The 50,662-nt window shown below is 59.0% G+C and carries 43 protein-coding genes and 2 tRNA genes; 26 read left to right on the top strand and 19 right to left on the bottom strand.

Annotated elements, in window-relative coordinates:
- The first annotated feature begins 101 nt into the window (after positions 1-101).
- From ACIQVE_RS18795 to ACIQVE_RS18745, 11 genes are all read left to right on the top strand, one after another.
- A complete protein-coding gene (locus tag ACIQVE_RS18795) occupies positions 102-3,056 on the top strand; it encodes a sensor histidine kinase (RefSeq protein WP_402810866.1) in 2,955 nt (984 codons plus the stop codon).
- Positions 3,057-3,078: 22 nt separating this feature from the next.
- Complete coding sequence (locus ACIQVE_RS18790) at positions 3,079-4,512, top strand: sigma-54-dependent transcriptional regulator (RefSeq protein ID WP_402810864.1); 1,434 nt, start codon at positions 3,079-3,081, stop codon at positions 4,510-4,512.
- 734 nt (positions 4,513-5,246) lie between these two features.
- Positions 5,247-6,647, top strand: coding sequence for a polynucleotide adenylyltransferase PcnB (locus ACIQVE_RS18785; protein ID WP_402810862.1), 1,401 nt, complete (start codon positions 5,247-5,249; stop codon positions 6,645-6,647).
- Between the two features lie 3 nt (positions 6,648-6,650).
- On the top strand, positions 6,651-7,136 hold the full coding sequence (folK, locus tag ACIQVE_RS18780; protein ID WP_402810861.1) for a 2-amino-4-hydroxy-6-hydroxymethyldihydropteridine diphosphokinase: 486 nt from the start codon (positions 6,651-6,653) through the stop codon (positions 7,134-7,136).
- Positions 7,137-7,587: 451 nt separating this feature from the next.
- Entirely contained in the window at positions 7,588-8,388 is an 801-nt protein-coding gene (gene panB, locus ACIQVE_RS18775; protein ID WP_402810859.1) for a 3-methyl-2-oxobutanoate hydroxymethyltransferase, read from the top strand.
- On the top strand, positions 8,385-9,245 hold the full coding sequence (panC, locus tag ACIQVE_RS18770) for a pantoate--beta-alanine ligase (RefSeq protein WP_402810857.1): 861 nt from the start codon (positions 8,385-8,387) through the stop codon (positions 9,243-9,245). The genes panB and panC overlap by 4 nt, the downstream gene beginning before the upstream one ends.
- A 344-nt stretch (positions 9,246-9,589) precedes the next feature.
- Positions 9,590-11,254, top strand: coding sequence for a glucose-6-phosphate isomerase (pgi, locus tag ACIQVE_RS18765; RefSeq protein WP_402810855.1), 1,665 nt, complete (start codon positions 9,590-9,592; stop codon positions 11,252-11,254).
- Positions 11,255-11,483: 229 nt separating this feature from the next.
- Entirely contained in the window at positions 11,484-13,421 is a 1,938-nt protein-coding gene (gene acs, locus ACIQVE_RS18760; RefSeq protein WP_402810854.1) for an acetate--CoA ligase, read from the top strand.
- A 212-nt stretch (positions 13,422-13,633) separates the two neighbouring features.
- Positions 13,634-14,650, top strand: coding sequence for a class I SAM-dependent rRNA methyltransferase (locus ACIQVE_RS18755; RefSeq protein WP_402810853.1), 1,017 nt, complete (start codon positions 13,634-13,636; stop codon positions 14,648-14,650).
- A 219-nt stretch (positions 14,651-14,869) separates the two neighbouring features.
- A complete protein-coding gene (locus tag ACIQVE_RS18750; protein WP_402810851.1) occupies positions 14,870-17,821 on the top strand; it encodes a DUF748 domain-containing protein in 2,952 nt (983 codons plus the stop codon).
- On the top strand, positions 17,821-18,117 hold the full coding sequence (locus ACIQVE_RS18745) for a DUF2845 domain-containing protein (RefSeq protein WP_402810890.1): 297 nt from the start codon (positions 17,821-17,823) through the stop codon (positions 18,115-18,117). Before ACIQVE_RS18750 ends, ACIQVE_RS18745 begins: the two co-directional genes overlap by 1 nt.
- A gap of 275 nt (positions 18,118-18,392) precedes the next feature.
- On the opposite strand, the gene ACIQVE_RS18740 is transcribed toward ACIQVE_RS18745, so the two are convergent.
- Both ACIQVE_RS18740 and ACIQVE_RS18735 read right to left on the bottom strand, forming a co-directional pair.
- Positions 18,393-18,749, bottom strand: coding sequence for a BON domain-containing protein (locus tag ACIQVE_RS18740; RefSeq protein WP_402810849.1), 357 nt, complete (start codon positions 18,747-18,749; stop codon positions 18,393-18,395).
- Between the two features lie 300 nt (positions 18,750-19,049).
- Positions 19,050-19,481, bottom strand: coding sequence for a pilin (locus ACIQVE_RS18735; RefSeq protein WP_402810847.1), 432 nt, complete (start codon positions 19,479-19,481; stop codon positions 19,050-19,052).
- A 226-nt stretch (positions 19,482-19,707) separates the two neighbouring features.
- Here ACIQVE_RS18735 and pilB point away from each other — a divergent pair, with 226 nt between their 5' ends.
- Genes pilB through yacG form a run of 5 tightly spaced genes read left to right on the top strand, consistent with a single transcriptional unit; the run spans position 19,708 to position 24,319 of the window.
- Complete coding sequence (pilB, locus tag ACIQVE_RS18730) at positions 19,708-21,408, top strand: type IV-A pilus assembly ATPase PilB (RefSeq protein ID WP_402810846.1); 1,701 nt, start codon at positions 19,708-19,710, stop codon at positions 21,406-21,408.
- Positions 21,409-21,410: 2 nt separating this feature from the next.
- Positions 21,411-22,628: a type II secretion system F family protein gene (locus ACIQVE_RS18725; protein WP_402810844.1), complete on the top strand. Its 1,218-nt coding sequence runs from the start codon at positions 21,411-21,413 to the stop codon at positions 22,626-22,628.
- Position 22,629: 1 nt separating this feature from the next.
- A complete protein-coding gene (locus ACIQVE_RS18720; protein WP_402810843.1) occupies positions 22,630-23,502 on the top strand; it encodes a prepilin peptidase in 873 nt (290 codons plus the stop codon).
- Entirely contained in the window at positions 23,499-24,122 is a 624-nt protein-coding gene (coaE, locus tag ACIQVE_RS18715) for a dephospho-CoA kinase (RefSeq protein WP_402810841.1), read from the top strand. The genes ACIQVE_RS18720 and coaE overlap by 4 nt, the downstream gene beginning before the upstream one ends.
- Complete coding sequence (gene yacG, locus ACIQVE_RS18710; RefSeq protein WP_042561115.1) at positions 24,119-24,319, top strand: DNA gyrase inhibitor YacG; 201 nt, start codon at positions 24,119-24,121, stop codon at positions 24,317-24,319. Before coaE ends, yacG begins: the two co-directional genes overlap by 4 nt.
- Before the next feature lie 23 nt (positions 24,320-24,342).
- Here the strand turns inward: yacG and ACIQVE_RS18705 are convergent, their stop codons facing one another.
- On the bottom strand, positions 24,343-25,032 hold the full coding sequence (locus ACIQVE_RS18705; RefSeq protein WP_402810839.1) for an energy-coupling factor ABC transporter permease: 690 nt from the start codon (positions 25,030-25,032) through the stop codon (positions 24,343-24,345).
- Between the two features lie 227 nt (positions 25,033-25,259).
- Between ACIQVE_RS18705 and ACIQVE_RS18700 the strand changes: the two genes are divergently transcribed.
- The 5 genes from ACIQVE_RS18700 to ACIQVE_RS18680 all read left to right on the top strand — a co-directional run bounded on the left by ACIQVE_RS18700 (position 25,260) and on the right by ACIQVE_RS18680 (position 28,699).
- A complete protein-coding gene (locus tag ACIQVE_RS18700; protein WP_007909887.1) occupies positions 25,260-25,886 on the top strand; it encodes a DUF1780 domain-containing protein in 627 nt (208 codons plus the stop codon).
- The gene (locus ACIQVE_RS18695; protein WP_402810837.1) at positions 25,883-26,410 is read left to right on the top strand and encodes an MOSC domain-containing protein; all 528 of its coding nucleotides are present in this window, start codon (positions 25,883-25,885) and stop codon (positions 26,408-26,410) included. Before ACIQVE_RS18700 ends, ACIQVE_RS18695 begins: the two co-directional genes overlap by 4 nt.
- Before the next feature lie 51 nt (positions 26,411-26,461).
- Positions 26,462-26,635 (top strand): DUF3094 domain-containing protein, encoded by a 174-nt coding sequence (locus ACIQVE_RS18690; protein WP_007909875.1) that lies wholly within the window; start codon positions 26,462-26,464, stop codon positions 26,633-26,635.
- 63 nt (positions 26,636-26,698) lie between these two features.
- Positions 26,699-27,997, top strand: coding sequence for an NAD(P)/FAD-dependent oxidoreductase (locus ACIQVE_RS18685; RefSeq protein WP_402810836.1), 1,299 nt, complete (start codon positions 26,699-26,701; stop codon positions 27,995-27,997).
- A 294-nt stretch (positions 27,998-28,291) separates the two neighbouring features.
- The gene (locus ACIQVE_RS18680; protein WP_402810834.1) at positions 28,292-28,699 is read left to right on the top strand and encodes an EF-hand domain-containing protein; all 408 of its coding nucleotides are present in this window, start codon (positions 28,292-28,294) and stop codon (positions 28,697-28,699) included.
- A gap of 135 nt (positions 28,700-28,834) precedes the next feature.
- Here ACIQVE_RS18680 and ACIQVE_RS18675 read toward each other — a convergent pair.
- The 5 genes from ACIQVE_RS18675 to rluD form a co-directional block, all read right to left on the bottom strand.
- Positions 28,835-28,911 (bottom strand) — tRNA-Pro (locus ACIQVE_RS18675).
- A gap of 9 nt (positions 28,912-28,920) precedes the next feature.
- Positions 28,921-28,996 (bottom strand) — tRNA-Asn (locus ACIQVE_RS18670).
- 295 nt (positions 28,997-29,291) lie between these two features.
- Positions 29,292-31,856 carry an ATP-dependent chaperone ClpB gene (gene clpB, locus ACIQVE_RS18665; RefSeq protein WP_402810832.1) on the bottom strand — a complete coding sequence of 855 codons (2,565 nt, stop codon included), beginning with the start codon at positions 31,854-31,856 and terminating at the stop codon, positions 29,292-29,294.
- Between the two features lie 263 nt (positions 31,857-32,119).
- A complete protein-coding gene (gene pgeF / locus ACIQVE_RS18660; protein WP_402810830.1) occupies positions 32,120-32,869 on the bottom strand; it encodes a peptidoglycan editing factor PgeF in 750 nt (249 codons plus the stop codon).
- Positions 32,866-33,828: a 23S rRNA pseudouridine(1911/1915/1917) synthase RluD gene (rluD, locus tag ACIQVE_RS18655; protein ID WP_402810829.1), complete on the bottom strand. Its 963-nt coding sequence runs from the start codon at positions 33,826-33,828 to the stop codon at positions 32,866-32,868. The genes pgeF and rluD overlap by 4 nt, the downstream gene beginning before the upstream one ends.
- Before the next feature lie 151 nt (positions 33,829-33,979).
- Between rluD and ACIQVE_RS18650 the strand changes: the two genes are divergently transcribed.
- From ACIQVE_RS18650 to ACIQVE_RS18635, 4 genes are all read left to right on the top strand, one after another.
- Positions 33,980-34,996 (top strand): outer membrane protein assembly factor BamD, encoded by a 1,017-nt coding sequence (locus ACIQVE_RS18650; protein WP_402810888.1) that lies wholly within the window; start codon positions 33,980-33,982, stop codon positions 34,994-34,996.
- A 127-nt stretch (positions 34,997-35,123) separates the two neighbouring features.
- Positions 35,124-35,357, top strand: a complete 234-nt coding sequence (locus tag ACIQVE_RS18645; RefSeq protein ID WP_042561130.1) for a PP0621 family protein — start codon at positions 35,124-35,126, stop codon at positions 35,355-35,357.
- Positions 35,347-36,936, top strand: coding sequence for a sensor histidine kinase (locus ACIQVE_RS18640; RefSeq protein WP_402810827.1), 1,590 nt, complete (start codon positions 35,347-35,349; stop codon positions 36,934-36,936). Before ACIQVE_RS18645 ends, ACIQVE_RS18640 begins: the two co-directional genes overlap by 11 nt.
- Positions 36,933-38,279: a sigma-54-dependent transcriptional regulator gene (locus tag ACIQVE_RS18635; protein ID WP_402810826.1), complete on the top strand. Its 1,347-nt coding sequence runs from the start codon at positions 36,933-36,935 to the stop codon at positions 38,277-38,279. The genes ACIQVE_RS18640 and ACIQVE_RS18635 overlap by 4 nt, the downstream gene beginning before the upstream one ends.
- A gap of 129 nt (positions 38,280-38,408) precedes the next feature.
- On the opposite strand, the gene thiO is transcribed toward ACIQVE_RS18635, so the two are convergent.
- The 7 genes from thiO to ACIQVE_RS18600 are packed head-to-tail and all read right to left on the bottom strand — an operon-like array spanning position 38,409 to position 45,189.
- Complete coding sequence (gene thiO / locus ACIQVE_RS18630; protein ID WP_402810824.1) at positions 38,409-39,509, bottom strand: glycine oxidase ThiO; 1,101 nt, start codon at positions 39,507-39,509, stop codon at positions 38,409-38,411.
- 57 nt (positions 39,510-39,566) lie between these two features.
- A complete protein-coding gene (locus ACIQVE_RS18625; protein ID WP_047303296.1) occupies positions 39,567-39,968 on the bottom strand; it encodes a type IV pilin protein in 402 nt (133 codons plus the stop codon).
- A gap of 15 nt (positions 39,969-39,983) precedes the next feature.
- Positions 39,984-43,073, bottom strand: coding sequence for a pilus assembly protein (locus tag ACIQVE_RS18620; RefSeq protein ID WP_402810823.1), 3,090 nt, complete (start codon positions 43,071-43,073; stop codon positions 39,984-39,986).
- Complete coding sequence (locus ACIQVE_RS18615; protein ID WP_402810822.1) at positions 43,060-43,539, bottom strand: PilX N-terminal domain-containing pilus assembly protein; 480 nt, start codon at positions 43,537-43,539, stop codon at positions 43,060-43,062. Before ACIQVE_RS18615 ends, ACIQVE_RS18620 begins: the two co-directional genes overlap by 14 nt.
- Positions 43,540-43,550: 11 nt before the next feature.
- Complete coding sequence (locus ACIQVE_RS18610) at positions 43,551-44,264, bottom strand: PilW family protein (RefSeq protein ID WP_402810821.1); 714 nt, start codon at positions 44,262-44,264, stop codon at positions 43,551-43,553.
- The gene (pilV, locus tag ACIQVE_RS18605; RefSeq protein WP_402810819.1) at positions 44,261-44,719 is read right to left on the bottom strand and encodes a type IV pilus modification protein PilV; all 459 of its coding nucleotides are present in this window, start codon (positions 44,717-44,719) and stop codon (positions 44,261-44,263) included. The genes ACIQVE_RS18610 and pilV overlap by 4 nt, the downstream gene beginning before the upstream one ends.
- Positions 44,716-45,189 carry a GspH/FimT family pseudopilin gene (locus ACIQVE_RS18600; RefSeq protein WP_402810818.1) on the bottom strand — a complete coding sequence of 158 codons (474 nt, stop codon included), beginning with the start codon at positions 45,187-45,189 and terminating at the stop codon, positions 44,716-44,718. Before ACIQVE_RS18600 ends, pilV begins: the two co-directional genes overlap by 4 nt.
- Before the next feature lie 130 nt (positions 45,190-45,319).
- Here ACIQVE_RS18600 and ACIQVE_RS18595 point away from each other — a divergent pair, with 130 nt between their 5' ends.
- Positions 45,320-45,889 (top strand): GspH/FimT family pseudopilin, encoded by a 570-nt coding sequence (locus tag ACIQVE_RS18595; RefSeq protein WP_402810817.1) that lies wholly within the window; start codon positions 45,320-45,322, stop codon positions 45,887-45,889.
- Here the strand turns inward: ACIQVE_RS18595 and ispH are convergent.
- From ispH to ileS, 4 genes are all read right to left on the bottom strand, one after another.
- Positions 45,846-46,790 (bottom strand): 4-hydroxy-3-methylbut-2-enyl diphosphate reductase, encoded by a 945-nt coding sequence (gene ispH / locus ACIQVE_RS18590; RefSeq protein ID WP_042561141.1) that lies wholly within the window; start codon positions 46,788-46,790, stop codon positions 45,846-45,848. The two genes, ACIQVE_RS18595 and ispH, sit on opposite strands and share 44 nt — an antisense overlap.
- A 243-nt stretch (positions 46,791-47,033) precedes the next feature.
- The gene (fkpB, locus tag ACIQVE_RS18585; RefSeq protein ID WP_402810886.1) at positions 47,034-47,471 is read right to left on the bottom strand and encodes an FKBP-type peptidyl-prolyl cis-trans isomerase; all 438 of its coding nucleotides are present in this window, start codon (positions 47,469-47,471) and stop codon (positions 47,034-47,036) included.
- A gap of 7 nt (positions 47,472-47,478) precedes the next feature.
- Complete coding sequence (gene lspA, locus ACIQVE_RS18580) at positions 47,479-47,991, bottom strand: signal peptidase II (RefSeq protein WP_402810815.1); 513 nt, start codon at positions 47,989-47,991, stop codon at positions 47,479-47,481.
- The coding region (gene ileS, locus ACIQVE_RS18575) for an isoleucine--tRNA ligase (RefSeq protein ID WP_402810814.1) at positions 47,984-50,662 on the bottom strand (2,679 nt) is incomplete at its 5' end. The genes lspA and ileS, both read right to left, overlap by 8 nt.

The following is a 50,662-nucleotide window of genomic DNA, read 5'->3' as shown; positions in this document are numbered from 1 at the left end:
AATCATACATAGAACAAACAAATCTACACGCTCAATCAAACTCAAAAAAAACAATACGCTCATCCTAAATAAACATACCTTCATCCTGCAGAGCCAAAAAGATGCCGATGAGCTTTAGCCTGACCCAGATGCTGCTGATCAGCGCCGCCTACCTGGCCGCACTGTTCGGCGTGGCCTGGATCAGTGAGCGTGGAATGATTCCACGGGCGATCATTCGCCATCCGCTGACTTACACGTTGTCGCTGGGGGTTTACGCCAGTGCCTGGGCGTTCTACGGCACGGTGGGCCTGGCCTATCAGTACGGCTACGGCTTTCTGTCGAGCTACCTCGGGGTATCCGGCGCATTTCTGCTGGCGCCGGTGCTGCTTTATCCGATCCTGAAAATCACCCGCACCTATCAACTGTCGTCGCTGGCGGATCTGTTTGCCTTCCGCTTTCGCAGCACCTGGGCCGGGGCACTGACCACGATCTTCATGCTGATCGGCGTGCTGCCGCTGCTAGCGTTGCAGATTCAAGCGGTGGCCGATTCCATCGGCATCCTCACCGGCGAGCCGATCCAGAGCCGCGTGGCGCTGGCGTTTTGTGCGCTGATCATTCTCTTCACGATTTTCTTCGGCTCCCGACATATCGCAACACGCGAAAAGCACGAAGGCCTGGTATTCGCGATTGCCTTCGAGTCGGTGATCAAACTGATCGCCCTCGGCGGCGTTGGCCTCTACGCGCTATACGGCGTATTCGACGGCCCGCAACAACTTGAGCTGTGGCTGCTGCAAAACCAGACCGCCCTCGCCGCGCTGCACACGCCGTTGCAGGAAGGCCCGTGGCGCACGCTGCTGCTGGTGTTCTTCGCCTCGGCGATCGTGATGCCGCACATGTATCACATGACCTTTACCGAAAACCTCAACCCGCGCTCATTGGTCAGTGCAAGCTGGGGCTTGCCGCTGTTCCTGCTGTTGATGAGCCTCGCGGTGCCGTTGATTTTGTGGGCCGGCCTCAAGCTCGGCGCCACCACCGACCCGGAATATTTCACCCTCGGCATCGGCATCGCCGCCAACAGCAAGCCGCTGGCCTTGCTCGCCTACGTCGGTGGTTTATCGGCGGCCAGTGGCCTGATCATCGTCACTACTCTGGCACTGTCGGGCATGGCGCTGAACCACTTGGTGCTGCCGCTCTATCAGCCACCCGCCGAAGGCAACATCTACCGCTGGCTGAAGTGGACCCGTCGGGCGCTGATCGTCGCGATCATCATGGCCGGTTTCGGTTTCTATCTGATGCTCGGCGTGGGGCAGGATCTGGCTAACCTCGGCATCGTTGCTTTTGTTGCCACGCTGCAATTCCTCCCGGGCGTGTTGTCGGTGCTGTACTGGCCGACTGCCAACCGCCGCGGTTTTATCGCCGGTCTGCTGGCGGGGATTCTGGTGTGGGTGGTCACCATGCTGCTGCCGCTGGTCGGCAATCTGCAAGGTTTCTACATCCCGCTGCTGAACATGATTTACGTGCTGGACGACACCAGTTGGCACATGGCGGCGATCGCCTCGCTGGCCGCCAACGTGCTGATGTTCACCTTGATCTCGCTGTTCACCAATGCGAGTCCCGAAGAAGCATCCGCTGCCGAAGCCTGCGCGGTGGATAACGTGCGTCGCCCGCAACGTCGGGAATTGCACGCCGCCTCGCCACAGGAATTCGCCACGCAACTGGCCAAACCGCTGGGCGCCAAGGCTGCGCAGAAAGAAGTCGAACAGGCGCTGCGTGATCTCTATCTACCGTTCGATGAACGCCGCCCGTACGCCTTGCGCCGGTTACGCGATCGTATCGAAGCCAACCTCTCTGGCCTGATGGGCCCGAGCGTCGCCCAGGACATGGTCGAAACCTTCCTGCCTTACAAAGCTGGGGGCGAAAACTACGTCACCGAAGACATTCACTTCATCGAAAGCCGCCTCGAGGATTATCACTCGCGCCTCACAGGTTTAGCCGCCGAACTCGATGCCCTGCGCCGCTACCATCGCCAGACCTTGCAGGAACTACCGATGGGCGTCTGTTCGCTGGCCAAGGATCAAGAGATCCTGATGTGGAACAAGGCCATGGAAGAACTGACCGGGATTGCCGCGCAACGTGTTGTCGGCTCGCGCCTGAGCACCCTCGGCGATCCGTGGAAAGAATTGCTCCAAGGTTTCATCAATCTGCCCGATGAACACTTGCACAAACAGCACCTGGCCCTCGACGGCCAGACTCGCTGGCTCAATCTGCACAAAGCAGCGATTGACGAGCCGCTGGCCCCCGGCAACAGCGGCCTGGTGCTGCTGGTCGAAGACCTCACCGAAACCCAGATGCTCGAAGACAAACTGGTGCACTCCGAGCGTCTGGCCAGCATCGGTCGTCTTGCCGCGGGTGTGGCCCACGAAATCGGCAACCCGATCACCGGTATCGCCTGTCTGGCGCAGAACCTGCGCGAAGAGCGCGAAGACGATAGCGAACTGACCGAAATCAGCGGGCAGATTCTCGAACAGACCAAACGCGTGTCACGCATCGTCCAGTCGCTGATGAGCTTCGCTCACGCGGGCAGCCATCAGCACAGCGACGAGCCCGTTTGTCTGGCCGAAGTCGCGCAGGATGCCATCGGGCTGTTGGCGTTGAACCGGCGCAATTTCGAGGTGCAGTTCTACAATCTTTGCGATCCCGATCACTGGGTCGAGGGCGATCCGCAGCGGCTCGCCCAAGTGCTGATCAATCTGCTCTCCAACGCCCGTGACGCCTCGCCGCCGCACAGTGCGGTACGGGTCAAGAGTGAAGCCGGCGAACACACGGTCGATCTGATCGTCGAAGACGAAGGCAGCGGTATTCCGAAGAACATCATGGACCGATTGTTCGAACCCTTCTTCACCACCAAGGACCCTGGCGAAGGCACCGGTCTGGGCCTTGCACTGGTCTATTCCATCGTTGAAGAGCATTATGGACAAATCACCATCGACAGCCCGGCTGATGTACAAAGCCAACGCGGCACCCGTATCCGGGTGACCTTACCGCGTCATGTCGAAGCGACGTCCGCTGTGAACTGAGACCGTCGAGAGTATCGAATCAATGCCGCACATTTTGATCGTCGAAGACGAAACAATTATCCGCTCCGCCTTGCGCCGCCTGCTGGAACGTAACCAGTATCAGGTCAGCGAAGCCGGTTCAGTGCAGGAAGCACAAGAACGCTTCACCATTCCTACGTTCGATCTGATCGTCAGCGATCTGCGCTTGCCGGGCGCTCCGGGCACCGAGCTGATCAAGCTTGGTCAGGGCACGCCGGTGCTGATCATGACCAGTTACGCCAGCCTGCGCTCGGCGGTGGATTCGATGAAGATGGGCGCGGTGGACTACATCGCCAAGCCTTTCGACCACGATGAAATGCTCCAGGCTGTTGCGCGAATCTTGCGTGATCGTCAATCGGCGCCTGCTGCCGGTGAGACTGTTACCGCCAAAACCGCCAATGGCAGCGGCAAATCCGCCGTCGACAACAGCAATGGCGAAATCGGCATCATTGGTTCGTGCCCGCCGATGCAGGATCTGTACAGCAAGATCCGCAAAGTCGCCCCGACCGATTCCAACGTCTTGATCCAGGGCGAGTCCGGCACCGGTAAAGAATTGGTGGCGCGTGCGCTGCACAACCTGTCGAAACGCGCCAAGGCGCCGATGATTTCGGTGAACTGCGCAGCCATCCCGGAAAGCCTGATCGAGTCCGAACTGTTCGGCCACGAAAAAGGCGCGTTCACTGGCGCCAGCGCCGGGCGTGCTGGCCTTGTGGAAGCGGCAGACGGCGGCACGATGTTCCTCGACGAGATTGGCGAACTGCCACTCGAAGCCCAGGCTCGCTTGCTGCGTGTGTTGCAGGAAGGCGAAATTCGCCGGGTCGGCTCTGTGCAGTCACAAAAGGTCGATGTCCGCCTGATCGCCGCGACTCACCGGGACCTGAAAAGCCTGGCGAAAATCGGTCAGTTTCGCGAAGACCTTTATTACCGCCTGCACGTGATCGCGTTGAAACTGCCGGCTCTGCGCGAGCGCGGTGCTGACGTCAACGAAATCGCCAGCGCCTTCCTCGCCCGCCAGAGTGCGCGCATCAACCGTACCGACCTGAAGTTTGCCGCAGATGCCGAACAGGCCATCCGTCACTATTCCTGGCCGGGTAACGTGCGCGAGCTGGAAAACGCTGTCGAGCGCGCGGTGATTCTCAGCGAGAGCCCGGAAATTTCCGCTGATCTGCTGGGTATCGACATCGAGCTGAGCGATCTGGAAGACGACGAGTTCATCGGCCTGCCACCGCAAACCGGCGGTAACGCCAATAGCAGCCACGAGCCGACCGAAGACCTGTCGCTGGAGGACTACTTCCAGCACTTCGTTCTCGAGCATCAAGACCACATGACCGAGACCGAACTGGCGCGCAAACTGGGCGTCAGCCGTAAATGCCTGTGGGAACGCCGTCAGCGTCTGGGCATTCCACGGCGCAAGACCGGGGTCGCCAGCGAGAGCTGAACGTTACCTGTCGAGTGTGCGGGTAACGCTTGAAGATGTGAAAAAACTGTTACCTCAGTCCTTTCACGTAACAGAAGCCGGGGTTATCGGTAACGAAACCCCGGCTTTTTTTCGCCCCTGCAAAAGGGTTATATCGACCTAACCCCTTGTTTTATTGGACCTCGCAAAAGTTGGCACGCCCCCTGCTATATGTTTGGTACAAGAACAATAACAAGCATTGCACAAGACAATAAAAATAAGACGAATCGACTCACGCACAATAAAAACAAGACGGCGAGAGGCGCAGCTAACTGATTCTTTTGGAGAGGCGTTGTATTTGGGGCTTGCCCCACGACCAGGCCGAGAACAACAAAAACTGTCCTAAGACAGAGCCTGTACTGGTTGGATCGATAGATCACTGCAATTCAGCGACCAAAGCAATCCGTTTGCTCTTGGCTCCCGATTGGGAGGGTCATGAAGGAAAAGCTTCATGGCGAGGGCACTCAACAAAAACAAGAAGCCCGAATCAATAATAAAAAAGAGCACGCAACTACTTTCTTGGGGAGCTTCGGCTCCCCTTGTAGTTTCTCCCTCCCGTAAAATCCCCATTTTCATCGCGTCAGAAGCCTGTAGCTCGCGGCTTGCACGGCAAATCGGCTGTGTCCTACACCATCCCCTGACTAAATGCTAGAATCTGCGCCCATCATGCGGTCATTCTTTGGTATGGCCGAACATTCCTTCAAACAGTGCATCCCATGCTGAAGAAGTTGTTCCAGTCATTCCGAACTCCCGTGCGTCGTACGCAACACATCCGTAGCACCCCTGAAGTGCTCAACAGCGGTCAACACTCGCTGCAGAAAACGCAATTCAGCCGCTACGCGGTCAATATCGTCGAACGCTTGCAGGGCGCCGGTTACCAGGCCTATCTGGTCGGCGGTTGCGTGCGTGACATGCTTTTGGGTATCACGCCCAAGGATTTCGACGTCGCCACCAGCGCCACGCCCGAGCAAGTCCGCGCCGAATTCCGCAATGCGCGGATCATCGGTCGTCGCTTCAAACTGGTGCATATCCATTTTGGTCGCGAAATCATTGAAGTCGCGACCTTCCGCGCCAATCACCCCGTAAACGAAGACGACGAAGACAGTAATCAGTCTTCGCGTAACGAAAGCGGGCGGATTCTGCGCGACAACGTCTATGGCACCCTGGAAGAAGACGCGCAACGCCGCGACTTCACCATCAACGCCCTGTATTACGATCCGGTAAGCGAACGCATTCTCGATTACGCCAACGGCGTACACGACATTCGCAATCACCTGATCCGCCTGATCGGCGACCCGAAGCAGCGTTACCAGGAAGACCCGGTACGCATGCTGCGGGCCGTGCGTTTCGCTGCCAAGCTCAATTTCGGCATCGAAAAACACACCGTTCAACCGATCCGCGAACTGGCGCCGATGCTGCGCGAGATTCCATCGGCACGCCTGTTCGAAGAAGTGCTCAAGCTGTTCCTTTCCGGACACGGCGCGATCACCTTCGAGATGCTGGTCGATCTTCAACTGTTCGCCCCGTTGTTTCCGGCGAGTGCCGACGCACTGGAACACAACCCGGATTACACCCACACGCTGATCAGCGAAGCGCTGACCAACACCGACTTGCGCATCAAGCAGAACAAACCGGTAACCCCGGCGTTCCTGTTTGCCGCGATGCTGTGGCCTGCCCTGCCGGCCCGCGTGTTGCGTTTGCAAGAGCGTGGCATGCCGCCGATTCCGGCGATGCAGGAAGCCGCGCACGAGTTGATCGCCGAACAGTGCCAGCGCATTGCAATTCCGAAGCGCTTCACCATGCCGATCCGCGAGATCTGGGACATGCAGGAGCGCCTGCCACGGCGCAGCGGCAAGCGTGCCGACTTGTTGCTCGACAACCCGCGCTTCCGCGCCGGTTACGATTTCCTGCTGTTGCGTGAAAGCGCCGGTGAGCAGACCGACGGCCTGGGCGAATGGTGGACTGACTATCAGGATGCCAACGACAGCGAACGTCGCGACATGATCCGCGACCTCAGCGGCAAGGGTGAAGACGCCAGCGGCGCGCCGCGCAAACGTCGTCGCAGCAGCGGTTCCAAACGCAAACGCGCCGGTGCGCCGAGCGCCACGGGCGAGTAAGGCATGGAACGTATCTACATCGGCATGGGCAGCAATCTCGCTGACCCTGCCGAACAATTGCGTAGCGCGGTCGACGCGCTGGCGCAATTGCCGCAGACCGCACTCGTCAGCGTTTCCGCCTTCTATCAAAGCGACTCGCTGTTGCCGGGCCAGCCGCGTTACACCAACGCGGTCGCCGCGCTCGACAGCGCACTGGCCCCGCTGGATCTGCTCGACGCACTGCAAGCCATCGAAAACGATCAGGGCCGCGAACGCTTGGAACGCTGGGGCCCGCGCACGTTGGATCTGGATATTCTGCTGTTCGGTGATCGGCTGATCGACGAGCCACGGCTGAAAGTCCCTCACTATCAGATTCAGGAACGTGCATTCGTCCTGTATCCACTGGCCGAACTGGCTCCAGCCGATTTGCGCCTTGCCGATGGCCGCAGCCTTGCCGACCTGCTGGCAGCCTGCCCGTTCGTCGGCCTCGAACGCCTCCCCCAGCCCTGACAAAAAAAACTGTGGAATGCGGTTGTGTGGCGAGGGGATTTATCCCCGTTGGACTGCGAAGCAGTCCCAAATCTGACCAACCCTGTATTACAAAAATGAGGCCGCTTCGCGACCCAACGGGGCGGTGCGACGTTTCGCTAAATCCCCTCGCCACAGGTCACCTGACAATCTTCAGTTTTTGTCGGACAAAATCTCCGCGCATCAGCCCCGCCGCGCCGCTGAATCGCATCAGTAACGCCGGTAACACTCCCCTCGTAACAATGCGGTAACACACGCAATTGACTTCCGCTTGGCTCCTCACGACTATAGGCGTCCCGCTGCCGCCAACCCGGCACATACGGGCGCAATCCAGGCCTTATAAGCACGACAAAAGACCGTGCGCCTGAGTAGATGAAGAATCACGCGCGTTACTCGCAGTAGTTTCCAGAGCGCCTGAACGAGGATTTTTTACATGCCAGCCATCACCCTGACCACGCTCCAGAGCCTCAAGCAGAAAGGTGAAAAGATCACCATGCTGACCTGCTATGACGCGACTTTCGCTCACGCCTGCAACGAGGCCGGTGTCGAAGTGTTGCTGGTGGGCGATTCCCTCGGCATGGTCCTGCAAGGTCACGACAGTACCCTGCCGGTAACCACCGCAGAAATGGCCTATCACACTGCCAGCGTCAAACGCGGCAACCGCGATGCCCTGATCATGGCCGACCTGCCGTTCATGGCTTACGCAACCCTCGAGCAAACCATGACCAACTCCGCCATGCTGATGCAGGCCGGCGCGCACATGATCAAGGTCGAAGGTGCGTTATGGCTGGCCGAGTCGATCCGTCTGCTCGCCGAGCGTGGTATCCCGGTTTGTGCGCACATGGGCCTGACCCCGCAAGCGGTGAACATTCTGGGCGGCTATAAAGTGCAGGGTCGCAACGAGAACCAGGCGCGGCAGATGCGCGCCGACGCGATCTCGCTGGAGCAGGCTGGCGCGGCGATGCTGCTGCTCGAATGTGTACCGAGCGAACTGGCGGCAGAAATCAGCCAAGCGGTGAAGATTCCGGTCATCGGTATCGGCGCCGGTAGCGCCACCGATGGTCAAGTCCTGGTGCTGCACGACATGCTCGGTCTGTCGATTACCGGCCGCGTACCGAAATTCGTGAAGAACTTCATGCAGGATCATCACAGCATTCACGCCGCGCTGAAGGCTTACGTCAAGGAAGTCAAAGCCACCACGTTCCCCGGCATCGAACACGGATTCTCTGCATGAACACCGTCAAAACCGTACGCGAACTGCGCGCCGCCGTAGCCCGCGCCCGTAGCGAAGGCAAGCGCATCGGCTTCGTGCCGACCATGGGCAACCTGCACAGCGGCCACGTCGCGCTGGTGACCAAAGCCACACAACGCGTGGATTTCGTGGTCGCGAGCATTTTCGTCAACCCGCTGCAATTCGGCGCCGGCGAAGACCTCGACAAGTACCCACGCACCCTCGCGGCGGATCAGGAAAAACTGCTCGAAGCCGGCTGCTCGCTGCTGTTCGCGCCGACTGTTGAAGAGATGTACCCCGATGGCATGGCCGGGCAGACCCGGGTCAGCGTGCCGCAACTCTCCGAAGGCCTGTGCGGTGCCAGCCGTCCGGGGCACTTCGAAGGTGTGGCGACGGTGGTCAGCAAGTTGTTCAACATGGTCCAGCCGGATCTGGCGATTTTCGGCCAGAAGGACTTCCAGCAACTGGCGGTGATCCGCGCGCTGGTGCACGACCTGAACATGCCGATCCAGATCATCGGCGAACCGACGGTCCGCGCTGACGATGGCCTGGCACTGTCGTCGCGCAACGGTTTTCTCAGCGAAGAACAACGCGCCGTTGCCCCAGTGGTCTATCGCACCCTGAGCACGATTGCCGAGTCGATCACGCAAGGTGAGCGGGATTTCCCTGCCCTGATCAACGCACAACTGCAGCAACTGGAAGCGGCGGGCCTGCGCCCGGATTATCTGGAAATTCGCCACGCCCTGACCTTGCGTCCGGCGACGGCTGAAGACCGTGATCTGGTGATTCTGGTGGCGGCGTTTCTCGGCACTACGCGGTTGATCGATAACCTGCACCTGAATCTCGATACACCGACGTAAGCATCACCGCAATACCCTGTGGGAGCGAACTTGCTCGCGAATGCAATCTGTCAGATGACACAGCGCCGCCTGACACGACGCCTTCGCGAGCAGCCTCGCTCCCACAGTTGTTTTATGCTCGGTTCAGCCCCGCTATTCTCCGTTTGTCGCCTCGTTCCCGGTATCAATGTTAAAAAAGTACAGGGATCGGGTCAGACAAAGCCAAGACAGATTGCAGCGCGAGGTTTACTGTATCCGCCCTGTGTCCAAAAACCGTGTCGACGCAGTTGGCCCACGCCCAAACAGAGCGTGCTGGCCTGTTCAGTGTTCAAAAGGCCGTTCAAGTAAAAAGGAAAACCGCAGCGATGGCGTACTACCTCACTCCTCATGACGTTACCGCTCTGCCCGCCTGGCAAGCGTTGAAAGATCACCGCCAAGCCATGCAGGATTTCAGCATGCGCGAAGCCTTTAACGCCGATCCGCAGCGCTTCAATCAGTTCACCCTCAGCAGCTGCGGGCTGTTTCTCGATTATTCGAAGAATTTGATCAACGCCCAGACCCGCAACCTGTTGGTGGGCCTGGCCAATGAAGTCGATCTGAAGGGCGCGATCAAAGCGCTGTTCGACGGCGAAATCGTCAACTCGTCCGAAGAGCGCCCTGCACTACACACCGCCCTGCGCCGTCCGGTAGGCGACAAGCTGTCGGTCAACGGCGTCAACGTGATGCCGGAAGTGCACAAGGTGCTGAACCAGATCACCGATCTGGTCGGCCGCATCCACGACGGCCTGTGGCGTGGTTACACCGAGAAGCCGATCACTGACGTGGTCAATATCGGCATCGGTGGTTCGTTCCTCGGCCCTGAGCTGGTTTCTGAAGCGCTGCTGTCCTACGCGCAAAAAGGCGTGCGCTGCCACTACCTGGCGAACATCGACGGCAGTGAGTTCCACGAACTGACGCAAAAGCTGCGCGCCGAAACCACGCTGTTCATCGTTTCGTCGAAGTCGTTCAACACCCTCGAAACCCTGAAGAACGCTCAGGCCGCACGCGCCTGGTATCTGGCTCAGGGCGGTTCGGAAGCCGAGCTGTATCGTCACTTCATCGCGGTATCGAGCAACAACGCCGCAGCCGTGGCGTTCGGCATCCGCGAAGAAAACATCTTCCCAATGTGGGACTGGGTTGGCGGCCGTTACTCGCTATGGTCGGCCATCGGTTTGCCGATTGCCCTGGCCATCGGTATGTCCAACTTCAAGGAACTGCTGTCCGGTGCCTACACCATGGACCAGCATTTCCAGACCGCGCCGTTCGAACAGAACATGCCGGTGCTGCTGGCGCTGCTCGGCGTGTGGTACGGCAACTTCTGGGGCTCGCAAAGCCACGCGATCCTGCCGTATGACCACTACCTGCGCAACATCACCAAGCACTTGCAGCAACTGGACATGGAGTCCAACGGCAAGAGCGTGCGTCAGGACGGCACCCCTGTCTCGACCGATACCGGCCCGGTGATCTGGGGCGGCGTCGGCTGCAATGGTCAGCACGCCTACCACCAGTTGCTGCACCAAGGCAGCCAACTGATCCCGGCCGACTTCATCGTGCCAATCGTCAGCTTCAACCCGGTGTCCGACCACCATCAGTGGCTGTACGCCAACTGCCTGTCGCAGAGCCAGGCGCTGATGCTCGGCAAGACCCTGCCGGAAGCCGAAGCAGAACTGCGCGACAAGGGCATGAGCGAAGAACAGGTGCACAAACTCGCACCGCACAAGGTGATCCCGGGCAACCGTCCGAGCAACACCCTTGTGGTCGAACGCATCAGCCCGCGTCGTCTTGGCGCACTGGTGGCCATGTATGAACATAAAGTGTTTGTGCAAAGCGTGGTCTGGGGCATCAACGCCTTTGACCAGTGGGGCGTGGAACTGGGCAAGGAATTGGGCAAAGGCGTTTACAACCGTCTGGTCGGCAGCGACGAAACCAATTCTGACGATCCGTCTACCCAGGGCTTGATCAACTACTTCCGCGGTCGTCACCGCGGGTGATAAAAAGCCCGCCCACAGAACTTGAGCCAGACTCAGATTTTGTGGGCAACCCCAAATCCCCTGTGGGAGCGAGCTTGCTCGCGAATGCGGTTTATCATTCAGCATATTTGTTGCCTGATACACCGCGTTCGCGAGCAAGCTCGCTCCCACAGTTGTTTTGTACATGACTTGAACCTGTGCACCGCTCGGCGCATCTTTATCCTTGTGCACACAAGAATAAGGAACCGTCATGTTCGATATCAGCACATTCCCCCAAGCCGATGCCGTCCGCCGGGCTGCTCAGTTGAGTCAGGACGACTATCAGCGCCTGTACCGTGAATCCATTGAACATCCCAGCACTTTCTGGGCCGAGCAGGCCACACGCTTCCTCGACTGGAGCACGCCGTGGCAAACCGTTCAGCGCTACGACCTGAAAACCGGTGAAGCCGCCTGGTTTGCCGGCGGCAAACTGAACGTCAGTTACAACTGCATCGACCGTCACCTTGCACAGCGCGGCGATCAGACCGCCCTGATCTGGGAAGGCGACGACCCTGCCGAATCGGCACAAATCACTTACAGAAAACTCCATCATCACGTCTGCCGACTGGCCAACGTGCTGAAAAGCCGTGGGGTGAAGAAAGGCGATCGAGTGTGCATCTACATGCCGATGATTCCCGAGGCCGCCTACGCCATGCTCGCCTGCGCGCGAATCGGCGCGGTTCATTCAGTGGTGTTTGGCGGTTTTTCCCCCGACTCCCTGCGTGACCGTATCCTCGATGCCGATTGCCGCACCGTGATCACCGCCGACGAAGGCGTGCGCGGTGGCAAATTCGTGCTGCTGAAAAACAACGTCGACCAAGCCCTGCAAAGTTGCCCGGATGTCAGCACTGTCGTCGTCGTCGAGCGCACGCAAGGCAAGGTCGATTGGGTCGAGGGCCGAGACCTCTGGTATCACCAGGCCGTGCGCGACGTCAGCGACGATTGCCCCCCGGAACCGATGGACGCCGAAGACCCGCTGTTCATCCTCTACACCTCCGGCAGCACCGGCAAACCCAAAGGCGTGCTGCACACCACCGGCGGCTATCTGCTGCAAGCGGCGATGACCTTCAAATACGTGCTCGATTACCGCGACGGCGAAGTGTTCTGGTGCACTGCCGACGTCGGTTGGGTGACCGGCCACAGCTACATCGTCTACGGCCCATTGGCCAATGGCGCGACCACGCTGATGTTCGAAGGCGTGCCGAGCTATCCGAGCAGCTCGCGCTTCTGGCAGGTCATCGACAAGCACAAGGTCAATATCTTCTACACCGCACCGACGGCACTGCGCGCGTTGATGCGCGAAGGTGCCGAACCACTGAAGGAAACTTCGCGGCAAAGCCTCAGATTACTCGGCAGTGTCGGTGAGCCGATCAACCCGGAAGCGTGGGAATGGTATTTCAACGTGGTCGGCGAACAGCGCTGCCCCATCGTCGATACCTGGTGGCAGACCGAAACCGGCGGCATCATGCTCAGCCCCCTGGTGAGTGCGCAGCGGATCAAACCGGGCTGCGCCACGCAACCGATGTTCGGCGTGCAACCGGTGCTGCTCGATGAACAAGGCAAGGAAATCAAAGGCTCCGGCAGCGGCGTGCTCGCCATAAAATCAAGCTGGCCGGGGCAGATCCGCAGTGTGTACGGCGACCCGCAACGAATGGTCGACACCTATTTCAAACCCTACCCCGGCTACTACTTTACCGGCGACGGCGCCCGTCGCGACGAGGACGGCGATTACTGGATCACCGGGCGTATCGACGATGTGATTAACGTTTCCGGCCATCGCATCGGCACCGCCGAAGTGGAAAGCGCGCTGGTGCTGCACAACAGCATCGCCGAGGCAGCGGTGGTCGGTTATCCACATGACGTCAAAGGCCAGGGCATTTACGCCTTCGTCACACCGATGAACGGCACCGAGCCCAGCGATGAGCTGAAGAAGGAGCTGCTGGCCCACGTCAGCAAGGAGATCGGCAGTTTCGCCAAACCGGATCTGATCCAGTGGGCGCCGGCCTTGCCGAAAACCCGCTCAGGCAAGATCATGCGGCGCATATTGCGCAAGATCGCCTGCAACGAACTCGACAGCCTCGGTGACACCTCAACCCTGGCCGACCCGAGCGTGGTGCAAGGCCTGATCGACACGCGGCTCAATCAGTAACGATCACGGGCGAAGCGGCGAAAGGGGTCGCTGACCTGACCGGAACGAAAGGCTTCGTCGCACCCCAGACCGGAGCAAGCTCGCTCCCACAGTTGATCTGATTTGCAGCGACGATCCCCTGTGGGAGCGAGCTTGCTCGCGAAGGCAGCACCCCGGTCGCCCGCCAAGCTGCTAAACTCCCGCGCCCCAATTCTCTCCAGCAAGGCGCACGCATGTCTTCCTTGAATCAGGCGCTGCGCGCCGCCCTCGACCAACGCCAGGACTTGCTCTCTGTACTGCACAGCCAGGGCACCGATTGCTATCGCCTGTTTCATGGCAGCCAGGAAGGCGCCGGCGGCCTGACCATCGACCGCTACGGCCCACAATTGCTGGTGCAAAGTTTTCACCAGACGCTGGAGCGTGACGAGCTGCTGCAACTGCACGCCATGGTCAATCAGACTCTCGGGTTGGAGACTTTGCTGGTCTACAACGACCGTTCCCGCGGTAACTCGCGTATCGACCGCGAAGACCACGTCTACCGCGCCGAAGATGCCGCGCTGGTGGATCTGGTCGGTCACGAATGGGGCCTGAATTACCGCGTGCGTGGACGCCATGCCGGGCAGGATCCGTTGCTGTTCCTCGACCTGCGCAACACCCGCGGCTGGGTCAAGGACCACGCCAAAGGCAAAAGCGTGCTCAACCTGTTCGCCTACACCTGCGGCGTTGGCTTGAGTGCCGCGGCCGGTGGCGCCCGTGAGGTGTGCAACCTGGATTTTGCCGAGGGTAACCTCGCGGTCGGTCGCGAAAACGGCCTGCTCAATCCGCAGCTGCTGGAGATGGAGTTCATTCAGTCCGACTACTTTCCGGCCATCCGCCAATTGGCCGGTCTGCCGATAAGTCAGCGACGCGGGCAGAAACTGCCGAGCTATCAGCGCCTGGAACAGCGTCAATACGATCTGGTGCTGCTCGATCCGCCGGCCTGGGCCAAAAGCGCGTTCGGCACCGTCGACCTGCTGCGCGACTATCAAAGCCTGCTCAAACCGGCCCTGCTGACCACCGCCGACAACGGCGTGCTGATCTGCTGCAACAACCTGGCGAAAGTCAGCATGGACGACTGGCGCGAACAGGTCCTGCGTTGCGCCGAGAAGGCCGGGCGCCCGGTGCGTGAATGGAGCGTGATGACCCCGGGCGCGGATTTCCCGTCGCTTGATCAACAGCCCCCACTGAAAACCCTGATCCTGCAACTCTGACGCTCACCCACGGATAACCACACACCACTGTGGGAGCGAGCTTGCTCGCGAAGTCGTCATGTCAGTCAGCATATTTATCAACTGATCCAGCGCTTTCGCGAGCAAGCTCGCTCCCACAATATTGGGTGATTGCAAACAAATCTGAACAATCCTGTTCAACGCCAGGTACTTCGGAACCAGAATCGCGTGCCATACTCCAAGGCACTCCGATTACGACAGATGAAGCCGCACATGCCCAAAGGATTGATTCGCGCGATTGGCGCACTGTTGACCGCTCTGGCCCTCTACAGCCTGCTGGGGTTTCTGATTTTACCGGGCATCGCCTTGCGTGTGGCCAACCAGCAACTGGCAAACTATGCGGCGGTGCCTGCGCATATCCAGCGCATCGAACTCAATCCGTTCAGCCTTAAACTCACCTTGTGGGGTCTGGTCATCGGTGAACCCGGCAAAGAGCAGGTCGGTTTCGAACGCCTGTACGCCGACCTGCAACTCGACAGTCTGTGGACAAAAGCCGTACATCTGTCCGACATCGAACTGGACAAACCGAAGACCGAAATTCTCTTCGCCAAAGACGGCAAGCTCAACCTGCTCGGTCTGTTCAACGTACCCGCCAGTGAACCAACACCCGTCGATCCCGATGCCAAACCGTTTCCGCTGCGCATCGACCGGATCAAACTCGCCAACGGTGTCGTGCACTTTCAGGATGCACGCCCGAGCGAACCCATCGAATTCCTCTACGACGACCTCAACTTCGAGCTGAAAAACCTCAGCACACTGCCTGAAGACAGCGCCGACATGACCCTGGTCGCCATCGGCCCTGCCGGCGGCCGGATCGACTGGAGCGGTAATTTCAGCCTGATCCCGATCGCCTCCGAAGGCACGCTGAGAGTCACCGACGGCAAGATGAAGGCTTTTTGGCCGTATGTGCGCGACGCGGTGCCCTTGGTTCTCGAAGAAGGGGTGATCAACCTCAGCACCGAATACAAACTCAACCTGTCGAAACAAACCGAGCTGCAGTTGAACAACGTTGCGGTGAGCATCGCGCCGTTCGCGATCAAGGCACCCGACGGACGCCCTCTGGCGAAACTCGAACGTCTCGACATCAGCGACACTTCGGTGGACCTGGCGAAACAGCAAGTGGTGGTCGGCAAGATTCGTAGCCAGAAACTCGAAACCTGGGCCGCCCTCGAGGCCGACGGTCAACTGGACTGGCAAAAACTGTTCGCCAGCCAACCGTCGAAACCTGCCGCCAAAGCCGCCGCTGAACCGGCCAGCACACCCGCGACCGCTGACTCACCGAAATCTGAGCCGAGCGCACCGAGCAAACCGTGGCAAGTACTGCTCAAAGATGTGCAACTGCGCAATTACACAGTCCACCTGGCAGACCGTTCGGCTAACCCGCCGGTGACCCTGGATGTCACCCCGTTGAACGTCGACCTGCAGGATTTCGACAGCCTCAACGGCTCACCCTTCAAGCTCAAACTCGATACCGGGCTGGGCAAACAAGGCAAGATACAGGCCGATGGCACGGTCAATCTGGCGCCGGTCAACGCCCAGCTCAACGTTAAAACCAAGGACATCGACCTGCGTGTCGCGCAGTCCTACATCAATCCGTTCATTCGTCTCGAATTGCGCAGCGGCATGCTCGGCAGTGACCTCAAGGTCAACCTCAAGAGCACCGAGCCTCTGGCACTTAGCGTCACCGGCCGCGCGCAGATCGATCAACTGCACACCCTCGACACCCTGAAGACGCGCGACTTCCTCAAGTGGCAGCAAGTGGTGGTGGAAGGCCTGAACTATCAGCACGGCGACAGCCTGTCGATCGACAAGGTCAATCTGTTCCAGCCGTACGTGCGCTTCATGATCAACGATGACCGCACCACCAACGTTGATGACCTGCTGATTCCGCAGCCTGCTGACAGCGGCGCAACAACCGCCGCCACCAAACCGGCCAGCAAAGACAAACCACTGGGTATTCGCATCGGCGGTATCGCCATCAACGACGGCTCGGCCAATTTCGCGGACTTCAGCCTGACACCGAATTTCGCCACCGCCGTCCAGCAACTCAACGGCCAGATCGGCACCATCGACAGTCGACAATCGAAACCGGCCACTGTCGATATCAAAGGCAAGGTCGATCGCTATGCGCCAGTGACCATCAAGGGCGCGGTCAATCCGTTCGACCCGATGGCCAGCCTCGACATCACCACCAGTTTCAAACGGGTCGAGCTGACCACCCTGACGCCCTACTCCGGCAAATTCGCCGGATACCGTATCCGCAAGGGTCGGCTCAACCTCGACCTGCATTACCTGATCACCAAGGGCCGATTGAAAGCCGAGAACAAAGTGGTGGTCGAGCAATTGCAACTCGGTGAGAGAGTCGACAGCCCGGACGCGACAAGCCTGCCGCTGAAACTGGCAATCGCGTTGCTCAAGGACGTTGACGGCAAGATCTCCATCGAATTACCCGTGACGGGCGACTTGAACAACCCGCAATTCAGCGTGATGCCGATTGTCTGGCAGACCCTGCGCAATCTGATCGTCAAAGCCGCTGCCGCGCCATTCAAAATGATTGGCGGATTGGTCAGTGGTGGCGGCTCCGAAGATCTCGGCACGGTGTCGTTCGCGCCGGGCTCCAGCGAGTTGAGCAAGGATGCCGAGGGCGCTCTGGTCAAGTTGTCCCAAGCACTCAAGGAACGTCCGGCCCTGCGCCTGGAAATCGAGGGCGCCGCCGCCAAAAGCAGCGACGGCCCGTTGCTCGCCGAACAGCGCCTGGAGCGTGAATACCAGTACAACTACTACAAGATGCTCCAGCGTCGTGGCGATAAAGTCCCGGCTCAGGCTTCCTTGATAGAAGTGCCGGACAGCGAGAAAGGCCCGCTGCTCGAAGGCATTTACCGCACTCGCCTGAAAACCCAGCCGCCGGCCGAATGGAAGGATCTGGGCAAGGAAGAACGCACAGCGAAAATGCGCGAAGGCGTAATCCAGTTCTGGAGTTCCAGCGATGTTCTGCTGCGTCAGTTGGGTCAGGACCGTGCCAGCAGCATCAAGGATTATCTGGTGGACAAGGGCCAACTGGCTGACGAGCGCGTGTACTTCATCGACACCAATCTGAGCGAGGCCGAGAGCGACGGTCGGGTGGTGACGCAAATGCACCTGGATGCCGAATGATGAAGCACAGATGGCTGGCGGCAATGGCACTGACATTGGTTGCTGGCCAGGCGTCTGCATCCGATACGTTGCGTTGCGGCAGCCAACTGATCAGCCTAGGCGACCGCGCAAGCGAAGTGCTGAACAAGTGCGGCGAGCCGGTCAGCCGCGATGCGCTGGGTTACAAGCGTAGCGCCAATCGACGGGAAGAGTTTCAGGTCGAGGAATGGACCTATGGCCCGAGCAACGGCATGTATCAGTACCTGCGCTTTGAAGGCAGTCGCCTGAAGCAGATCGACAGTAAACGCGGTAATTGATCCTGATTCAACACCGTATCTGTGGGAGCGAGCTTGCTCGCGAAGGCGTCAGGTCAGTCAGCCTATTAGTCAACTGACAGATTGCATTCGCGAGCAAGCTCGCTCCCACATTTACTTCTTTTTTCGCCCTGAAATAAAACAGGCCCCGACACAAAGTGCCGGGGCCTGTAATGATCACATCCGTGTGACCGTTCGCATGAACTCTAAAGTTGCGGCAGACGTATTGCTCGGCCCGTCTGTCGCGCCTTCTCCCGGTCCAGGCGAGAAGTCATGCCTTACTCGGCTTTCAGGCCGTCAGCGGAGACCGCTTTAACGCCTTTGATTTTCTTGGCGATGGCAACAGCTACGTCTTTCTGCGAGTCGGTTACGGTAGTAGTCGACGACAGCGACACAACGCCTTTGTTGGTTTCGACTTTAATGTCGGTGCCTGGAATGCCTTTTTCGGTAACCAGGTCAGCTTTGACCTTGGTGGTGATCCAGGTATCGGAAGTGTCTTGTTTCATCTCGGTGACTTCACCGGCGGCCAGAGTCATTGGAGCCTGGGTAGCCTGAGCCGATTGTGCGAATGCACCGGAAGCCATGGTCAGGGTCAGCGCGGTTGCAGCAGCGGCAGTGATAGCGAACTTCTTCATACGAGTAACTCCTGTTTTTCTGGAAAGTCTGCTGGATGTCTTGTCAGCAGGGTTACCGTAGATATTGCGAACGCTGTGCCAACTTTTCTCATGACGTAAAATCGTTATAAATCAACATCTTATGAATAATGCAAATTTCCGGTTTCATGCAAAATGCATGACTTGCTGAATATTCACATGCAAGTTGCGGCTTTTTGAAAAGTTCCTAAGGCGCTGAAATTATTGAAGCTTTTGTGAGATGCCAGGCAATGAAAAATGCCCCGCGTTGCGGGGCATTCCTTAAACCAGGAAGGCCGAATATCAAGTACCGGTGGCAGTGCAGCCTTTTGGCGAAAAGTCAGGAGCAACAGTAGTGCCGCATGTCCAGACGCCCGCACCAGTGCCGGACGATCGAGTGAGCGTGATGGTTTTGTCCAGCACCGGACCTGGCGCATTTTTGATGGTGCAGACGATCGAGCCCGCGCCCGTGGAAGCGGTGCCCGATGCGGTGACGGCACAATTGGACGTTGTGACGGTCGCGCTCCCCGCAACGAGTGTCAGCGTCGGGTCGGTCCCCTGATTGATGGTGTCTTCGAATGGCACTTTCATCGCACTGATTTCCGCCAGCCCCGCCGTCACCTTGGATCGCGCCTGATATTTCGAATACTGCGGCAGGGCGATAGTCGCCAGAATCCCGATGATCGCCACAACGATCAGCAGCTCGATCAGCGTAAAACCTTGTTGTTTTTTCATAGAAACGCTCCATGCATGAGTAGAAATCTCATGATCTGAGATGAATCGAGCATAGCCCATGCCAAGCGCCTGAAAGCCCTGCACACGAGGCACGAGCAGCGCTCTACGCACTTTCCTACAACCCGCAACCGCACTATCTGACACTTTTTGTCACCTGCACCGACCGTGTTTGGCGCTGTCACTTGACTAGGCTATAAGTCATGAACGGCAAGCGTGCGGAATCCCCATGAATGACATCGCTCTGAGCGGTCTGGCCAAACAATTGGTGCAGGCCGAACTGCTGACGGAAAAAAGCGCCGAGCAGGCCTCGCAACAGGCCCAGCGCAATCGGCTGTCGCTGGTCAGCTATCTGGTGCAGAACAAACTGGTAAAGAGCTCTCAGGTAGCCGAGATCGCCTCAGAGCACTTCGGCATGGCGTTCCTTGACCTTAATTGCCTGGACAAGGAAACCCAGCCCAAAGGCCTGGTCAGTGAAAAACTGGTGCGCCAGCATCACGCCCTGCCCCTGTGGCGGCGCGGCAACAAGCTGTTCGTGGGGATTTCCGACCCGAGCAACCATCAAGCAATCAACGACATCCAGTTCAGCACCGGTTTAAGCACCGAAGCCATTCTGGTGGAAGACGACAAACTCACCGACGCCATCGAAAAGTTCTTCGACACCCAAAGCACGGGTCTCGAAGATATGGACGACGTCGATCTCGACGGCATCGATGTCGAATCGATCGACGACAACAAGCAGGACGCCATCGGCGGACAAGACGCCGACGATGCGCCGGTGGTGCGTTTCGTCCACAAGATGCTGCTGGACGCGATCAAGAGCGGCTCCTCCGACCTGCATTTCGAGCCTTACGAAAAGAACTACCGGGTACGGGTGCGCACCGACGGGATTCTGCGCGAAGTGGCCAAGCCGCCGATTCAACTGGCCGGACGCATCGCCGCACGCTTGAAAGTCATGGCCAGCCTCGACATCTCTGAACGGCGCAAGCCGCAGGACGGCCGGATCAAAATGCGCCTGTCGAAGAGCAAGTCGATCGACTTCCGGGTCAACACCCTGCCGACCCTGTGGGGCGAGAAAGTGGTGATCCGGATTCTCGACCCGTCCAGCGCGCAGATGGGCATCGACGCTCTCGGCTATGAGCCAGAGCAGAAAGACCTGTACATGGCAGCCCTCAAGCAGCCTCAAGGGATGATTCTGGTCACCGGCCCCACTGGCTCGGGCAAAACCGTGTCGCTGTACACCGGGCTGAATATTCTCAACACGGTCGACATCAACATCTCCACCGCCGAAGACCCGGTGGAGATCAACATGGAAGGCATCAACCAGGTCAACGTCAACCCCAGGCAGGGGCTCGACTTTGCCCAGGCTTTGCGCTCGTTTCTGCGTCAGGACCCGGACGTGATCATGGTCGGTGAGATCCGCGACCTGGAAACCGCCGAGATCGCGATCAAGGCTGCACAAACCGGTCACCTCGTGTTGTCCACACTGCACACCAACAGCGCCGCAGAAACCCTGACCCGCCTGCACAACATGGGCATCCCCGGCTTCAACATCGCCACCTCGGTCAGCCTGATCATCGCCCAGCGGCTGGCGCGCAAGCTGTGCAGCCACTGCAAGAAAGCCATCGAGATTCCGCGCGAAACCCTGATCAAGGAAGGCTTCCCCGAGGAACGCATCGGCAGTTTCACGATCTACGAGCCGGTTGGTTGCGATCACTGCAATGGCGGTTACAAGGGACGCGTGGGGATTTATGAAGTGGTGAAGAACACACCGGATCTGCAACGACTGATCATGGCCGAGGGCAACTCGCTGGAAATCGATATCCAGATGCGCCGCGACGGCTTCGACGACCTGCGTACCTCAGGCCTGCGCAAGGCCATGCAAGGCATTACCAGCCTGGAAGAAATCAACCGGGTCACCAAGGACTGAACATGGCGGTCAAGGCAGCGAAAATCAGTGTCTACGCCTGGGAGGGCACGGACAAGAATGGCAGCAAACTCAGCGGTGAATTAAGCGGGCAGAACCCGGCACTGATCAAGGCTCAACTGCGCAAGCAAGGGATCAATCCGGGCAAGGTGCGCAAAAAAACTGCCTCGCTTTTTAGCTTCGGCAAACGCATCAAGCCCCGGGACATCGCCCTGTTCACTCGGCAGATGGCAACCATGATGAAGGCTGGCGTACCGCTGCTGCAGTCGTTCGACATCATCGGTGAGGGTTTCGAAAACCCGGCCATGCGCAAACTGGTCGACGAGGTGAAACAGGAGGTCGCCGCCGGCAACAGTTTCGCCAACGCCCTGCGCAAGAAGCCGCAGTATTTCGATGAGCTGTATTGCAACCTCGTGGATGCCGGCGAACAGTCCGGCGCCCTCGACACGTTGCTGGAACGGGTCGCGACCTATAAGGAAAAAAGCGAAGCGCTCAAGGCCAAGATCAAGAAAGCCATGACCTACCCCACCGCCGTGGTGCTGGTTGCAGCCGTGGTGACCGGGATTCTGCTGGTGAAAGTGGTGCCGCAGTTCGAGTCGGTTTTTTCCGGTTTTGGCGCCGAGCTGCCGGCCTTCACCCTGATGGTGATCAGCCTCTCCGAATTCATGCAGCAATGGTGGTGGGCAATACTCGTTGCTTTGGTGGCAGCGTTTTTCGGTACCCGCCATGCGCTGAAAAAATCCCAGACCATGCGTGATCGCAAAGACACCTGGCTGTTGAAACTGCCGTTGGTGGGCACGTTGATGTACAAATCTGCCGTGGCCCGATTTGCCCGAACCTTGTCGACTACATTCGCTGCTGGCGTACCTCTGGTGGAAGCGCTCGACTCGGTGGCGGGTGCCACGGGCAACGTGGTGTTCAAGCGTGCTGTGTTGCGCATCCGCCAGGATGTTTCCACTGGCATGCAGTTGAATTTTTCCATGCGCACCACCGGGGTTTTTCCCAATATGGCGGTGCAGATGACCGCCATCGGCGAAGAGTCCGGGGCACTGGACGAGATGCTCGACAAGGTCGCAGGGTTTTACGAGGACGAAGTGGATAACATGGTCGACAACCTCACCAGCCTCATGGAGCCGTTCATCATGGTAGTCCTGGGGGTGATTGTCGGCGGTCTGGTGGTGGCGATGTACCTGCCGATCTTCCAACTCGGCTCAGCGATCTGACATGCCTATCGACGAACTGTTTGCCCTGTACCCACTGGCCTTTGTCTTCACCGCGTTGCTGCTCGGCCTGGTGGTCGGCAGCTTTCTCAATGTGCTGGTCTGGCGCCTGCCAAAAATGCTCGAGCGCGATTGGCGCCAGCAGGCCCAGGATGTGCTCGGCCTGCCCGGCGAAACGCCGCTGCCGACCTACAACCTGATGCTGCCGCCCTCCGAGTGCCCACACTGCGCACATCGAATCCGTGCGTGGGAAAACATCCCGCTGCTCAGTTATCTGTGGCTGCGCGGACGCTGCTCCGCGTGCGCCGCGCCGATCAGCAAACGCTATCCACTGACCGAATTGAGCTGTGGACTGCTTTCAGCGTTTATCGCCTGGCATGTGGGGTTTGGCTGGGCGGCCGGCTTGTTGATCTTCCTCACCTGGGGCTTGCTGGCGATGAGCCTGATCGACACCGAGCATCAATTGCTGCCCGATGTGCTGGTGCTGCCGTTGTTGTGGTTGGGGCTGATCGTCAACAGTTTCGGGCTGTTCGTGCCATTGCACGATGCGCTGTGGGGCGCGGTGGCCGGTTATATGGCGCTGTGGTCGGTGTTCTGGCTGTTCAAACTGCTGACCGGCAAGGACGGCATCGGTCACGGTGATTTCAAGCTGCTGGCGCTGCTCGGTGCCTGGGGTGGCTGGCAGATTCTGCCGCTGACGATCCTGCTGTCTTCGCTGGTGGGGGCGATTATCGGGGTAATTTTGCTGCGTGTGCGCGAGCAGAAAACCTCGACGCCGATCCCCTTCGGACCCTATCTGGCAATTGCCGGCTGGATTGCCTTGCTCTGGGGTGGTCAAATAACCGACTTCTATTGGCAGTTTGTCGGTTTGAAATGAATACCCCTGTGGAAAAACCCTGGATTCTCGGCCTGACCGGCGGCATCGGCAGCGGCAAAAGCGCTGCTGCCCAGCACTTCATCGACCTCGGCATCCATGTGATCGACGCCGATCATGCAGCACGCTGGGTAGTCGAACCGGGGCGTCCGGCGCTGGCCAGGATTACCGAACACTTCGGCGCTGGCGTGTTGCAGGCTGACGGTACGCTGGACCGTGCAGCCCTGCGCAAACTGATTTTTGAAGACCCGGAGCAGCGCCGCTGGCTGGAAGCCCTGCTGCATCCGTTGATCGCCGAGGAAATCGCCCATCATCTGGCGCTGGCAAAATCGCCCTACGCGATTCTGGTTTCACCGCTGCTGATCGAATCCGGGCAACACGCGATGACCCAGCGAATCCTGGTGATCGACGCGCCGCAACAACTGCAGATCGAACGCACCTTGCAGCGTGACCAGACCAGCGAGCAGCAGGTTCAGGCGATCCTCAAGGCCCAGTCGAGCCGCGAAGACCGTGTGAGCCGTGCCGACGACGTGGTGGTCAACGACCGCGACCTCGCCTGGCTGCACAGCGAGGTCGAGCGCCTGCATGACTTTTACCTGACTTTAAGTGGAGGCCAATCATGAGCCAGATCCCAACCGTAGAATGCCCAACGTGTGGCGCCCCCGTGGAATTCACACCCGATAACAAGTTTCGGCCGTTCTGCTCCGATCGCTGCAAACTGATCGACCTCGGCGCCTGGGCCTCAGAAGAGCACAAGATCCCGGTCGCACCGGATGCCGAGGATGAACTGTTTTCCGGCGATTTCGATCCGCGCCACTGATCCGCCGAGGAGCGCACACAGGATCAAGACTTCGGGTCGTCGTCCTTCCACGGTGCCGAAAGGTAGCGCGTGCGATTGAACGTCTCCAGCCATTCCGGGCTGAACACCACCAGTGCGCTGACGACCATGCCGTTGATGAATGCCTCTGGAAATATGATCAGCCACAGGTAGCCGATAAAGTCTTCCAGCCATTCGGGCATGGCAAACAAGCCGTCGTACCAGAGCAGCGTCAGGCTCAACAGCAGGCACAGCAACGCCGACAGCGCGGCGGCAAGAAACCCGGAACAGAAGATGTACACAAAGGGATTGCGCGGCTGGGCGCGCTCGACGAGGATCGCCACGCACTCGGTAATCACCACCGGCAGCAGAATAAATAATGCGCCGTTGACTCCCAGTGCCGCGAGATCCTGGCGCCCGAGCAGTACCAGTCCGACTTGCGCCACCAGCCCTCCGACAATCGCCAGTGGCCAGTCGAGCAGCAAGGTCACCGCCGTCATGCCGATGAAGTGATAAGACACCCCGGTGTCGAAATCCCTGCGCACCAGCCACAACAGAAACAACGCGAACACCGTGCCGAACAACAGATGCTGACGACGACTGTCACTGAACAACTCGACCCACGGCGCCCGAACAAGCGCCCACAGCAACACCGGCAGATAAATCAGCCAGCCGAGCGTCAGGCTTGTCGAGGACAGCAGTTCTTCACCGATCATGACTCTCTCACCTCGTAACAACATCCCACGCCCGTGTAGGAGCTGCCGAAGGCTGCGATCTTTTGATTTTAAAAAGCAAGATCAAAAGATCGCAGCCTTCGGCAGCTCCTTCAGGGGTATTTCATCGTGCCGATAGTCCGTGATGTCGAAGTCTACACCGCTACTTGGAGTGCATCAGCCGATGCAAAGCTTTCTGCTTGTCGCATTTGAACGCTAAGCTTGGGCCTATGGATGACTCAGATTACTTACGCCTGCTGACCATCGCGGCCGAGCAGGCCAACGCGTTCCTGTCCAATGCCCGCAAATGGGAGCGTGAGCGTTGGGTCTGCCAGCGCCTGCTGCAAGGCCTGAACATTCCTTATCGCGCCGACGAGTTCGCCCCTGCCGGCGAGCCGCCCGACGTGCTTTTTCGCGACGCCAACTTCGAAGTATTCTTCGTCCTCGACGAAGGCCGACGACTCAACGACGAATGGCGCGACGAGTTGCAACGTCGGCGCAGCGCGTTCTCCCTCAGCCAACTGGTGCGCCGCGAAGCCAAGCCAAAGCGGATTCCGGCCAATGAATTCCTCTTGCGCCTCGCACCGACGCTGCGCAAAAAAGCCCACAATTACAAGGAGCGCGGCATGGATCTGGGCGAGCTGGACATCATCGCTTTCGCCAGCCTCAAGCGCGAGGTGCTGGACCTCAACAGCCACTTCCCACCGCCAACCGAATATCTGCGTCAGGGCTGGCGTTCGCTGTCTCTGGTCGGCCCGACGTTCGCCCGCGTGCTGTTTGCGCACCCCGATGCACCGGACTTTCTGCGCAGTAACCTGGGGCGCAGCATCGTCTTCGATGTCGGGATCAGCTTATGACGCCGCTTCAGCAATTGATCGCCGATGTTCCGCAAACCGGCACTGTGCGCTGGATTGGCGTGCGCCCCGAATCCCGTGGACCGATGATTAAACTCGATGCCGTTGAAGCACGGCTTGAAGCCGGACTGACCGGCGATCACGCCCGCCCAGGCGTACGCAACGCGCGGCAAGTGACGCTGATTCAGTGGGAACATCTGGCGGTGATCAGCGCATTGATGGGCCGTTCGCAGGATCAACCGGTAAAACCTGAAGATCTGCGGCGCAATCTCGTTATAAGCGGGATCAACCTGTTCAGCCTCAAGGGCCGGCGCTTTCGCATCGGCCAGGCAATTTTCGAAACCACCGGCTGGTGCCAGCCCTGCGCACGTCTGCAGAACAACCTCGGCCCTGGCACCTTTCAAGCGGTGCGCGGCCATGGCGGAATCACCGCGCGAGTGTTACAAAGCGGGATTATTCGCCTCGACGATAGCGTGTCTGTCGAACCGGTTCCGGACAGCGGCTATGCTGCGTTCAACCCCGGTTGAAAACCGCTGTAGCTTCTGCACATTCAGTAACGTCTACCTGACGAGGCCTTTATGACCAGCCGCCTGAACCCCGAAGACCAAAAGCATGTCGAAGAGTACCTGCAACTGTCCCAACACCGTGTCGAGCGCCGGCCTTTCCGGCCGTGGATGCTCCTGGTGCTGGTGCTGGCAGTGACCATTGGTCTTGGCTTGTTGAGCCGATTTATCAGTTACCTGACGCTATGAGCTGCTTGGCGCTCGCTTGGGTAACTGCACCGATTTCTTTTAAAAACCTTGCGAGTTATCCCCATGTCCCATCGTATTGTTATTGTCGGCGGCGGCGCCGGCGGTCTGGAGTTGGCTACCCGTCTGGGTAAAACTCTGGGCAAACGCGGCACGGCCAGCGTCATGCTGGTTGACGCGAACCTGACGCACATCTGGAAACCGCTGTTGCACGAAGTGGCCGCCGGATCACTGAACTCTTCCGAAGACGAACTCAACTATGTCGCCCAGGCGAAATGGAACCACTTCGAGTTCCAGCTGGGGCGCATGAGCGGGCTCGATCGCGCGTCGAAGAAAATTCAACTGGCCGCCACCTACGACGAAAACGGCGTCGAACTGGTGCCCGCTCGGGAGGTGGGCTACGACTCGCTGGTGATCGCAGTCGGCAGCACCACCAACGACTTCGGCACTCAGGGCGCGGCGCAGCACTGTCTATTCCTCGACACCCGCAAACAGGCCGAGCGTTTCCATCAGCAACTGCTTAACCACTATCTGCGAGCGCATGCTGGGCAAACCGATGTGGTCCAACAGATCAGCGTGGCCATCGTCGGCGCCGGTGCTACTGGCGTCGAGTTGGCGGCAGAACTGCATAACGCGGCGCATGAACTGGCTGCGTACGGCCTCGACCGAATCAAACCGGAAAACATGCACATCACCCTGATCGAAGCCGGGCCAAGGGTGCTGCCTGCCCTGCCGGAGCGCATCAGCGGGCCGGTGCACAAGACCCTGGAAAAACTCGGGGTCAACGTGATGACCAATGCGTCAGTCAGCGAAGTGACGGCCGACAGCCTGATTACCGCCGATGGCAACGAGATCAAGGCCAGCCTGAAAGTCTGGGCGGCGGGCATTCGTGCACCGGGTTTCCTCAAGGATATCGATGGCCTGGAAACCAACCGCATCAATCAACTGCAAGTGCTGCCAACGCTGCAGACCACCCGCGACGAAAACATCTTCGCTTTCGGCGATTGCGCCGCATGCCCGCAACCTGGCTCCGATCGTAACGTGCCGCCGCGTGCACAAGCCGCGCACCAACAGGCGTCGCTGCTGGCCAAGTCGCTGAAACTGCGCATCGAAGGCAAGACACTGCCGGAATACAAGTACACCGACTACGGCTCGCTGATTTCGCTGTCGCGCTTCTCGGCGGTGGGTAACTTGATGGGTAACCTGACCGGCAGCGTGATGCTTGAAGGCTGGCTGGCGCGGATGTTTTACGTGTCGCTGTATCGCATGCACCAGGTGGCGCTGTACGGACCATTCCGCACGGCAATGCTGATGCTGGGCAGCAAGATTGGCCGTGGGACCGAGCCGCGCTTGAAGCTGCATTGATGCAGTAAAAACTGTGGGAGCGAGCTTGCTCGCGAAGGCGGTATATCAGTCGACATTAATGTTGCGGATCCGATGCTTTCGCGAGCAAGCTCGCTCCCACAGGGTTTTATGTTGATCGTTAGAGATGTGTCTGACTGTATCCTCCCCCGCCATCCCCACCTTCGCTTACAAACTCCCCCGCTGCACGACACAGACGCGATACACCGCCACCGCCTAATGGCCCCACCCGAGCGCACCTGCTCCGGCTGATCGTCCTTAACGTGTGGTTGCGCTGTGCAACCGTAGGAGAATGCAATGTCCCGTAATTCGACTCTCGGCAAAAAATCCATTGGCCTGATCGGCGCTACGCTGGCGGGTGGTCTGATGCTGTCCGGCTCGGTATTCGCCGCGCAGCCGCTGGCTCTGGGCTACATGGTCGCCTCGGCAGAGACCTCAGTGAAGGCGCCAGAAGGCAAATGCGGTGAAGGAAAATGCGGCGATGCCACGATGGCCAAGACCGACAGCGATGGCGACGGCAAGGTTTCGCAGGCCGAGTTCATCAAAGTCGCGCCGAAGTCTGACTTCGACAAGATCGACACCAACCACGACGGTTTTATCGATGAGCAAGAGGCCTACAACAACGTGAAAGCCAACTTCGAATCCAACGGCAAGAAAATGCCCAAAGGACTGTTCGAACACCTGAAAGACCAAGACGGCGCCTGAGTCGGCCGAGGACAAAGCCGCGTCTTCCTTTGGAAACGCGGCTTTTTTACGCCCCAAACAACCACTGTTGATGTTGCGCTTATAAATGCCGGACAAAAAAAATCCCCGTATCTTTCGATACGAGGATTTTTAATATGGTCGGGGTAAGGGGATTCGAACTCCTGACATCCTGCTCCCAAAGCAGGCGCGCTACCGGACTGCGCTATACCCCGGCTTGAAATTGGCTCCGTGACCAGGACTCGAACCTGGGACCCAATGATTAACAGTCATTTGCTCTACCGACTGAGCTATCACGGAACTACATATTTCAATTTACAACGGTGAAACCTGAAGCTTTCAGACCCCGTTCGCATCGCTGCGTTCGTGTGTCTGAGGCGCGCTATTCTACAACCTAGAACACCTCTGTCAACCCCCTAAATCGCTTTCAAGTTAATGATTTGCAACTTATTTCAGATTTCGGCTCAGTGAGCTGAAACGCTGTGGGTGACTGACTGCGGGGCGCACTTTACAAGCCTTTTCCTTTGAGTTCAACAGCCTGGCGAAAAAAAGGCCTCGCAATGCGAGGCCTTCCTTATTTCATTGACGCTGCGGCTCAGCCGAAAACGATTTCGTCGTTCACCACTGAACCTGTTGCCGTTGCGCCAGGCAGGAAATGCCCCGACAGAATCAACTGCGCCAACGGGTTTTCGATCCAGCGCTGGATCGCCCGCTTCAGTGGACGTGCGCCATAGACCGGGTCGTAGCCAACAGCAATCAGTTTGTCCATCGCTTCCGGGCTCAGCTCAAGCTTCAGCTCGCGTTCGGCCAGACGGCTGCGCAGGCGGCCCAGCTGGATCTCAGTAATACCCGCGATCTGATCCCGCGCCAAAGGCTCGAAGATCACCACTTCGTCGACCCGGTTAATAAACTCCGGACGGAAATGGGACGTCAGCGCATCCATGACTGCCGCACGTTGCGCCTCACGATCACCGACCAGTTCCTGGATCTGCGACGAGCCAAGGTTGGAGGTCATGACGATCACGGTATTGCGGAAATCCACCGTACGGCCATGACTGTCGGTCAGGCGACCATCCTCAAGCACTTGCAGCAGAATGTTGAACACATCCGGGTGCGCCTTCTCGACTTCGTCCAGCAGGATCACCGAGTAAGGCTTGCGCCGCACCGCTTCGGTCAGGTAACCGCCCTCTTCGTAGCCGACGTACCCCGGTGGCGCACCGATCAACCGTGCCACGGAATGTTTCTCCATGAACTCGGACATGTCGATCCGCACCATCGCCTCTTCAGTATCAAAGAGGAACTCGGCCAGCGCCTTGCACAGCTCGGTTTTACCGACACCGGTCGGGCCGAGGAACATGAACGAGCCGCTCGGACGATTCGGGTCGGACAACCCGGCACGCGAACGGCGCACCGCATTGGAAACCGCCACGACCGCCTCTTCCTGACCGATCACGCGTTTGTGCAACAGGCTTTCCATCTTCATCAGCTTGTCGCGCTCGCCTTCGAGCATTTTCGACACCGGGATGCCGGTCCACTTCGACACGACCTCCGCGATTTCTTCCTCGGTCACCTTGCTGCGTAGCAACTGGTTTTCGCTCTTGCCGTGCTGGTCGACCATTTGCAGGCTGCGTTCCAGATCCGGGATGACCCCGTACTGCAACTCGGCCATGCGGTTCAGATCGCCTTTGCGGCGCGCGGCTTCCAGTTCCTGACGAGACTGTTCGATCTTCTGCTGAATCTGTGCAGAACCCTGCACCTCGGCTTTTTCCGAGTTCCAGATTTCTTCCAGATCCGAGTATTCGCGCTCAAGACGGACGATTTCTTCCTGAAGTTTTTCCAGGCGTTTCATCGCCGCTTCATCGCTTTCTTTCTTCAGTGCCTGAGATTCAACTTTCAGCTGAATCAAACGGCGCTCCAGGCGATCCAGCACTTCCGGCTTGGAGTCGATCTCCATGCGGATGCGGCTGGCGGCCTCGTCGATCAGGTCGATGGCTTTGTCCGGCAGCTGCCGATCAGTGATGTAGCGATGACTGAGCTTTGCCGCAGCGATAATCGCGCCGTCGGTGATCGCGACCTTATGGTGAACCTCGTAACGCTCTTTGAGGCCACGCAGGATGGCGATGGTGTCTTCTTCGCTTGGCTCTTCCACCAGGACTTTCTGAAAGCGCCGCTCGAGGGCCGCGTCCTTCTCTATATATTGGCGATACTCGTTGAGCGTGGTCGCGCCAACGCAATGCAACTCGCCGCGAGCCAGCGCTGGCTTGAGCATGTTGCCGGCATCCATCGAACCTTCGCCTTTACCGGCGCCAACCATGGTGTGCAGTTCGTCGATGAACAGAATGATCTGCCCTTCCTGCTTCGACAGCTCGTTGAGCAGCGACTTCAGGCGCTCTTCGAACTCACCGCGATACTTGGCGCCGGCAATCAGCGCGCCCATATCGAGCGACAGCAGACGCTTGCCCTTGAGGCCATCCGGCACTTCGCCATTGATGATGCGCTGGGCCAGGCCCTCGGCAATCGCGGTTTTACCCACGCCAGGCTCACCGATCAGCACCGGGTTGTTCTTGGTGCGACGTTGCAGAACCTGAATGGTGCGACGGATTTCGTCGTCACGGCCGATCACCGGATCGAGCTTGCCGTCTTCGGCGCGCTTGGTCAGGTCGACGGTGTATTTATCCAGCGCCTGACGCGACTCTTCGTGGTTGGCGTCGTTAACGGCTTCGCCACCGCGCAGGTTGTTGATCGCGTTTTCCAGGGCTTTTTTGCTCACGCCTTGGCCGAGCAACAGTTTGCCGAGCTTGCTGCTCTCGTCCATCGCCGCGAGCAACACCAGTTCGCTGGAAATGAACTGATCGCCCTTCTGCTGGGCCAGGCGATCAGCCTGATTGAGTAGCCGCGCCAGATCCTGCGACATATTCACGTCGCCAGTCGGGTTCTGGATTTTTGGTAATTGGTCAAGCTCTTTGGTCAGCTCTTTGCGCAAGCTGTTGACGTCAAAGCCAACTTGCATCAGCAGAGGTTTGATCGAACCACCCTGCTGTTCAAGCATGGCCTGCATCAAGTGCGCCGGCTCGATGGCCGGATGATCGTGGCCGACAGCCAACGACTGGGCGTCGGACAAGGCCAACTGTAATTTGCTGGTTAAACGGTCTATACGCATGGGTCACCTTCCTTTTGAGCAGGCCGGACCTAAGAAACCATCCTGAATAAAGAAACCTGCCAGATACCGCTATAGATGCGGTCGATTCTGCAAGATTCAAGCGTCGGGCAGTTGATTCAAGTCAGGCAAGTCTAGCTGGCGCCCAGCTTCGCAAATACGACCCTCTTTTGACGAGCGACTGTTTTTGTCAGGCAAGGCGCCGCGACGAGTCATAGCCCGCTATGACGAGGAGCGGTAACGCAGCCTGACGAAAACAGACGCCGTCAAAAAGGAGTTGTATTTGTGAGGCTGGGCGCTTGAAGCCAGATCAGGGAGGCGAACCGACCGGTACGCGAGGCACGGCGGTAAGAAAAGAAGCGCGGATCGGTCACGGTGCAAAAACCGCCGCCGTACACCGCTGTGACACCACGAACTGCCAGACGCAGGCGCGCCAGCTTATAGATGTCGGCCATGAACTTGCCCGCATTGTGGCTCGGGACAAACGCTGACTCGGCTTCGGGCAATTGATTGATGAAGACTTCCCGCACTTCCGGGCCGACTTCAAAGGCTTGGGGGCCGATGGCAGGGCCGAGCCAGACCAAAATTTCTCCTGGGGCTACATCCAGACTGTCGAGCGTGGCTTCAAGTACGCCCGCCGCCAGTCCACGCCAACCGGCATGGGCTGCGGCAACGCGAGTGCCAGCGCGATTGCAGAACAATGCTGGTAAACAATCCGCCGTCATCGCCGTGCAGGCGATACCGGGGGTTGCCGTCCAACTGGCATCGGCAGTCGCAACAATGCCTGGATCAGCATGCGCCACGGCAATCCCGTGAACTTGCTGCAACCAGGCAGGCTTTATAGAGAAGTGCTCGGTCAGACGCCGACGATTCTCGGCAACAGCCTCGGGACGATCATCAACATGATCGCCCAGATTGAGGCTGTCGAACGGCGCCTCGCTGACACCCCCCTCGCGGGTGGTGACACAGGCCCTGACGCTGGCCGGCGCAGGCCAGTCCGGCGTCAGCCAGTTCATCCGATGAAAGCCTCGCGATCCTGTTTGAGCAGGGTCAGCAACCAGACGAAATCTTCTGGCAGCGGCGATTCCCAGCTCATGCGCTTACCGCTCGTCGGATGATCCAGCTCAAGGAACCGCGCATGCAGTGCCTGACGCGGGAACTGCTTGAGGGTTTCGACCATGTTCACGTTCGCGGCTGGCGGAATGCGGAAGCGACCGCCATATGCCGGATCGCCGACCAACGGGAAGTTGATGTGCGCCATGTGCACGCGAATCTGGTGAGTACGACCGGTTTCCAGTTTTACCCGCACGTGAGTGTGGGAACGGAAACGCTCCAGCACGCGGTAGTGGCTGACGGCAGGCTTGCCACCTTCCATCACCGCCATGCGCTGGCGCTGCTGGCCGTGACGACCGATCGGGGCGTTGATCTTGCCCCCGGCGGTGACCACACCAATCACGATGCACTCGTAGATCCGGCTGACGCTGCGACTCTGCAATTGAGTAACAAGCTTTGTCTGCGCCTGAATGGTCTTGGCCACCACCATCAAACCGGTGGTGTCCTTGTCCAGACGATGCACGATACCGGCGCGCGGGACATTGATGATGTCCGGCACGTGGTGCAGCAAGGCGTTGAGCAAAGTGCCATCGGCGTGACCGGCAGCCGGGTGCACCACCAGGCCCGCAGGCTTGTTGATCACCAGGATGTCGTCGTCTTCATAGACGATGTCGAGTTCGATGTCCTGGGCGATCCACTCACCCTGGGCTTCCTGCTCGGCAGTCAGCTCAAGGATGGCACCGCCATGCACGATGTCGCGAGGGCGGATGACCGCCCCGTCCACAGTCAGGCGACCTTCTTTGATCCAGGCGGAAAGGCGCGAGCGAGAGTGCTCAGCGAAGAGTTGGGCAGCGACTTGATCGAGGCGTTGGCCGCCCAATTCGGACGGCACCTCTGCGCGAAGTTCAATTTTATCGGACATGCTCTGACTGTGCGTCGGCACAGCTTTTGGTTTCGGCTGCGCGCTTGTGGTTAAATACGGAGTCTTTTGCCCCGAGGCTTTTCAACGGGGCGCTCATCATAACAGGACGGCCCCGCCCAAGACAGCGGCCGTCATAGGGACGCAAGCCGCCATTCAATTGAAACACCTGCTTCTGATCGCCATCCTCGCATTGACCGCTGCTTGCTCATCGAAGGAAGTCGTAGACGAAAACCTGAGTGAAGCCGAGCTGTACCAGCAGGCTCAGCAGGACCTGGACAACAATAGCTACACCAGTGCCACAGCCAAGCTGAAGGCTCTGGAGTCACGCTATCCGTTCGGTCGCTACGCCGATCAGGCACAACTCGAACTGATCTACGCGAACTACAAGAACGCCGAGCCGGAAGCTGCCAAGTCCGCCGCCGAGCGTTTCATTCGTTTGCACCCACAGCATCCGAACGTGGATTACGCGTATTACCTCAAGGGTCTGACTTCCTTTGACCAGGACGTCGGCCTGCTGGCGCGCTTCCTGCCGCTGGACATGACCAAGCGTGACCCGGGCGCTGCCCGCGACTCCTACAACGAGTTCGCCCAGCTGACCAGTCGCTACCCGAACAGCCGCTACGCGCCGGACGCCAAGCAGCGCATGATTTACCTGCGCAACCTGCTGGCCGCCTACGAAATCCACGTAGCCGACTATTACCTGACCCGTCAGGCCTACGTCGCCGCCGCCAACCGTGGCCGTTATGTAGTGGAAAACTTCCAGGAAACCCCATCGGTCGGCGACGGCCTGGCGGTAATGACCGAGGCTTATCAGCGTCTGCACCTGGACGAACTGGCCAACACCAGCCTGGAAACCCTGAAGCTCAACTACCCGGATCATCCGACCCTGCAAGACGGTCAGTTCGTGCCAAGGGTTGCAGAAGCCGACAACCGTTCGTTCCTGAGCAAGGCGACCCTCGGTCTGATCGAGTCGCGTCCGCCGCTGCCGCCGGGCGAAACCCGCGCCAACCAGGACGTGCAGAAGCAGTTCCAGGACGCCAAAGACGCGATCCCGAACGAGCTCAAGCCTAAAGACGAGAACGGCGACGTGATCGAAGAGCCGGAGCCTGAGTCGAGCGACACCGACCGTTCGTGGTTCAGCTACATGACTTTCGGCGCGTTCGACTGATCGCACCGCAGGCACAAAAAAGGGAGATCTTCGGATCTCCCTTTTTCATTACCGCGCTTTAATAGCGCTGTGCGCTTGTCAGGACCTTGGCTAAACTGCCGGATCATCCGTCGAAAAGCTGCTCATCATGCTTCGTTTATTGTTCTGGATTGCCCTGATATTTGCCGCGATATGGCTGTGGCGCAAGTTCAAGGCCCCCGCTTCGTCCGCCCAATCCCCTCGCGAGCAAGATGCTGCGCCGATGGTGCGCTGTGCCCATTGCGGCGTGCATCTGCCGCGCGACCGCGCATTGAGCCTTCAACAACAGTGGTATTGCAGCCAGGCTCACCTCGAGCAAGGCCCAGGCTCCAGTGATCGCTGAGGCCGCCAATGCCGACAGCAAACAGGCTCAGCGACTGCTGCGCCTTTATCATCTTTACCGTTTAACTATCGGCATCACCCTGGTGCTGCTGATATCCAGCAACATGGACAACCGCTTGCTGACGTCGGCCAACGACGATCTGCTGCGCAGCGGCAGTTGGCTGTACCTGGTTCTCAATATTCTGCTGGTGGTGTTCCTGGAGAACACCCGCCGCCCGGCGCAATTGTTCAGCCTGGCGCTGGTCGATGTCCTGCTGCTATGCGGCTTGTTCTACGCGGCAGGCGGCGTGGGCAGTGCGCTCGGCAACTTGCTGATCGTTTCGGTGGCGATCAGCAATACCTTGCTGCGCCGACGCATCGGTCTGCTGATCGCCGCCATCGGCGCCCTCGGCATTGTCGGTTCAAGCTTTCTGCTGAGTTTCAGTCATCCCCTGAGCGCTAACGAATACCTGCAGGCCGGCACCCTCGGCGCGCTGTGTTTTGCCGCATCGTTGCTGGTGCAAGGGCTGATCCGACGACTGGAAGTCAGCGAAACCCTGGCCGAGCAAACCGCCAGCAAAGTGGTCAGCCTGGAGGCGCTCAATGCGCTGATCCTGCAACGCATGCGCACCGGGATCCTGGTGCTCGACGAACAACGCCGGGTACAACTGGCCAATCACAGCGCGCAAACCCTGCTCGCGCAATCGCACCTTCAGGGCCACCTCATCGACGATTACTCGACCGCGCTGGTCGAGCGCCTGCAATTGTGGATGAACAACCCGACACTGCGCCCACAGAGCCTGAAGATCCCCGGCAATGGCCTGGAACTGCAGCCAAGCTTCATCGCCCTCGAACAGAGCCCCAATCAGCAGACCCTGGTGTTTCTCGAAGATCTCGCGCAAATCGCTCAACAAGCCCAGCAACTGAAACTTGCCGCGCTCGGGCGTCTGACTGCCGGCATTTCCCACGAGATTCGCAATCCGCTGGGCGCCATCAGTCATGCCGCGCAGTTGTTGGGGGAGTCCGAGGAACTCGATAGCGCAGATCGACGTCTGACGCAGATTATTCAAGACCACTCTCAGCGCATGAACCGAGTTATCGAAAACGTCCTGCAACTGTCCCGCCGGCAACAGAGCGCTCCACAACGGCTGGATCTCAAGCCGTGGCTGGAAAACTTCGTCACTGAGAGCCGCGTGCAAGCCACCGAGCGGCAGAAAATTCATCTGCGGATCAACTCGGGAGACTTCGCCACCCTGATGGACCCCAACCAGCTCACGCAGATTCTCGACAACCTGTTACGCAACGGCTGGCGTCACAGCGCCTTGCTGCACGATCAGGCCGAGGTCTGGCTGGCCCTGTTTATCGACCCCGACAGCCAACTGGCAGTGCTCGAAGTGCAGGACAACGGCCCCGGCGTTCCGCTTGATCAGCAGGCGCATCTGTTCGAACCGTTCTTCACCACCAGCAGCCAAGGCACCGGCCTTGGGCTTTATCTGTCCCGTGAGCTGTGCGAAAGCAACCAAGCGCGCCTAGACTTCAATCCACGCCAAGGCGGCGGCTGCTTTCGCATCACCTTTGCTCACGGACGGAAACAAAGTTGAACACGAGCCCACGGCAAAAAATCCTCATCGTCGACGACGAACCGGATATCCGCGAACTCCTGGAAATCACCCTGGGACGGATGAAACTCAACAGCTACAGCGCACGCAATCTGGGTGAGGCCCAGGCGCTATTGCAGCGCGAGACCTTCGACCTGTGCCTGACCGACATGCGCCTGCCCGATGGCACGGGGCTGGAACTGGTGCAGCATATTCAGCAGTGTTATCCACAACTGCCGGTGGCAATGATTACCGCGTACGGCAGCCTGGAAACGGCGATCAATGCGCTGAAGGCCGGAGCTTTCGACTTTCTGACCAAACCGGTGGACCTTACCCGGCTGCGGGAATTGGTCGCGACAGCACTGCGCATGCCCGCCGTTGGTGGCGTAAGTACCTCGATTGATCGACGCTTGCTTGGCGACTCACCACCGATGCGCAACCTGCGCAAACAAATCGACAAACTCGCTCGCAGCCAGGCACCGGTGTACATCAGCGGTGAATCCGGCAGCGGCAAAGAGCGGGTCGCACGACTGATCCACGAACAAGGGCCTCGCGCCGGCAAGCCTTTCGTGCCAGTGAACTGTGGGGCGATTCCTTCCGAGCTGATGGAAAGCGAGTTTTTCGGCCATCGCAAAGGCAGTTTTACCGGCGCGGTCGAGGACAAACCGGGCCTGTTCCAGGCTGCGCAAGGCGGGACATTGTTTCTCGATGAAGTGGCGGACTTGCCACTGTCGATGCAGGTAAAGCTGCTGCGGGCAATTCAGGAGAAAGCCGTACGCAGTGTCGGCGGCCAACAGGAAACCGTGGTCGATGTACGCATTCTCTGTGCGACGCACAAGGACCTCGACGCAGAAGTCGCCGCCGAGCGTTTTCGTCAGGATCTTTATTACCGGCTCAACGTGATCGAATTGCGTGTGCCGCCCCTGCGCGAACGACGGGATGACATAGAAGTGCTGGCCGCGCACATGCTTGCACGCTTGGCCAAGGACACGTTGCAACCGGCGGCGTCCCTGCATCCGCAGGCTTTGGAAGCGCTGAAGAACTATCGATTTCCGGGGAATGTGCGGGAACTGGAGAACGTGCTCGAACGGGCGCATACCTTGTGCGAGAACCGTACGATCGAGGCTGAAGATTTACGCTTGAGCGAGGGTAACTGCGCGGCCGAGGGTGGCATTGCGGATCTCACGCAGATCGACAATCTGGAAGATTATCTGGAGAACGTCGAACGCAAACTGATTTTGCAGGCGCTGGAGGAGACTCGGTGGAATCGCACGGCAGCGGCGCAGCGGTTGAGTCTTTCGTTCAGATCGATGCGTTACAGACTGAAGAAATTGGGGCTGGATTGAGGCCCCCTTCGCGAGCAAGCTCGCTCCCACAGGTTTCGTTGGTGAACATGAATTTGATGTACACCACGGATACTGTGGGAGCGAGCTTGCTCGCGAAAGCGATCTAATAGACGCCTGGAAGATCCAAGGCTAAATGCGGCCAACAGGTGCATACGGCGCCGGATCAATAATCGGCGCTCGCCCCAGCATCACATCGGCAAACAACTGACACGACGCCGGCGCCAGCACCAACCCATTGCGGTAATGCCCGCAATTGAGCCACAAACCTTCAAAGCCCGGCACTCGGCCAATATAGGGAATCCCCTCCGGTGAACCCGGACGCAACCCTGCCCAGTGCCCCACCACTTCGGCATCTGCCAGCGCAGGCAACAGCTCAACCGCCGAGGCCTTGAGGCTTTGCAGTGCCACATCGGTCGGGGTCTTGTCGAAGCCTTCATGCTCCAGCGTGCTGCCAATCAATATGTGCCCGTCGCGACGGGGAATTGCATAGCGCCCCTTGGCCAGCACCATGCTCGGCAGGAAGTCAGCCGCACACTTATAGAGAATCATCTGGCCTTTGACCGGTTCGACGGGCAGCGTCAGATCCAGCGTCTTGAGCAGATCACCGCTCCAAGCGCCAGCCGTCAGTACCACCTGATCACCAGTGATCACACCCGTGGAAGTCTGCACGCCAACAACGCGCTCGCCCTCGCGGACAAAACCGCTGACTTCGCACTGCTCGTGAATGGTCACATTCGGCAACGCCAGCAAGGCTGCTTTCAGCGATTTCACCAAGCGTGGATTTCTGACGTTGGCCACGTCGGCCATGTAGATAGCCCGCGAGAATCCACCACCGAGCACCGGCACCGCATCATGCGCCGCCGAGATATCCACAGCCCGCAGCGGACGGTTTTCCCGTTCAGCCCACGCCAGTGCTTCAGCTTCGTCGTCCAGGTCGAGCCAGTACAGGCCAGTGGTATGGACTTCAGGATCAACCCCGGTGTCGGCAAACAAGCGCTCGCCGAGCTGTGGATAAAAGTCCTGCGACCAATGCGCCAGGGCGGTGACCGCCGGGCGATAGCGCCACGGATACAGCGGAGAAACAATACCGCCGCCCGCCCAGGACGATTCCTGGCCGACATTCGAGCGATCCAGCAGCACCACGCTGCGCACTTCAGAGGCGAGATTGTAGGCCGTCAGCAGGCCAATCACCCCGCCACCGACAATCACCACTTGCTGTTGCCTGGTCATGTTTGATCCAACCGTAAAAAAGACAGTGGGCGCAAAAGGCACCCGAAGATAAGCGCCTCAGCGGCCCCAGCAATCCTTGGTGGTAAGCCCGGTAGTCGCGTTATTCATACTTCTGACACCAGTGTTGGTGAGGGTGAAATCCCCGCACTTGTCGGTGGCCATGGCCGTGCCCGTTTTGCGCGCAGCCGTCAGCAGGAAGGTCTGATCGGTGATCGTCGGCGTGAGGGTGTAAAAATCATTACCCGCGCTCAGACCGGTGATACCGGTGTAGACATTGTTCTTGGTGTAGAAACGTTCGAGGCTCTGCGCCTGTTCCGATAGCAGCGACACCACTTCGGCGCGGCGGCCCTTCTTCACGTACTCGTTGTAGCTTGGAATGCTGATGGTGAGCACAATCCCGATGATCGCAATCACGATCATGATTTCGATCAGGGTGAAACCTCGGTTGGATCTGCGCATGCCTCAAACTCTCACTTACTGTATTTGTCGCCACATGATACGACGACTGCCGCCGCCGCCCTTTTCCACAATGATGGTGATGGTGCCACTGGTGTCGGTCATGCCTTTGCGTTTGCCGTCACTGGAGATGAAGTTCAGCGTCGGAATGCCACCAGTGAATATCACGCCACTGGATATCGTGTCATTGCTGTCGACCAGGCTGTCGGAATTGGTGTCGAGCACGGCATAGTTGAGCATCTTACCGCTGAACGCATCGAGTTCGAGCAGTTTGCCGGTACCGAAACTCGCACAGGGATCGGTGGTGTCGACGCTGGCCGTGGTGAAGACGATACGACCCAGCACGATACTCGCTTGATTGATCACCCGCTCACCGGTCAGCACGTTGTTATACACCAGCGGCAGATACCAGCCCTTCTCCCCCGGATACGTCGTGTCGTTCTGCGTGGTGGTCAGGAATTGCCCGGTACTGCCAGAGAACGAACCGGTAATCGCCTGCGGCTGCAAGTTGCTGACAGTAAGTTGCCCGGACCCGCCGTCGGCGTCCCACACCGAATAGAACGCCTGCAAATCCTTGTTGGCCTTATCGGCGGTTTCGTTGAATTTACCGGTGCCGACGAAGATCTGTTTGCCGCCAGATGCGTTGTCCGCCAGCAAGGGTTGCGCAGTGATCGGCTGCGTCGCCCCGCCCGCCGTGGTGAACAGCGGCTTGCCGGAAAACGCCACGCCCCAGCTGTCAGGCGCAGTGGCACTGAGGTCGAATTTCCACAACCGCCCTTTCAAGTCACCGCCGTAGGCGGCCTGCACCACATTTTGCGAGTTGACCTTGAGCTTCACCGAGGACAAACCGTTGCTGGTGTCCGTGCTGTCGACAACGATCTTTTTGATCAGCGAACCGTCGCGCACATCCAGCACATACAGCGCTGCCAGCCCGGAACTGCTGCCATAGCCGTTGGAGATAAACGCTGCCCAGCGACCATCCGCCAAGCGTGCCACTTCCGGTCGCGCATAGGCATAACCCAGATCATTAAAAGCGTTGGCGGTGTTGGCGATGGCAGGTGCGCTGACTTCCCACAACGCACGCATGACGTTACCTGCGGACGCGTCGAACAGTTGCAACGCGTAGAAGGTTTTACCGCCGGCACCGGTGCCGCCAATGGCCAGGGTTTTCCAGGCACTGTTGAGTTGCGCGTCATACACGCCGACCTGACCGTCGACCAGAAACTTGTGGCTGACGCCATTGATGTAGTTCGGGTCGGCGATCAAGCGCAACGACGGCAACACACTGGACGGCATGTAAGCGTAACGCCGGGTGCCATTGGCCGAGTTGATGACGTTGACGAAACCATCGTTGGCATTCACCACCAGACTGGCGCTCATGTTCGCCGCTTTGGTCGCCAGGTAAGTGCTGTAAGCGGTGTCGCCCGACAGGTCGGAGGCGGTTTTGTCCGCAGGCGAGGCCAGCACTAGTGGTGAGTTGATGATGTCGCCGAGCAATACGCTGCGAACCTTGAGCCCGGTTTTGTTGATGCCTTTGCTCCACTCCACCAGATCAATACCGGTAATACCGGTGGGCAAACCCTGACTGAGTGTCGTCTGCTGTGCGGCGGAAAAACTACCGTAGGCCAGTGTTACGGCGACGTTGCTGGAGGTGTTCCAGGATTGGTAAGTCGGCGCCGTGGCCCCCGGGACAATTGTAGTGTCCGTGTTCCAGAGTGCCGTCGACGTGTTAACGGTTCCGGCCGATGTGAAGCCGAATGCCTTGATAGTGCCGCGCCAATCCTTGGGGTCATAGGTAGTCTGATAGAAATTGCTGCTACTGCTGAGCGTGGTTCCGCTAACGGCCCCGGCACCACCCGAACCGGCCTTGGTGGTGATGTCGCTCAGGGCCGACGACAACGCAGCATTGAGGCCAGTGCTGTCGGTCGCCTGATAGTACCGGCCCTGCCCGTAACTCGCCGCGTCCGAGAGCATGTCGTTGTCAGCGGCGAAGCCCACTGTGTAGGTGTTCATGTTTTGCTTGGGGAAATCCACTGCGTTCCAACTCTTGCCTGCCGCGTCGGTGCCGGTCGAGCGCATGTCGATGTCGAAGGCAAATTTTGCAATGTCATCCAGATACAGCGTATTGCCCTCACCGTCGCCATTGAGGTTGTTGCCGTCATTGTTGACGCCGTCCCAGTTCGGCAGGCGGCTGCCGCCTAACGGGTCGTTCGTCGGGAAGGTACGGTCGAAAGTCGGCAAGCCGTCAGTAATCACCACAGCGTAATTTTTCTGGCAGCGGTACTGAATTGGGCTGGTATAGGTGCTCGGCGAGCTGTTGTAGTACGGCGCCATGCCGCGCATGTAGCGGGTGACTTCGTAATAGGTTTCCGCCAGCGGTGTGTTGGCCACGGCGCTCAGGTTGTTGATCGAGGAGATCAGCGCGTTGTAGTTGGTGTCAGCCTGGGTCTGGGTCACGCTGCCGGAGACCGGCGACAGATCGGCAATGGAACGGGCAATGTAACCGCCATTACCGGGGTTGCTGCTGGTCGCCGGGTTGAACGTCGACAGGCCCATGCGCAATGAGCGGTTGCTGCTGACCAGTGCCGTGGATACGTTGCGTGCGACGTTGATTCGGTAATCGTTGGGGATTGCCCCGGTGGTGAAGTCGCGGGTGCCATTGTTGATCGCAAGGCTGACCACGTACGAAATGTAATCCCCTGAATAGCGGGTATTACCTCCACCCACTGGGTCCGGCAGTTTCAGGCAAAGCGGCGCGATGCTGTTGTTGTAAAACGCATAGGCACCGCCAGAGCAACCGGAGGTCGGCAGGCTCGACAAGAACACTGTATTGCCAGTAATCGCGGGCGCATTCAGGGCCGAGCACAACCCGAGGAACGCATTGCACTCCCGCGCGGGTGGGGGGTCAAGCGTTGGATCGAATCCCGCCGCGTAGATGATGCTGTTCATACTCCCGGAGTCATCGATCAGCAACATGACATTCGGAGCGACTGCCGCAGCACTCAACAGTGGCGAGTCAGACGGCGTGAACGCATAGGCCGGCGCCGCGAGATAGAAACTCAGCAGCATGCCGATCAGCAGAGAAACGCAGCGCTCAAAATTTCGCATAGACACTCTCCACAACGCTACGCGAAGTACCCGCGATGCCGATAGCGGTCACCCGATAAAGCGTCGCCGAGGTGTTGCTCGGCACATTCACGGCGGTCAGCGTCGTGCCGATATTCTGCACGCCATAAAAGCCATTGCCCGTGGCGATCCAGGTCACCCCCGAAGTCGAATTGAGCCCCGCTGCACTGACCACCGATGACTCGGCCGGCGGCGCACATTGCGTCGTGCCGCTGCAAATCGCCAGCGAATAACTGTCCAGTTGCACCGCGCTCTCGCCCACACGCAAAGCGGCTTCGGCGGTCTGGAATGATTGATTGCGCAGACCTACACTGCCGGCCATTTTTTCCTGCAGATTGGCACTCTGCATCGACGACAGGCCGATCATCGTCATCAGCAACAGAAACACCAGACTGACCAGCAGCACCATACCCTTCTGCGTCTGACGCTGATGGAGAGAAATCATCATCACCCTGACCCTCACTGCAAGCGGTTGCGCAAAGCGGCAACCACGTTGAAGGTTTGATTACGCACCCGGTTGTTGGGGTCGGCGAGGGTCAGACTCAGGCGCACGCTGCGAATACGTGCCGGATCGCCCGGATTGGTGCTGTAGCTCGAGGCTGCGACATCCGTCGCGGAACTGGCCAGACCGAACGTCACGTTAAAGGCACTGACGTTATTCACCAGCACCTGCTGGGCCGGGTTGCCGCTGCCGGTCCCCATCAGTATCTGGTTATTGCTGAAGCTGTAGATCAAGCGCCGAATCGGGAAAGCGATCTGCCCGGTCGCTGGACTACGCAGCCCGGTGTAGGCCGTCGCGCTGTTGCGGCAATCGGACAGCACCGTCCAGGTGGGGGTGCCGCCGCTGCCGCCAATATCCGCGGTGACCAGCGTCAGCTTGAGATTGGCGTTATCCCAATTGATCGGCGTGATCTGCGCCGCATTGAAATCCCCGGCATTACTGGAGTCGGTGATAGTGCCAAGGCAGCCGAACATTCCGACCATGCGGATTTCCTGAATCATTTTGCTCAACACGAACCTCGCGTCTTCCTGCATGGCGGCAGCGCTGTTCTGGCTGACATAGGTGTTTTTTGCGGCGATGAAAATCTGCACCACGCCCAGCACCACGATCAGCCCCAATGCCAAGGCGATCAGCAATTCAATCAGGCCGAACCCCCGGTTTTGGCGCTTCATGGTGTGACCACCGGATCAACGGCGGCGCGACTGCTCAGGACGAAACTGCGTTGAGCGTTGGCAGTGTTGGCAGTGTTGGCGGCCCGGGCGTCACTCCAGGTGATGGTGATGGTGTAAACCCGCTGGTTGAGGGTGATGCTGCCCGTCGCGGTCGGCCCACCGAAATTGACGATACTGGTGGTGAAATCGTAGAGATCCTGATCGCGGGCGTTGCCAGGGTTGGCCGAGGTCGGTGGCGTAATGGTGTAATTCGCACCGGAGTTGGCGCGAATGCGGTCCATCATGTCGTAGGCGATGAAACTCGCCTGACTGGTCATGCGTGAACTGTCGGTGTACTTCAGTGCATTCAGTTGCACTGCCGCCGCCCCCAGCAGCCCGACCGTCAGAATCAGCAACGCGACCAGCACTTCGATCAGCGTCATGCCCTGCTGTACGCCTTTGCTCCCTGCCCTCATCCGCAACTTCCACCCAATTGAATTCGTCCGTTCAAACACACGTTGAGCGTCCTGCTCTGCGTTCCCAGCGTGTAGCTGATGACCACCGCCGTTGATGGCGCGGCCAGACCGCCGAGGTTGTTGAAATCCAGCGCGGTCACTCCTGAGGTTAGCGTCAGAGTCGCGCCGCTGCTCATCGCCGGAACAACCCGCAACACATTGGACGGATTGCCAGTACTGTCATAGACCGCCAGTTCACCGGTCCAGACGCTGCCCCCGGCGGTCGGACGCAAGCGCAGGGTCACGCCGCGATTCATGGCCTCAAGCCTCGCGAAATTGATTGCCCGTTGCAGATCGCCCATTTCGGTATCGGCCTTGCTGCTTTGTATCGAACGGGTGAACGCAGGCACCGCCAGCGTAATCAGGACCACGAAAATCGCGATTGCGACCAGCAGCTCGATCAGCGTGAAACCTTTTGTACGATGATCCATCGATGCCCTCCGTTGCCGTCGGCTATACCTGCTTCTACACGCTAGAACATTCAATCAATACATGTCGGTTGATTTACTCGCAGCGGCGCACGGATCGCGTCGCTCGTCACGTTCCACGGAGGGAATTGTCATGACGCAACAAGGCTTCAGCCTGATCGAACTGCTTATGGGACTGGGGATTGGCGCAATTGTTCTGCTGTTGGTCAGTCCGGCGTTTGCCACGCTCACCGAATCGAACCAGCGCGATCAGGCTGCGCAGTCATTGCTCGAAGGCATCCGTAACGCTCGCACAACGGCCATCACACGCAATCAGACCACGGTGATTCACGGCATCAATGGCGATTGGAGCCAGGGCTGGCGGATTATTCTGGATATCAGCGGCGAGGGGCCGGAGGACAGCAGCAATCCGCTGCTGCTGGAGCATGCGAGCGACGCGAAGGTGCCGATTGTCGGCAATTGGTTGGTGAGTCGTTATGTGCGGTTCAGCAGTCTGGGGCAACCACTGATGCCCGGGCGCAAGTTTCAGGCCGGGACGTTGCATATCTGTTCGACTCGCGAGCCGGTCAGCCAGCGCCAGATAGTGCTGGCGGCGACCGGTCGCGTGCGCCTGCGCAGCGAAAAGACCGAACAGGCGCTGTGTCAAAAAGCAAAAGGCGTTAAATCGAACGGACGCGCAGCTCTTTCGGCATCGAAAACGTGATGTTTTCTTCGCGCCCGGCCAGTTCATCGGCGCCAGTAGCGCCCCAGGCGTGCAACTGCTGAATTACGCCGCGCACCAGCACTTCCGGCGCCGAAGCACCGGCGGTGATGCCGATACGCTCGACGCCATCGAACCAGCTCTTTTGCAGGTCTTCGGCGCCGTCGATCAGGTAGGCCGGCGTGGCCATACGTTCTGCCAGCTCACGCAGGCGATTGGAGTTGGAGCTGTTCGGGCTGCCGACCACCAACACCACATCGCATTCGTCGGCCAGCTGTTTGACTGCGTCCTGACGGTTTTGCGTGGCGTAGCAGATGTCGTCCTTGCGCGGTCCACCGATGGCCGGGAAGCGCGTACGCAGCGCATCGATGACACGGCTGGTGTCGTCCATCGACAACGTGGTCTGGGTGACGAAGGCCAGTTTTTCCGGGTTGTGCACCTGCAGTTCGGCGACGTCTTTCTCGTCTTCGACGAGGTAGATGGCACCGCCATTGCTGCCGTCGTACTGGCCCATGGTGCCTTCGACTTCCGGGTGTCCGGCGTGGCCGATCAGGATGCATTCCCGACCGTCGCGGCTGTATTTCGCGACTTCGATGTGCACCTTGGTCACCAGCGGGCAGGTAGCGTCGAACACTTTCAGGCCACGACCAGCGGCTTCGGTACGCACGGCTTGCGATACGCCGTGGGCACTGAAGATCACGATGACGTCGTCCGGCACCTGATCCAGTTCTTCGACGAAGATCGCACCGCGACTGCGCAGGTCTTCGACGACGAACTTGTTGTGCACCACTTCATGACGCACGTAGATCGGTGGCCCGAAGACTTCCAGGGCGCGGTTGACGATTTCGATCGCCCGGTCCACACCAGCGCAGAAGCCACGGGGGTTGGCGAGTTTGATTTGCATGCTGTGCCTCGTGTCTTGCGCGCGAAAAAACAGTGAATAGCTACTGTGGGAGCGAGCTGTTGTGGCGAGGGGATTTATCCCCGATCGATTGCGTAGCAATCGCAAAACAGTCAGTGCTTTCTCATTCGAAATCGCGGTGACCAGACTTGGGGGCGCTTCGCACCCCATCGGGGCGGTGCGACGTTTCGCTAAATCCCCTCGCCACAGAAGCTCACTTTCACATTGACGACCGTGTGCGGTCAGTTACAGCGCTTTGACGGAAAAGATTTCCACATCAAAGGTCAGCGTCTTGCCAGCCAGCGGGTGGTTGAAGTCGATGGTCACTTGCGCGTCATCGAACTCTTTCACCACACCCGGCAGCTCAGTATTGGCCGCATCGTTGAAGATCACCAGCAAACCGGGCGACAGCTCCATATCGGCAAACTGCGGGCGCGGGATGATCTGCACGTTCTGCGGGTTCGGTTGACCGAAAGCGTTTTCCGGCTCGACCGTCAGCGTACGCTTGTCGCCAGCCTTGAAGCCGAACAGCGCCGCTTCAAAGCCAGGCAACAGGTTGCCGTCGCCGACTTTGAAAGTCGCCGGAGCTTTGTCGAACGTGCTGTCGACCGTGTCGCCGTTCTCTAGGCGCAATGCAAAGTGCAAAGTGACTTCCGTGTTCTGGCCGATGCGTTGCTCAGCCAATACCTGTTCAGTCATGAGCGGCCTCTTCGGTTTTCTTGGATTTGAACATGTCCAGTGCCAGCATCACCGCGCCAACGCTGATTGCGCTGTCGGCGATGTTGAACGCCGGGAAGTACCAGCGGTTCTGCCAGTGCACCAGAATGAAATCGATCACATGGCCCAGGGCTACGCGGTCATACAGATTGCCCAGCGCACCGCCCAGCACCAGCGCCAAAGCGACGGCAAGCCAGGTTTCGTTGCGCCCCAGGCGCTTGAGCCAGACCACCAGCACCGCACTGACCACAATCGCGATCAGGGCGAACAGCCAACGCTGCCAGCCGGAGCTGTCAGCCAAAAAGCTGAAAGCAGCACCGGTGTTGTAAGCCAGGGTCCAACTGAAGTAATCCGGGATGATCACGATCTGCTGGAACATTTCGAGCTTGTTTTCAAAGTAGAACTTGCTGGCCTGGTCAATGACCAGGACCAGTAAGCTCAACCAGAGCCAGCTCAACCGTCCGAAACGGCCAACGGCATTAGGCATAGTGACGAACCTCGCCAGCGCCGCTGATGTTGTCGACGCAACGACCGCAGATTTCCGGATGCTCCGGGTTCACGCCGACGTCTTCGCGGCAGTGCCAGCAACGGGCGCACTTGGCGAAGGCCGATTTGACGATTTTCAGCTTCAAGCCGCTGACTTCGGTAGCGACCGCGTCGGCCGGAGCCTGCACGAACGGCGCAACGCTGGCGGTCGAAGTGATCAGGACAAAGCGCAATTCGTTGCTCAGCTTGGCCAGATCGGCGCTCAGCGCTTCTTCGGCGAACAGCGTCACTTCGGCTTGCAGATTGCCACCGACAGCCTTGGCCGCGCGCTGGATTTCCATTTCCTTGTTGACCGCGACCTTGACGGCCATGATCCGCTCCCAGTATTCGCGGCCCAGTTCGAAGTTCTCCGGCAGTTCGCTCAGACCTTCGTACCAGGTGTTGAGCATTACCGATTCGTTGCGCTCGCCCGGCAGGTATTCCCACAGTTCGTCGGCAGTGAAGGCGAGGATCGGCGCGATCCAGCGCACCAGCGCTTCAGAGATGTGGAACAGCGCGGTTTGCGCCGAACGGCGCGCCTTGCTGTTGGCGCCAGTGGTGTACTGGCGATCCTTGATGATGTCGAGGTAGAAACCACCCAGCTCCTGCACGCAGAAGTTGTGGATCTTCGAGTAGACGTTCCAGAAACGGTATTCGCCGTAGTTCTCTTGCAGCTCGCGTTGCAGCAGCAAGGTGCGATCCACCGCCCAACGATCCAGCGCGAGCATTTCTTCGGCCGGCAGGATGTCGGTAGCCGGGTTGAAGCCGGTCAGGTTGGAAAGCATGAAGCGCGCGGTGTTACGGATACGACGGTAGGCATCGGCACTGCGCGCCAGGATCTGCTCGGACACGGCGATTTCGCCGGAGTAGTCGGTTGAAGCGACCCACAGACGCATGATGTCGGCGCCCAGGGTGTCGTTGACTTTCTGCGGCGCGATCACGTTGCCCAGCGATTTGGACATCTTGCGGCCCGACTCATCGACGGTGAAACCGTGGGTCAGCAGTTCGCGGTACGGCGCGTGGTTGTCGATGGCGCAACCGGTCAACAAGGACGAGTGGAACCAGCCGCGGTGTTGGTCCGAACCTTCCAGGTACAGGTCGGCACGCGGGCCGGTCTCGTGGCCCATCGGGTGCGAACCGCGCAGGACGTGCCAGTGCGTGGTGCCCGAATCGAACCAGACGTCGAGGGTGTCGCTGATCTTGTCGTACTGCGGCGCTTCATCGCCCAGCAGTTCGGCGGCGTCCATCTTGAACCAGGCTTCGATGCCTTCGACTTCAACGCGCTTGGCGACTTCTTCCATCAATTCAACGGTGCGTGGGTGCAGTTCGCCGCTTTCCTTGTTGAGGAAAAACGGGATCGGCACGCCCCAGTTGCGCTGACGCGAGATGCACCAGTCCGGACGGTTGGCGATCATCGAGTGCAGACGCGCCTGACCCCAGGCCGGAACGAACTTGGTCTCTTCGATGGCTTTTAGCGAGCGCATACGCAGGGTGTCGCCGCTGACTGGCTCTTTGTCCATGCCGATGAACCACTGCGCGGTGGCGCGGTAGATCAGCGGGGTCTTGTGACGCCAGCAGTGCATGTAGCTGTGTTCGATGACGGTGGTGTGCATCAGCGCACCGACTTCGGTCAGTTTTTCGACGATGGCCGGGTTGGCCTTCCAGATGAACTGGCCGCCGAAGTATTCCAGCGTCGGCACATAAACGCCGTTGCTCTGCACTAGATTGAGGATGTCATCGTTGACCATGCCGTATTTCTTGCAGGTCACGAAGTCGTCCACGCCGTAAGCCGGGGCGGAGTGAACCACACCGGTGCCAGCGCTCAGGTCGACGTAGTCAGCCAGGTACACCGGCGACAGACGGTCATAGAACGGGTGACGGAAGTTGATCAGATCCAGCTCTTTACCGGTGGTGGTTGCAACGACCGAACCTTCCAGGCTGTAACGCGCCAGGCAGGCTTCGACCAGCTCCTCAGCCAGCACCAGCAACTTGTCGCCGACATCAACCAGTGCGTAGTTGAATTCCGGATGAACGTTCAGCGCCTGGTTGGCCGGGATGGTCCACGGGGTGGTGGTCCAGATCACGATCGAAGCAGGTTTGCCCAGCGACGGCAGACCGAACGCGGCAGCCAGTTTGGCTTCGTCAGCAATCGGGAACGCAACATCGATGGTCGGCGATTTCTTGTTTTCGTACTCGACTTCCGCTTCAGCCAGAGCCGAACCACAGTCGAAGCACCAGTTCACAGGCTTGAGGCCCTTGAACACGAAACCGCCCTTGACGATTTCGGCGAGGGCGCGGATTTCACCGGCCTCGTTCTGGAAATTCATGGTTTTGTACGGGTTGGCGAAGTCGCCCAGTACGCCGAGGCGGATGAACTCGGACTTCTGCCCTTCGATCTGCTCGGTGGCGTATGCACGGCACAGCTCGCGGGTCTTGTCCGCGCCCAGGTTCTTGCCGTGGGTCACTTCAACCTTGTGCTCGATCGGCAGGCCGTGGCAGTCCCAGCCCGGCACGTACGGCGCATCGAAACCCGACAGGGTTTTCGAGCGGATGATCATGTCCTTGAGAATCTTGTTCAGAGCGTGACCGATGTGGATCGTGCCGTTGGCGTACGGAGGGCCGTCGTGCAGGAC

It is taken from the genome of Pseudomonas sp. NPDC098747 (assembly GCF_044760045.1).
In the GTDB taxonomy this organism is placed as follows: Bacteria; Pseudomonadota; Gammaproteobacteria; order Pseudomonadales; family Pseudomonadaceae; genus Aquipseudomonas.
This window is presented reverse-complemented; position numbering and strand designations above follow the sequence as displayed.

What these genes read in the sequence shown, in the direction of transcription:
- acs (WP_402810854.1), top strand. Translation starts at nt 11,484, where the DNA reads ATGTTCGATATCAGCACATTCCCCCAAGCCGATGCCGTCCGCCGGGCT.
- ACIQVE_RS18595 (WP_402810817.1), top strand. Translation starts at nt 45,320, where the DNA reads ATGACGCAACAAGGCTTCAGCCTGATCGAACTGCTTATGGGACTGGGG.
- thiO (WP_402810824.1), bottom strand. Translation starts at nt 39,509, where the DNA reads ATGACCAGGCAACAGCAAGTGGTGATTGTCGGTGGCGGGGTGATTGGC.
- ACIQVE_RS18745 (WP_402810890.1), top strand. Translation starts at nt 17,821, where the DNA reads ATGAAGCACAGATGGCTGGCGGCAATGGCACTGACATTGGTTGCTGGC.
- ACIQVE_RS18600 (WP_402810818.1), bottom strand. Translation starts at nt 45,189, where the DNA reads ATGGATCATCGTACAAAAGGTTTCACGCTGATCGAGCTGCTGGTCGCA.
- pilB (WP_402810846.1), top strand. Translation starts at nt 19,708, where the DNA reads ATGAATGACATCGCTCTGAGCGGTCTGGCCAAACAATTGGTGCAGGCC.
- lspA (WP_402810815.1), bottom strand. Translation starts at nt 47,991, where the DNA reads ATGCCTAATGCCGTTGGCCGTTTCGGACGGTTGAGCTGGCTCTGGTTG.
- ACIQVE_RS18705 (WP_402810839.1), bottom strand. Translation starts at nt 25,032, where the DNA reads ATGATCGGTGAAGAACTGCTGTCCTCGACAAGCCTGACGCTCGGCTGG.
- ACIQVE_RS18755 (WP_402810853.1), top strand. Translation starts at nt 13,634, where the DNA reads ATGTCTTCCTTGAATCAGGCGCTGCGCGCCGCCCTCGACCAACGCCAG.
- panB (WP_402810859.1), top strand. Translation starts at nt 7,588, where the DNA reads ATGCCAGCCATCACCCTGACCACGCTCCAGAGCCTCAAGCAGAAAGGT.
- ACIQVE_RS18610 (WP_402810821.1), bottom strand. Translation starts at nt 44,264, where the DNA reads ATGAAGCGCCAAAACCGGGGGTTCGGCCTGATTGAATTGCTGATCGCC.
- pgi (WP_402810855.1), top strand. Translation starts at nt 9,590, where the DNA reads ATGGCGTACTACCTCACTCCTCATGACGTTACCGCTCTGCCCGCCTGG.
- ACIQVE_RS18615 (WP_402810822.1), bottom strand. Translation starts at nt 43,539, where the DNA reads ATGATGATTTCTCTCCATCAGCGTCAGACGCAGAAGGGTATGGTGCTG.
- ACIQVE_RS18700 (WP_007909887.1), top strand. Translation starts at nt 25,260, where the DNA reads ATGGATGACTCAGATTACTTACGCCTGCTGACCATCGCGGCCGAGCAG.
- ACIQVE_RS18785 (WP_402810862.1), top strand. Translation starts at nt 5,247, where the DNA reads ATGCTGAAGAAGTTGTTCCAGTCATTCCGAACTCCCGTGCGTCGTACG.
- ispH (WP_042561141.1), bottom strand. Translation starts at nt 46,790, where the DNA reads ATGCAAATCAAACTCGCCAACCCCCGTGGCTTCTGCGCTGGTGTGGAC.
- ACIQVE_RS18695 (WP_402810837.1), top strand. Translation starts at nt 25,883, where the DNA reads ATGACGCCGCTTCAGCAATTGATCGCCGATGTTCCGCAAACCGGCACT.
- ACIQVE_RS18735 (WP_402810847.1), bottom strand. Translation starts at nt 19,481, where the DNA reads ATGAAAAAACAACAAGGTTTTACGCTGATCGAGCTGCTGATCGTTGTG.
- yacG (WP_042561115.1), top strand. Translation starts at nt 24,119, where the DNA reads ATGAGCCAGATCCCAACCGTAGAATGCCCAACGTGTGGCGCCCCCGTG.
- clpB (WP_402810832.1), bottom strand. Translation starts at nt 31,856, where the DNA reads ATGCGTATAGACCGTTTAACCAGCAAATTACAGTTGGCCTTGTCCGAC.
- ACIQVE_RS18725 (WP_402810844.1), top strand. Translation starts at nt 21,411, where the DNA reads ATGGCGGTCAAGGCAGCGAAAATCAGTGTCTACGCCTGGGAGGGCACG.
- ACIQVE_RS18620 (WP_402810823.1), bottom strand. Translation starts at nt 43,073, where the DNA reads ATGCGAAATTTTGAGCGCTGCGTTTCTCTGCTGATCGGCATGCTGCTG.
- ACIQVE_RS18790 (WP_402810864.1), top strand. Translation starts at nt 3,079, where the DNA reads ATGCCGCACATTTTGATCGTCGAAGACGAAACAATTATCCGCTCCGCC.
- ACIQVE_RS18690 (WP_007909875.1), top strand. Translation starts at nt 26,462, where the DNA reads ATGACCAGCCGCCTGAACCCCGAAGACCAAAAGCATGTCGAAGAGTAC.
- ACIQVE_RS18750 (WP_402810851.1), top strand. Translation starts at nt 14,870, where the DNA reads ATGAAGCCGCACATGCCCAAAGGATTGATTCGCGCGATTGGCGCACTG.
- panC (WP_402810857.1), top strand. Translation starts at nt 8,385, where the DNA reads ATGAACACCGTCAAAACCGTACGCGAACTGCGCGCCGCCGTAGCCCGC.
- ACIQVE_RS18795 (WP_402810866.1), top strand. Translation starts at nt 102, where the DNA reads ATGCCGATGAGCTTTAGCCTGACCCAGATGCTGCTGATCAGCGCCGCC.
- ACIQVE_RS18680 (WP_402810834.1), top strand. Translation starts at nt 28,292, where the DNA reads ATGTCCCGTAATTCGACTCTCGGCAAAAAATCCATTGGCCTGATCGGC.
- ACIQVE_RS18685 (WP_402810836.1), top strand. Translation starts at nt 26,699, where the DNA reads ATGTCCCATCGTATTGTTATTGTCGGCGGCGGCGCCGGCGGTCTGGAG.
- ACIQVE_RS18720 (WP_402810843.1), top strand. Translation starts at nt 22,630, where the DNA reads ATGCCTATCGACGAACTGTTTGCCCTGTACCCACTGGCCTTTGTCTTC.
- coaE (WP_402810841.1), top strand. Translation starts at nt 23,499, where the DNA reads ATGAATACCCCTGTGGAAAAACCCTGGATTCTCGGCCTGACCGGCGGC.
- folK (WP_402810861.1), top strand. Translation starts at nt 6,651, where the DNA reads ATGGAACGTATCTACATCGGCATGGGCAGCAATCTCGCTGACCCTGCC.
- ACIQVE_RS18625 (WP_047303296.1), bottom strand. Translation starts at nt 39,968, where the DNA reads ATGCGCAGATCCAACCGAGGTTTCACCCTGATCGAAATCATGATCGTG.
- pilV (WP_402810819.1), bottom strand. Translation starts at nt 44,719, where the DNA reads ATGAGGGCAGGGAGCAAAGGCGTACAGCAGGGCATGACGCTGATCGAA.
- ACIQVE_RS18740 (WP_402810849.1), bottom strand. Translation starts at nt 18,749, where the DNA reads ATGAAGAAGTTCGCTATCACTGCCGCTGCTGCAACCGCGCTGACCCTG.
- ACIQVE_RS18645 (WP_042561130.1), top strand. Translation starts at nt 35,124, where the DNA reads ATGCTTCGTTTATTGTTCTGGATTGCCCTGATATTTGCCGCGATATGG.
- rluD (WP_402810829.1), bottom strand. Translation starts at nt 33,828, where the DNA reads ATGTCCGATAAAATTGAACTTCGCGCAGAGGTGCCGTCCGAATTGGGC.
- pgeF (WP_402810830.1), bottom strand. Translation starts at nt 32,869, where the DNA reads ATGAACTGGCTGACGCCGGACTGGCCTGCGCCGGCCAGCGTCAGGGCC.